The following is a 53,737-nucleotide window of genomic DNA, read 5'->3' on the forward strand; positions in this document are numbered from 1 at the left end:
GCCCCTTGCGTTCGGCGTACATGCGCAGCGTGATCGAAGTGCAGGCGCCCAGTCCGGCCATGACATAGGCGAAGGGATCGGGGCCGGCATCGCCGCCCCCCATGCTCGGCGGTTCGTCGGCGATCAACTGATGCTGGCCGGTGGTGACCGCCTGCTGGTATCTTCCCTGTCCATTCTCCGTAACAACGACCGCCATGCCCCTCTCCTTCGATAAAACCCCGTCGATCATACCGCCTTCGCCTTGGGTGGTAAGCCATTACGAACGCATTCCGGCGGCCGGGCCGGTGCTCGACCTGGCCTGCGGCAGCGGGCGCCATGCCCGGATGCTGGCCGAAAAGGGCTATGCCGTCTATGCGGTCGATCGCGATGCCGCAGCCATTGCCGGCCTGCAAGGCTTGACGCGGATCGACGCGATGCAGTGCGACCTTGAGGGCGCCGATTGGCCGTTGACCGGCAAGCACTTTGCCGGCATCGTGGTCACCAACTACCTGTGGCGGCCGCGCCTGCCGGATGTGCTGGCCCTGCTGGCACCGGGCGGCGTGCTGATCTACGAAACCTTCATGCTCGGCAACGAGGCCTACGGCAAGCCGTCGAATCCGGAATTCCTGCTGCGTCCCGGCGAATTGCGGGAAATCGCCGCAGCGGCCGGCTTGCGCGAAATCGCTTTCGAGGAAGGCTACACAGATAGCCCGAAACCGGCCATGCGTCAGGCCATCTGCGCCGTGCGCGACTGAGCGATGGCGTCGGCCAGCCGGGTGATGCCGGCCGGCGACAGGTCGTCTGTGGTGAAGGTTTCCGGATGCTGCTGGCCGGTGAAATTGGTGTTCTGCGAGCGGTGGTACAAGGGATCGTAATGGATCTCGAGCAGCTCGCGCACCAGCGCCGGCCAGTCGCCGGTGCTCACCAGTTCGTGCCAGCGGGCGATGGTTTCCCGGCTCTGCTGCGAGCGTAGGACTTCCAGGCGTGGCGTCAGCAGTTCCGGCCGGCACAGGAAATAGTCGTAATCCTTGAGCAGGAAGCTGACGCGGGCTTCCAGTGTGGCATCGACATGGATGCAATCGCCTTGCCGGATACGGGCGATCAGCGCCTCCGGCACATGCAGGTTGCCGATCTTGCGGCTTTCCGCCTCGACAAAAACCGGGCGTGCCGGGTCGAGGCAGGACAGCGCCTGGAGCAGGGCGGTTTCGAAGGCCTTCTGCGACGGTTGCGGTTGGTCGGGCAGCACGCCGAGCACCGATCCCTTGTGGCAGGCCAGGGTTTCCAGATCGAGAATCTGCTCGCCCTGGTCGCCGAGTGCCTGCAGGATGCGCGTCTTGGCATTGCCGGTCGCGCCGCACAGCACCGTGAAACGAAATTGCGCCGGCAGTTCGGCCAGTTGGGCGATGACATGGCTGCGCCACGATTTGTAGCCGCCATCGAGTTGCCCGGCATGCCAGCCAACGGCGCGGAAGACGGTAGTCATCGAACCGCTGCGGTCGCCGCCGCGCCAGCAGTAGATCAGCGGTTTCCAGTTTTTGGGCCGGTCGAGAAACTGTTCTTTCAAATGGCGGGCGATATTCTCGGAGACCAGCGCCGCACCGAGCTTTTTGGCCTCGAAGGGCGACACTTGCTTGTAGAGCGTGCCGATCTGGATGCGTTGCTCGTTGTCGAGTACCGGGCAGTTGATGGCACCGGGAATGTGGTCTTCGGCAAATTCGGCCGGCGAACGGACGTCGATAATCTGGTCGTAAGCCGGAATATCGGCCACGGTGGGGTTGGGGCGCTTCATCCAGCTATTTTAACAGCGGCAACAGGGTCGGCCAGACGTGGTCGAGGATCAGCGGCTCAGCTTCGGCAACCGGGTGGAGGTTGTCCGGCTGGAAATAGCGTGCCTCGGCAGCCACCGGCGCGAGCAGGAAATCGACCAGCGGCACTTTCTTTTCCTGGGCGATATCGGCAAAGCTGCGCTGGAAATCGCCGGCATAGGGGCCGTAGTTGGGCGGCAGGCGCATGCCGATCAGGGCGACCTTGGCACCGCTGGCGCGCGATGCATCAATCATGGTCTTCAGATTGTCGCGCATCTGGGCCAGCGGCAGGCCGCGCAGGCCGTCGTTGGCGCCGAGGGCGATGACGACAACGGCCGGCTTGCGGGCCTTGAGGGCGGCGTCGAGGCGGGCACGTCCGCCGGCGCTGGTTTCGCCGGAAATGGACAGGTTGGCGACGCTATAATCGAGTCGCTTTTGGCTCAGGCGCTGGCCGAGCAGGGCCGGCCAGGCCTGTTCCGGCCGGATGCCGTAGCCGGCGGACAGCGAATCGCCCATGATCACGATGGTCTTGGCCGCCTGCGCCGACATGGGCAGGCAGAGCAGGGCAAACACGAACAGACAGAAGGACAGGATGGACCGCATGGCAGATAAACCGGTGGTGGAAGTCTCGGGACTGGGCAAGACCGTCGATAACGGCGGTGAGCCGTTGACGATTCTGCAGGATATTTCCTTTGCGGTCATGCCGGGCGAGACGGTGGCCATCGTCGGCGCCTCGGGGTCGGGCAAATCGACGCTGCTCGGCCTGCTGGCCGGGCTCGACCTGCCGACCGCCGGTGCCGTCGCCCTCGACGCGACCGACCTGAGTACGCTGGACGAGGATCGGCGGGCCCGATTACGCGGCCGGCTGCTCGGTTTTGTCTTCCAGTCCTTCCAGTTGCTGCCGTCGCTGAATGCGCTGGAAAACGTCATGCTGCCGCTCGAACTGGCCGGCGTGGCCGGCGCGACGGGTATTGCCGGCGAATGGCTGGAGCGCGTCGGACTCGGCCATCGCCTGAAGCACTACCCCAAGCACCTGTCCGGCGGCGAGCAGCAGCGCGTCGCGCTGGCCCGGGCCTTCGCGCCGAGTCCCCGGCTGGTCCTGGCCGACGAGCCGACCGGCAACCTCGACGCCGCCACCGGCCAGCAGATCATCGAACTGATGTTCGACCTCAATGCGCGGCAGGGTACGACGCTCTTGCTGGTCACCCACGACGAGGCGATCGCTGCCCGGTGCCGACGGACCCTGCGCATCCAGTCCGGTCAATTGACTGGCTGAGTCTTCGGCTTTCGGTGCACGAGCAGGCTGCGCTTTTCGTCATCCGGGTGAGCGAAGCCGACCTTGCCCTGCTTGACCTCACCCATCAGCACCATGTTGTCGCTCAGCGCCTCGTGGTCGTCCTTGGTGAAGGGCGGTGAATAGGTCGTGATGACGCCATAGACGGGCTTTTGCAGGTTTTCCAGCGCGGCGCGGATTTTCGGGCCTTCAGTGCTGCCCGCCTGGCTGATGGCGGCGATCAGCAGTAAGGCCGAGTCGTAGCCCTGTGCTGCCGAGACCGCCGACGGAATGCGCTTGCTGCCGTCGGCATGGTGATAGGCGCTGATGAAGGCGGTGCGGCGATAGTTGTTCGGCGCTTCGACGAAGGTTTGCGGCATGCGCGCGCCTTCGGCGTTTTTGCCGGCGGCTTCGATGAAATTGGGCAGCGACAGCGGCCAGCTGCCGATCATCGGCACCTTCCAGCCGAGGCGGGCCCGGCCGTTGGCGATGACAGCCAGTTCCGGACCGATGGCATAGGTCAGGATCGCCTCGGCGCCGGCGTCGCGGGCGCGCTGCAGGGCGGCGGAAAGATCGCGGGTACCGGGGTTGAAGCTCTCGACCGCCACCGGTTTGAGGTCTTGCGTGGCCAGTTCCCGGGTCAACTGGTCGCGTCCCTGTTCGCCATAGGGCGTGCTGTCGTGGAAGATGGCGAGCTTGCTGTAGCGGCCGCGCTTGACCGCTTCGCGCACGATCATCGCGGCCTGGATGTCGTCACTGGCCGAGTTGCGGAAAACGTAGCTGTCCGCCACAGCGGGCGGGGCAAACTGGCGGGCGACCGTGCTGCCGGTGGCGACATTGACGATGACCGGCAGGCGGGCCTCCTGGTAGGTCTTCAGGGCGGCCAGCGCGACGCCGGTGTTGATGAAGCCGAGACCGGCCACCACCTTGTCCTGGCGGATGGCTTCGTCGACCACCTGCTTGCCGGTCGCCGGGTCGCCCTTGTCGTCCTTTTCGACCAGCGCCAGCTGGCGCCCGAGCAGCCCGCCGCCCAGGTTCATTTCGCTGATCGCCAGCCGTACACCAGCCAGCATCGACTGGCCCATCGGCGACGACGGGCCGGAGTAGGGGCCGGTAACGGCGATCCGGATCGGCTCATCCGCCAGAGTAAGCTGTGTGCAGACGCAAAGCGCAATGCCGCTCAGGGCGGTCGATATTTTTGTCATAGTCCATCCTTGGTGGGAGGCTAGCCTAATACCCTGGCGACATAAGTTGAATTAGGGTTGTCACCATGCGGGAAAACCCTGGGGCGAAGCCCTGCTATCCGGCCAAAACAGCCGGTCTACGCCTTCTCCTCTGGCGTGACGAGTAACCCTGGTTCCGGGCAAGGCATGTCGATTGCTCTTGTCGGCCTGTCACGAAATAGCGGAGGCCCCACCATGCAAAAGAATGCTTCTTCCATCGCGGATGGCCTCTTCCTCGCCCTGAAGGGCCTGGCCACCATTGCCGAAATCGCCCTCGTTTCGGGCGTCGTCTACGCTGCCGCCATGGCGGCCCGCTACTGGCCCAGCATTGGGGTGTGAGGGAGGTATCGCCATGACGCGCCAACAAGCCCGCCTTTTTGCAATTTTTTCCAGTGCCGTGGTAACAATTGCCTTCCTCGGCATGACGGTCGATACCCATAGTCAGATACCCCGCCTGACGCACGAGGACAAACTGACGCCGCAGGTGATCGCCGGCAAGGACGTCTGGCATAAATACAATTGCACCAACTGCCATACCCTGCTTGGAGAAGGCGCCTACTACGCTCCGGACCTGACCAAGATCGCCGTGCAGCGCGGTCCGGAATACTTGCGCGCCTTCATGCACGATCCTTCCCGCTTTTACGACGAGCAGAAGGTGAGGCGGGTGATGCCCCAACAGCACCTGAGCGAGCAGGAAATCACCGATTTGATCGCCTTCCTGGAGTGGATCGGGCACATCGATACTCAGGGCTGGCCGCCGCGGCGCATCCTGGTTTCGGGGGCGGCCATTCCGGGCACCAATGCCGGGCAGCAGGCACCGGCGCCCTCCAGCGAACCGGTGGCGCTCGGCCAGGCGCTGTTCAACGCGGCGCCTCCCGGCTGCTCGGCCTGCCATTCCATCTCGCCGGGGGTGAATCTGGTCGGGCCGACGCTGGCTGACATCGCCACCCGCGCCGCCCAGATGTTGCAGAGCCCGGATTACCACGGCAAGGCCAAGGACGTGGCCGGCTACATCCGCGAGTCCATCATCGATCCCAATGCCTACGTGGTGCCGGGCGCCACCTATTCCGTCGAGCAGCGCTCCATCATGCCGGGCAATTTCGGCAAGGAGCTGACCGCGCAGCAGATCGATCAACTGGTCGCCTATCTGGCCAGCCTGAAATAAGGAGCCGCCATGAAATACCGCTCTCAAGCCGTCGCCTACTGGTACTTTGCCGTCGCCATGGGCCTGTTCGGCCTGCAAGTCGCCTTCGGGCTGCTCGCCGCCACCAAATACCTGGGGCCCGATCCCTTGATCAACCTGGTGCCCTTCGACGTGATGAAGGTGATCCACACCAACCTGCTGGTGGTCTGGGTACTGACCGGCTTCATGGGCGGCACCTACTGGATCGTCCCCGAGGAATCGCGGGCCGAGCTGCACAGCGTCAAGCTCGCCTATCTCCAGCTCGGCTTGTGGGTGGTCATGGGGGTGAGCGCGATCATCGGCTACTTCTTCCGCTGGGGCGCCGGCACCAAGCTTCTCGAACAGCCGCTGCCACACAAGATCGTCATCGTCGTGGTCATGCTGATGTTCCTCTACAACGTCTTCATGACCATCCGCCGGTCCGGGCGCTTCACCACCACCGAAGGGGTGCTGCTCGGCGGCCTGTTCCTGGCGGCGCTGCTCTACCTGCCGTCCCTCATTCCCTTCGACAACTACACGCTGGGGACTTTCTACCGCTGGTGGACAATCCACCTATGGGTCGAAGGCTGCTGGGAAATGATCCAGGGCAGCATGCTGGCCTACCTGCTGATCCGGCTCACCGGCGCCGACCGCGAGGTCATGGAGAAATGGCTCTACGTCATCGTCGGGCTGGTCTTCATTTCCGGCGTCATCGGCACGGCGCACCATTACTACTGGCTCGGCGTGCCCGAATACTGGCTGCTCACCGGCGGCTTCTTCAGCGCCCTGGAGCCGGCACCCCTGGTCGGCATGGCGATCTACGCCTACAGCGCCCTGCGCCGCTCCGGACTGGCCCATCCCAATACCCTTGCTACCCACTGGACCGTGGGTAGCGCGGTATACACCATGTTCGGCGCCGGACTGCTCGGCCTCGCCCATACCTGGCCGACGGTGAACAAGTGGACCCATGGCACCCTGATCACCCCGATGCACGGGCATGCCGCCTTCTTCGGCGCCTATGCCATGATCGTCCTGGCCATGATCACCTACATCCTGCCCCAGGTCTGCCGGGACCGGGGCGACGAAGGCCGGCCGTCCGACTACTGGGCCTTCTGGCTGCAGCTGGCGGGCATGTTCGGGATGACGCTCTCCTTCGCCACGGCGGGCATCGGGCAGGTTTATCTCGAACGCATCATCGGTCTCGGTTTCCTGGAAACCCAGCTGAAAATCCAGGTGCATTTCCTGATGCTGCTGGCTGCCGGCACGCTTTTCGCCTCCGGGGTCGGGCTGTTCATCTGGAATTTCTTCCGTTATCGGCCCACTTTCGATCATGTGGTGACGGTCGACGAACCGGGCGCCGTTCCGCGCGCTGCCCGGGCCACCGCCTGAGCGGAGCGCTCCGTGCACATTCATCCGCCGGACTCCTTGCTGCACCGGGACGGGGAGCCCTTTTACCTGCCGCACGGCGACGAGGTCGAGGTTTTTACCCAGTGCCACCGGCAGGGCATCCCGGTCATGCTGAAGGGGCCGACCGGTTGCGGCAAGACCCGTTTCGTCGAGCACATGGCCTGGCGTCTGGCGCGGCCTCTGGTCACCGTGGCCTGCCACGACGACCTGACCGCCAACGACCTGCTCGGGCGCTATCTGATCCACGGCGACGAAACCCGCTGGCAGGACGGCCCGCTGACCCGGGCACTGCGCGCCGGTGCCATCCTGTACCTGGACGAGGTGGTCGAGGCCCGCCAGGACACCACCGTCGTCATTCACCCGGTCACCGATCACCGGCGTACCCTGAGCCTGGAGAAAACCGGTGAAGTGATCGAAGCCGGCCGGGGATTCCAGCTGGTCATTTCCTTCAATCCGACCTACCAGCATGCGCTCAAGGACTTGAAGCCGAGCACGCGCCAGCGCTTCGCCGCGCTGGAGTTCGATTTCCCCGACCGCGAGCGGGAAGCCGCCATCCTGATCGCCGAGGGGGGCGTGGATAGGGGGTGCGCCGTCACCCTGGTGGAGCTGGCGGCGCGCATCCGCCCCCTGCGCGACCGGGGTTTGCCCGAGGCGCCGAGCACTAGGGTTCTGGTCGCCGCCGCCCGGCTGATGGCGGCTGGCATTCCCGAGCGGCGGGCCTGCGAAGCGGCCATCGCCATCCCGCTGACCGACGATCCGATTCTGCTGGAAACCCTGGGTGTGCTGATCGCCGGCAGCTTTCCCTAGGGTTCCTCAGCGACCATGCCGGAAGCCGAGGAGTTGCTTCTCGATGGCGTCCGCCACGCCGCGGAGGCGCTGGGCCGCCTGTGGCAGCGCCATCGGCCGCCGCCTGTCGAGAAACCAGTCGTCCGTCTGGGCGATGTGAAGCGGCGGCTGGAATTGCTCATCGAGGCCGTGCTCGGCTACCCGCTGCCGGTTCGCGAAGCCCAGGCCGGTGCCCCGGTGCCGCTGGCTCGCCGGCTGTTCGACCGGGACAGCCGGTCCGCCGTGCCGCCGGCTCCCTTGCCCGCCAACGACGGCACGGCCGTCTACCTGCCGCCCAGCCTGCCGGTGGCCGACGTTGCAGGCCGGCATGTCGGACCGGATGATTATTCCCTGTTCGCCATGCTCCAGGCCCTGCGCTGCGAGCGGGGCAGTGCGGCCCAGCTGGCGACCGTGGAAAGTGGCTTGGTGACGGACCTTTATCTGCTGGCCGAGTGTGTCGCCGCCGATCATGCCCTGCGCCGCCTGATGCCGGGGTGGGGCGATGGCCTTGCCGCCCGGCGTGCCATCGCCGCAGCGAATCTGGAAAATCATCGCCCGCGCAGTCGGCAGGCGGCCGAAGTGGCGACCCTCTACGGCGCATTCCTGCAGGGGGCAAGCGATTCGCCGCCTCCGGTCGGAACGCCGGCTGCTGCCGTGGACTGGGCCAATGGCGTCGCACAAGGAGTGACCAGGCGTTTTCCGGATGAGCGCTACACACCGTGGCTGGGCGATGGCCTGATCGGCCGCCTGCTGCTTCCCGAAGGCCATCCCGTCCGGCGCGGCCATGACTCTTTCGCCGCCGATCGGCCAGCGGAACCGGCAGACCAGCGCCGCACCACGGCGCTCTCCCGCCGGCCCCGGGCCCGCAATGCCGACCACGACGACGATCCTTCGCCGGGCGTCTGGATGGTGCAAACCGCCGAACCGCAGCCACATGCCGAAGACCCGCTGGGGCTCAACCGGCCGGAAGACCGGGCGGGGGATGACGATCCGCAGGGCAGTGCTGAGTCGGTGGCGGAGATGGCCGAGGCCCGCCTGATCCATACCCCGTCCCGGTCGCGGGAAACCTTTTCCAGCAGCGATCCGCCGCCGCGCCTGGATGGTCTGGGCGGCCCTAGCGAAGCGGACGGCGGCATCGCTTATCCGGAGTGGGATTTCGAGTCTGGCCGCTACCGGGACAATGCCGTCCGCGTGCGCCTGGCTTCGGTGGTGGAGGGGCCGGGCGATTGGGTGGAACGGACCCTGGCCCGCCATGCCGGCACGCTGCGCGAGATCCGGCGGCGCCTCGGCGTGATCCGCCCGGATCGGCAGGTGCAGAAGGGCCGCAGCGAGGGCGAGGACATCGACTGGGATGCCCTCGTCGCCGAGCGTGGTGAGCGCCGGGCCGGACTGGCACCGGCCGGCGCCTGCTACCAGCGCCGGTGGCCGGCTCCGCGGCGGATCGGACTGGTTCTGCTGGTCGATGCCAGCGCTTCGACCGACGCCTGGGTCGCCGGACAGGTTCGCGTCATCGATGTCGAAAAGGAGGCCGCCCTGCTGGCCGCCTCGGCGCTCGATGCGGCGGGGATGGATTTTGCCGTCCTCGCTTTTTCCGGCGAAGGGCCGCGCGGCGTGCAGCTATGGCAAATCAAGGGCTTTGACGAAGCCTGGAACCTGACCAGGCAGCGCCAGGTGGCCGGCCTGGAACCCGACCGCTACACGCGCCTCGGCGCCGCCTTACGCCATGCCGCCACGGTGCTCGCCGGCCGGCCGACGGAGCATCGACTGCTGCTCCTGTTCTCCGATGGATGGCCCAACGATTGCGACTGCTACACCAGCCGCTACGGCATCGAGGATGCCCGACAGTCGGTCATCGAAGCGCGCCGCCAAGGCATTGCGCCGTATTGCTTCACGGTGGATCGGGAAGGCGGCGGCTATCTGCCGACCATTTTTGGTCCGGGACGCTACACCATCGTGCAGCAGCCGCAGCAATTGCCCATGGCGTTCATCGCCTGGCTGCGCCATGCGGCGCGCCAGTGCCGTTGCCGCTGACGAGTGCTCCGGAAGCGTTGTCCGTCAGTTAGCGCGCCGGGTGAGGGTGCGACTTGGCCGCATGCAGTGATAAAGGGTGGTGAAGGGAGGGGCAGGCACTTTGACGACGGACAAAGCCGTCGTCAGGGCGTATCGGCAGTCAGCCGGCGGCTTTCCTTCGGGTCGCGGAAGATCAGCGGCTGCGCCTGGCGGGCCGGGTTTTCGGCGTTTTCCAGTGCGGCGACCACCTCGCTATGGTGCGGACTCTTCGGGCAGACCGGGTCGGCGGCATCAGGGTCGCCGGCCAGCAGATAGGCCTGGCAACGGCAGCCGCCGTAGTCCTTTTTTTTGTCGTCGCAGCTCTGGCAGGGTTCCTTCATCCAGCCGGTGCCGCGGTAGTGGTTGAAGCCTTCCGACTCGAACCAGACGTGGCGCAGGCTGTGTTCGCGGACATTCGGGAAGCTGAGGCCGGGCAGCATGCGGGCGGTGTGGCAGGGCAGGGCGGTACCGTCCGGCGTCACGGTCAGGAAGACGTTGCCCCAGCCGTTCATGCACTTCTTCGGCTTGCCCTCGTGGTAGTCGGGCACCACGAACAGGATGCGCATGCGGTCGGCCAGCTTGGCCTTCCATTCATTGGTCACTTCTTCGGCGCGCTTCAACTGCTCACGCGTCGGCATCAGCTGGTCGCGGTTGAGCAGCGCCCAGGAGTAGTACTGGGCGTTGGCCAGTTCCAGGTATTCGGCGCCCAGTTCGTCGGCCATTTCGATGATGCGGCCGATGTGCTCGATGTTCAGGCGGTGGATGACGACGTTCATGACCATCGGCCAGCCGCGCGCCTTGAGCATGTCGCCGACCTTCTGCTTGAGGTCGAAGGTGCGGGTGTGGGTCAGGAAATCGTTGATCTCCTTGGACGAGTCCTGGAAGGAGAGCTGGATGTGGTCGAGGCCGGCGGCCTTGAAAGCATCGAGCCGCGCTTCGGTCAAGCCGACGCCGGAGGTGATCAGGTTGGTGTAGTAACCCAGTTTGCGGGCTTCGCCGATCAGGATTTCGAGATCGTCGCGCAACAGCGGTTCGCCGCCGGAAAAGCCGCACTGCACGGCGCCCAGTTCGCGGCCTTCGCGCAGTACGCGCAGCCAGTCGTCGGTGGACAGCTCCTGCTCGGTTTTGGCGAAGTCGACCGGGTTGTAGCAGAACACGCAGTGCAGCGGGCAGCGGTAGGTGACTTCGGCCAGCAGCCACATGGGCGGGCCGACGGTCGGGGTGGGGGTGACGAGGGCGTTCATGCGGTGGCAGTATCCAGCCGCAGCCAGCGTTTGTCGACGGCCATGGCGATGAAGGCTTCGACATCGGGGCGCAGGCCGCTGGCGGCGAAAGCGGCTTCCAGGTCGCCGACGATGGCGGCGATGTCGCGCTGGCCATCGCAGCGCGCCAGGATTTCCCCGGCGCTCTGGTTGAGCTTGATCATCCCCTCCGGGTAGAGCAGCACATGGCAGTTCTGCGCCGGCTCCCACTGGAAGCGGAAGCCGTGGCCGAGGCGGGGGATGCCATCCATCACGCTGCCTTGCGTTCGGTTTCCGGCGTGCCGGTGACGCCGTTGGTGCCGTAATGCTGGCCCATCACGTCGTTCATCGACCACAGGATGTCGAGCTTGAACTTGAGGATCTGCACGGCGCGTTCCTGCATCGGGCGGGTGCGGAAGTAGTCGAGGGTGACATTGAGGCCCTGGATCACGTCGCGCGGCGCCTGGCTGGTGCGGTTGCGGAAATACTGCAGGCCTTCCGATTCGATCCACGGGTAGTGCTCCGGCCAGGTGGCCAGGCGCTGGCGGTGGATGGTCGGCGCGAACAGTTCGGTCAGCGACGAGCAGACGGCCTCCTGCCACGGGGCGCGGCGGGCGAAGTTGATGTAGGCGTCGACGGCGAAGCGCACGCCGGGCAGCACGTGGCGCAGATCGACGATTTCCTCGCGGGTCAGGCCGACCGCTTCACCCAGGCGTATCCAGGCTTCGATGCCGCCGGCGTCCATCTGCTTTTCGCCATTGGGCAGGCCGTATTCGAACCCGTCGTGGTCGAGGATGCGCTGCACCCAGCCGCGGCGCACCTCGCGGTCCGGGCAGTTGGCCATAATCGCCGCGTCCTTCACCGGAATGGCGATCTGGTAGTAGTAGCGGTTGGCCACCCAGCCGCGAATCTGCTCAGGCGTGGCGCGGCCAGTGTTGAGCATGACGTTGAACGGGTGGTAGATGTGGTACGACTTGCCGTTCTCGCGCAACTGCGCCTCGAATTCTTCGCGGCTCCAGGCCGGGCGGCCATCGTCGGCGTCGTGGGATTCGGCAAGGATGTCGGCTCGGATCATGGTGGTCTCTCAGATGGTGATGCGGGCGCCGTCTTCGGCGACCTCGATGCCGCGCCGGGTCAGTTCGGCACGCTGCGGCGAGGCTTCGTCGAGGATGGGATTGGTGTTGTTGATGTGGATGAGGATCTTGCGCACGTGGCGGGGCAGCTCGTCCAGCCAGTCCATCATGCCGCCAGGACCGGACTGCGGCAGGTGGCCAATGTCGCGGGCGGTCTTGGTGGACAGGCCGGCGGCGATCATCTCGTCGTCGGTCCAGAAGGTGCCGTCGACCATCACGCAATCGGCTTCGGCCATGCGGGCGAAGACTTCCGGCGTGCGGGCACCAAGGCCGGGGGCGTAGAACAGCTTGCGGCCGCTACGCTGGTCGGTGATGGTGACGCCGATGTTGTCGCCGTCCACCGAGGCTTCGCGGTGCGGCGAATAGGGCGCCGCCTTGCTGGCCAGCGGCAATACGGAAAATTCGAGGCCCGGCACCTTGGGCATGGTGAAGGGCGTGCCGTCCAGTTGCAGGGCGTGGCGGTCGACGCCGCAGTAGTGGCTGAGGACGTTCAGCACCGGGTTGCCGGTGGTCAGGTCTTCATATACCGGGTCGGCACACCACAGCGGCATGCGCGACTTCTGTTCGCGCAGCATGAAGAGGCCGGTGGCGTGGTCGATCTGGCCGTCGACGAGCAGGATGCCGCCGATACCGGTATCGCGCAGGGCGCGGTTGGGCGTCAGTTCCGGCGTGGCCTTGATCTGCTGCAGGATGTCGGGTGAGGCGTTGAACAGCGTCCAGTCCGCGCTGTCGTCGGCGGCGACGCAGATCGACGACTGGGTGCGCGGCTTGGCCTGGACGCTGCCGTCGCGCACGCCGGCGCAGTTGTGGCAGTTGCAGTTCCATTGCGGAAAACCGCCGCCGGCCGAAGCGCCGAGAATGATCAGTTTCATGGGATTTATGGAAAAGCCGCCATCTCAGGGGATGGCGGCAAGCCGCTTAGCGAGCGGCGATGTACATCGTGATTTCGAAGCCGAAGCGGAAGTCACAGGCGGTCGGGGTTTCCCATTTCATGAAAGTCTCCTTTGTCGGTTGAGGTACCGGGGCGGTTGCCGCCGGTTTTTGTCCTACATCAAAAAATGTGAAGGACTGGCGAGCACTATCGCGCCGGCCCGTATTCAGCGCAGCGCGAAATCCATGAATGGGGCCTCATGATTTTCATGAGGAGGCGGGGGCGAGGGAAAAACGCCGGATCGCCCGTCATTCCCGCCCAGGCGGGAATCCAGGCCGTCAGCCGTTCAGCAACTGGCGGGCGGCCCGCCGACCGCTGCGCACGGCGCCTTCCAGGGTGGCCGGATAGTCGGCCCAGCTGTGGTCGCCGGCCAGCCACAGGCGCGGATGGGCTGTGCGGCAGTCCGGACGCGTCAGGCCGGGGCAGGCGGCGAAGGTCGCCCGTTTTTCGCGGACCACCTTGTGCCACAAGGCGCCTGCCGGTTGGCCGATTTCGGCTTGCAGCGCTTCGGCCAGCGCCTCGTCGCTCAGCGCTTCCCAGTCGCCGTGGCCGCTCAGCACGCAGCCGAGCAGGCCCTGGCCGCGGTCGATGACCCATTGTCCGTGGCCGCCGAGCAGGTTGTGCAGCGGAAAAGGCAGGCTGAAATCGGTCGGGAATTGCAGGTAGACCGTGGCGATGGGTTCGAAATCGAGGACAGCCGTGCTGTCCGGCCACAGCGCGGCACGGTGTTGCGGCGCGGTGGCGATAATGGCGGCGGTAAAGGTTTCGCCGTCGACGGCAACTTGCGCGTCGTCGGCCGCCAGGCTGTGCACCCGCTGGCCGAGCCGAAGTTCCGCGCCGTGGGCCTGTAGCCAGTTGGCGGCCGGTTCGGGCAGGACTTGGCCGAGCGGGACGCGCGGCAGCAGCAGGTCGGTATCTTCACGGCGCGGACTGCCCAGGCTGTCGCGCAGCACGTTGGCGAACAGTTGGGCCGAGGCGCGGTCAACCGGCGTATTCAGCGCAGCAAGGCAGAGCGGTTCCCACAGATGACTGCGCAGGACGCCGGTCTGGCCGGCGGCGTCCAGCCATTGGGCGACCGTGATGTCGGCCGCGAGGCGGAAGCCCCGGCGCTTGATGCCATCCATCCATATGGCAGTGCGCAGCTTTTCGCCGAACCCGACGCCGCGGGCGGCGAGCAGGCCCCAGGCGACATTGAGCGGGGCGGGCAGGCGGGGCAGGACAAGTTCGAAGCCGGCGCTATCGATGACGCGCAACGGCCGGCGGTCGAACAGTTGCTCCGGATCGGCGCCGACCTGGCGCATTAGCTCGAGCGTGTCGCGATAGGCGCCGAGCAGGATGTGCTGGCCGTTGTCGAGCACACGGCCGTCGAGATTGGCGCTGCGCGCCCGGCCGCCGAGCACGCGGCCGGCCTCGAACAGGGTGCAAGGTGTGCCGCGCGCAGTCAGTTCGACAGCCGCGGCAATGCCGGCCCAGCCGCCACCGATGACGGCGACGCGCACTATGTCAGCCCTTGATCCAGGTCTTGGCTGCCAGCCACAGCTTGCGCATCGGCGGCAGCGAAATGCGCTGGTGCAGGACCTTGAAGTTCTCGTCCTTGATTTCGGCGAGCAGGGTGCGATAGATCGCCGCCATGATCAGGCCCGGGCGCTGGTTCTTGCGGTCGCCGGCCGGCAGTTGCGTGAAGGCCTGTTCGTAGTACTTCTCGGCCCGTTCGTACTGGAACTGCATCAGGGCGGTGAAATTATCCGAATACTTGCCGTCCAGGATGTCCTTCGCCGGCACGTTGAACTGCTTGAGTTCGTCCATCGGGATGTAGATGCGGCCGCGTCGGGCATCCTCGCCGATGTCGCGGATGATGTTGGTGAGCTGGAAGGCCATGCCCAGGTCGTGCGCGTATTTCTGCGTCTGGCGGTCCTGGTAGCCGAAGATTTCAGCGGCGAGCAGGCCGACGACACTGGCCACGCGGTAGCAGTAGAGCGACAGGCCCTTGAAGTCGAGGTAGCGCGACTGCTGGAGGTCCATTTCCATGCCGTCGATGATTTCGAGCAACTGCTCGCTGGGCAGGTTGATGCCGGGGGCGACTTTCTTCAGGGCGAGGCCGACCGGATGCTGCGGGTTGCCGTCGGCGATGCGTTGCACCTCCTGGCGCCACCAGGCGAGCTTGGTCGAGGCGATCGATACGTCGTGGCATTCGTCGACCACGTCATCGACTTCGCGGCAGAAGGCGTAGAGGGCCATGATGGCCTGCCGGCGCTCTTGCGGCAGGAACAGGAAGCTGTAATAGAAGGAGGAGCCGCTGGCCGCGCACTTCTCCTGGCAGTATTGGTCTGGATTCATGGGGCTACATTTTAAGGGATCGGGTGCCGAGAACCAGCCAATCCGTCAAACCGAGCTTAGGCCGGTGGCGGAAAACGTCGCCACGCACCTGGCGGATGCGTTCGAGGATGCGCAGGCCGCCCTGGACGGTCAGGCGGATTTCCCAGCCCATGCGGCCGGGCAGGGCATGGACGAGCGGGGCGCCACGCTGCATCAGGGCGGTGGCGCGGTCGATCTCGAAATCCATCAGGGCCGCCCAGTCGGCCGAGCTGCGGCCGGCCGCGATGTCGTCTTCGCTCACCCGGAAATGCGGGAAATCGGTTTGCGGGATGTAAACGCGGTCCTTCTGCCAGTCGATCGCCACGTCCTGCCAGAAGTTGATCAGCTGCAAGGCGGTGCAGATACAGTCCGACTGCATCAAGTGCTTCTCCTCGGTCCGCCCGAACAGGTGTAGGACCAGCCGGCCGACCGGGTTGGCCGAGCGTCGGCAGTAGTCGAGTAGCTCGGGATAGTCGGCATAACGCTTCTTGACCACGTCCTGGGCGAAGGCGTCGAGCAGGTCGCGGAAAAGCTGGATGGGCAGGGCGTGTGCGGCAATCACCTCGGCCAGGGCGGCGAACAAGGGCATTTGCGGGGCTGTGCCGGCCGCGATGCGGTCCAGTTCGGCCTGATAGGCGGCCAGCCCGGCCAGCCGTTCTTCCGGCGTGGCATCGCCTTCATCGGCAATGTCGTCGGCGCTGCGCGCGAAGCGGTAGATGACCTCGATTGGCTGGCGCAGTCTGGCTGGCACCAGAAGCGAAGCGACCGGGAAATTTTCGTAGTGGTCGACAGGCATGGGCGTCCGCGTCAGTCGATGCTAGAATGCGGGCCGCTTGCCCAGGTGGCGAAATTGGTAGACGCACCAGATTTAGGTTCTGGCGCCGAAAGGTGTGGGGGTTCGAGTCCCTTCCTGGGCACCAAGCAATTGTTCGACACAGTAGTTGCAGTCCGTTAAACCCGCCCTAGTGCGGGTTTTTTGTTGTTTTTCGGTTGTCTCATGCGCTGGTCTAGCAAGCTGGGAGAGCACATTTGGCATCGGCGGGAGTATAGCCCGACAGCGGGCTGAAAAAGGCGATCGTGGGGCAGTGAAGGGACTGCCACGACAGGGGCTGACTGTCTCGAACTGTCGACGGCCGCTGGAGGGGCCTACTAGCCGGGTACTGCTTCGTTTGCCGTTGGCGACAGAACCGACCAGCACTGCCAGTGGCCGCAAGCCGAACGGGCACGCCGTTCGGAGCCGTCCCACGGGCCGCCCTGGCAAATCCCGGTGCTGCTTTCCACCTCGATTAGGACAACATCAGGCGTCGATCCGGGTTGGCGCAGCCCGCTCCAGATCTGGCAACTGGCGCAGCGCTTGCGGGCGACGGCCTGGCTCAGCAGGTCTTCGCCGCCTTGCATGAGGCAATGCTGGATGCCGCCGGCGATACCGGCCCACCGGCCGCGATCCAGCCCTTGATGCCGCTTTTCACGTTATAGACGGTGGTATAGCCGGCCTGTTGCGACAGGAACTGGCTGACCGGTTTGGTCCGGTTGCCGCTGCGGCAGATGACGATGACCGGCTCGTTCGGTTTGGCGATGGGCTTGACCTTTTCCAGCCAGGCGGCAGCGTCGGAACGGCCTTTTTCGTCGAAGAAGGTGAGCAGCTTGCTGCCGGCGACGATGCCGGTCTCTTCCCATTCGCTCTGCAAGCGGATGTCGATGACCGGTACGCCGCTTTGGGCCAGTTTTTCCAGTTGGGCGTTGTCGATGTCGATGACTTCGGCCCGGGCGAGGGCGCTGACGGCCAGCAGTGAGGCGAGAATCAGACGGCGCATGGCAATTCCTGTCTATCAGAAAACGCTGATTGTACTTGTTTTCCCTATCTCACTATTGAGTCGTTTTCAGCCGCTGGGTTCCTGCATCATGGGATAATCCCGCTTTTTTCCGGGGCCGGCATGGCGCTCAAATCCACCATCTTCAAGGCCGAACTGCAACTCGCCGATCTCGACCGTTCGCATTTCGGCGACTATTCGCTGACCATCGCCCGCCATCCGTCGGAAACCGACGAGCGCATGATGGTCCGCTTGCTCGCCTTTGCGCTGAACGCGTCGGAAACGCTGACATTTGGCCGCGGACTGTCGGCCGAGGATGAGGCCGACCTGCAGGAGCTCGACGCCACCGGCAGCATAGAGCGCTGGATCGACGTCGGCCTGCCCGACGAAAAGAACATCCGCCGCGCCTGTAACCGCTCACGCCACGTCATGGTGCTCAGTTATGGCGGGCGGGCCGCCGAAATCTGGTGGCAGCAAACGGCCGGCAAGGTTTCCGGCCAGAAGAACCTCCGCGTGCTCGCCTTGACGGCGGATGAGGGGAAGGCGCTGGCTGCTCTCGCTGAGCGCAACATGCGCCTGCAATGCACCATCCAGGACGGCCTGATCTGGCTGGGCGGCGAGCAGGGGCACGTCGAACTGGCGCCCAAGGTTCTGCAGGCGCCCGCGGAATGAGGTTTTAGCGAACGCGGTTCACAGCTGGTCCAGGCGTTCGCCCAAGTCCTTCAACAGTTCCGCTTCGCCGCGCACGCGGAAGAAGGCCCCTTCCTCGTCAGCGCGTTCCTCCAGCACTTCGCAATTGGCGTAGATCTGCCCGCGCAGTTGCTGGGCCGACCAGGGCAGGAAAAGTTCGGTCTCGACCAGCTCTTTCTGGAAGAAGCTGACGATGGTGGCCCGCAGTTGCGCTACCTCGTCCGGACGGCGGGCGCTCATCACGATGCAGTCGGGGTATTTCTCGCGCAGGGCTGCGGTGCACTCGGCTTGTGCCGCCTCGTCGCCGACGTGGTCGATCTTGTTGAAGACGCGCAGGCGCGGCACCTCATCGGCAGCAATCTCTTCCAGCACCTTGTTGGTCACTTCCAGTTGGCGTTCGAATCCCGGATCGCTGGCATCGACGACATGCAGCAGCAGCGATGCATCGAGCGCTTCGTCGAGGGTAGATTTGAACGAGGCGACGAGGCCGTGCGGCAGGTTCTTGATGAAGCCGACCGTATCGCTGACCAGCACTCGCGGCACACTCTCCGGGTACAGGGCGCGCACCGTGGTGTCGAGGGTGGCGAACAGCTTGTTGGCGACCAGCACCTCGCTGCCGGTCAGGGCGCGCATCAGGGTGGATTTTCCGGCATTGGTGTAGCCGACCAGCGCCACGCCGGCCAGGCCCTGGCGCTCTTGGCGCCGGGCGCGTTGTGTCTTGCGCTCGACTTCCATGGCGGCGATTTCCAGCTGCAGCTCGGCGATGCGGTCACGGATCTTGCGGCGGTCCATTTCGGTGTGCGATTCGCCCGCCCCTCGGCCGCCGACGCCGCTACGCTGCCGGCCCTGCGGCCCGGCCAGCTTGGCCATTTCACGCAGGCGCGGCGCCATGTAGCCGAGGCGGGCGATCTCCACCTGGGCCTTGGCGGCCCGCGAACGGGCATTGCGATGGAAAATTTCGAGGATGACCATGGTTCGGTCCATCACTTCGCAGCCGGCTTCCAGTTCGAGGTTGCGCGCCTGTGACGGCGAAATTTCATGGTCGACCAGGATGACTTCGATCGGCCCCAGGTGCGGGGTGGGCGGGTATGAGGTGTCGCCGACCGCCGCTTCGCCACGCACGAAGTGATGTATTTCCTGGCGCTTGCCGATGCCGAGATAGCCCGTCGTGTCGAAGCTGCCGCGTTTCTGCGTGAAGGTATGGATGACCTTGAAGCCCAGCGTCTTGGCCAGTTCGCGCAATTCGGCAATAGACGCGTCGAACTCGAAGTCGCTGACATGGGGCAGCTGGACGGCCGCCACGACAGCGTACATGGGTTTTTCCTGAACTTCTTTTTGCATGCGGGAAGGGCTTTGCTGAAAAAATTTAAGGGCGGAGTGTACCGCCAATGCCCGGCTTGCCCGAACTGGCGGGGTCCGGCTTCGTTATCAATGCCGGATTAGTGCCGTATCAGGTTCCAGACCAGTTCGGCCCCGGCGGACAGCAGATCGATGACATCGATGGCTCCAACGTCTGCGGCGTGAGTTTTCTGGCGCGACTTTTCGCGTTCGCGCAGCACGATGGCATCGCCCAGTGCTTCGACATTGAGGGTCGTGCGCCGCACCTCGGCATGCAGGTAGCGGTCTAGCGCCTGTTCGACGGCGTCGGCATCCAGAATGGCGATGGGGGCGCGGCAGTGCCCGCAAGCGTGGTCCTTGCGGATATCGACCGGGGCGCCGCAACCGGTGCAGCGCACGACGCCGACCTTGGCGGACAGCTCGCTCACTTCGGCCGGCGACAGCTGGCGGACGAAACCCTTTTCGATCATGAACTGGGCGAAGGTGGTGAAGCGCCCGTGTTTTTGCAGGCAACGGTGGTAATTGAAGCGGCCGCCGTGTTTGGCAACGTCCAGGCCGTGCAGCAGCTTGTCGTCGCAGCGCGGGCAACGCAGCGGGTCGCGCAGGGGCAGCCGCTGGTCGTCGCGATGCTGGTGGATCAACTTGAACAGCTCGATGATGCCACCGGGCGTCAGCTGCACGCTCTCGAATTCGTCGAACCAGATGCCCTGGCAGGGAAAGCACAGATCGATCGTCACCTCGCCATGATGCATCCGTTCGAAGCGGTGCTTGCTCATGGTTTGCCGGCAGGAGGGGCAGGGGATCGGTTGCATGATGGCCACGGGACTAGGAGCGCCAGAAGCGGTCTTCCGACACGTCAGGCGAGACTATAGCGCAAGCGGATCGGCCGGGTACCGGCCGATTTCGGCAAATACCGTGGCCCCAGCCGACGTCTGCGCAGCCATCCGGCCCCCGCGGTTTCAGCCGCAGGAAGCCTGGCGAATGGTGCCGAGGTTGAGCTTGACGCCTTTTTTCATCTTGCCGATGACGTGCATCTCGCAGGCCTTGCAGTCGAACTTGAGGATCAGCTTTTCGCCGCCGTTCATCAGGGTCATCGGGTCCGGCTTCAGGTGCTTCACTTCCTTTGGGCACAGGTTGAAACTGTAGCGCAGGCAGTGGCGGGTGATCATCAGCGACACCATGCCCTTCTCGTTGCCGGCCTCGTAGGCTTCCTCGATCAGTTTGACGCCATGTTTCTCGTAGAACTGGCGCGCCTTGGCATTGAATACGTTGCCGAGGTAGGTCAGTTCGTCCTGCGGGTAGGGCACGGGGTTGGCGGATGGCTGGGCGCGCGGCGGGCGCGGGTAGCTGGCCAGGCGGGCGGCTTCGAGCTTTTCGGTGGCTTCGCGACGCAGCGCATTGACCGCACCGACCGGCAGGAACCAGGCCTGCGATAGATTCAGTTCGGTAGGCTCGGCGACGAACATCGTGTTGCCGAACTTGCCGAGGTTTTCCTTCAGCTTGGCCTGCGCCTGTTCCGGATTTTGCGCCAGTTCGCTGCCGATCTTCTCGCTGCGCAGCAGTGCTGCGCTGGCGGTGACGCCGTCTTCGTCGGTCAGGGTCAGCACGAAGGCATCGTTGGTTTCTGACAGCACCGGCTTGAGCGAAACGCGGCGCTCGGCCGAATCCTTTTCCAGCGCCCGCTCGAATTCCTGGTCGCGATTGCGGAACAGGGTGGCGCCCTCGGTCAGTTCTTCCGGCATCTCGGCCGGGAACAGCTTGTCGCCCTCGGCACGGTTGATACGCATGCCCATCACGTCGCCGTTGGCGTCGTGGAAGCAGACGCCGTCGCCGTTGTGGAACGTCTGCTCGCTATTGACGACGATCCAGCCGTCGCCGATCTCAGTCACTTCGCCGATCAGTTCGCCGACGAAGGCCGGCGTGTCGAAGGCGCCGATGTCGTCCTGGCGGCCGCCGGCGAAGTAATCGGTGTAGCCGCGGTTGAAGGTCTTGTCCGGCTGCGGTTCGAAGGTATAGGTGCTGCGGCCGCTGGAGGCGCGGCTGTACTGCGGATGGGCGGCGATGATGTCGTCGAGCAGCCGGCGATAGTGGGCCGTGATGTTCTTGACGTAGGACAGGTCCTTCAGGCGTCCCTCGATCTTGAACGAGCTGATGCCGGCTTCGACCAGGGCGAGCAGGTTCTCAGTCTGGTTGTTGTCCTTCATCGACAGCAGGTGCTGGTCCTCGGTGATGACCTTGCCCTTCTCGTCGACCAGCGTGTAGGGCAGGCGGCAGGCCTGCGAGCATTCGCCGCGGTTGGCGCTGCGCCCGGTATGGGCGTGGCTGATGTAGCACTGGCCGGAATAAGCGACGCATAGCGCGCCGTGGACGAAGTATTCGAGGGCCAGCGTCGTCGCATCGGCCACTTTTTTCACTTCGTCCATGCTCATCTCGCGGGCCAGCACGATTTGCGAGAAGCCAACGTCTTCGAGGAACTTGGCCTTGGCCGGATTGCGGATGTCGGTCTGCGTGCTGGCGTGCAGCTGGATGGGCGGCAGGTCGAGTTCGAGCAGGCCCATGTCCTGGACGATCAGAGCATCGACGCCGGCCTCGTAGAGCTGCCAGGCCAATTGCCGGCTGTCTTCGAGTTCCGCGTCGTGCAGGATGGTGTTCAGCGCAACGAAGACCTTGGCCCGGTAACGATGGGCGAAATCGCACAGGCGTAGGATATCGGCGACATCGTTGCCGGCACCGTAGCGGGCACCGAAAGACGGGCCGCCGATATAGACGGCGTCGGCGCCATGCTTGATGGCCTCGATGCCGAAATCGGCATTCTTGGCCGGGGCGAGGAGTTCGAGCGGGTGTTGAAGTCGGGTCATGGCGCCTTAGTACGTAAAACGCGGCGCAAGTTCTTCGATATTGAACTCGCGCAGGATGGCTGTTGCCCGTTCGCGGGCGTTCTTCCGAGGCTGGCCCCGCTTGCTGGCGATGATCAGCTCGTTCTTCATCGAGTGTTCCCAGCCGACCAGCTCGGTCACCGTCACGTCGTAGCCGTGCGACTCGAGCAGCAGGCAGCGTAGCACGTTGGTCAGGTGGCTGCCCAGTTCGCGGGTGTGGATGGGGTGTCGCCACAGTTCGGACAGCGGGGTCTTGCCCAGTGATTCGTTCTTTTTGGCGCGCATCGTGGCGGCCACTTCCGCCTGACAGCAAGGGACGAGGACGATATGGCGGGCGTTGCGCGTCAGGGCGAAACGGACGGCGTCGTCGGTCGCCGTGTTGCAGGCGTGTAGCGCTGTCACGACATCGACGCTGGCTGGCAGTTCGGTGGACGACAGCGAATCCTCGACCGTGCACGCCATGAAGCGCATGCGCGGAAAGCCAAGCCGGGCGGCCAGTTCGCGCGATTTATCGACCAGCTCGGCCCGCGTTTCGATGCCGACGATCTCGCCGCTGGCACGCTCCTTGAAATAGAGGTCGTACAGGATGAACCCGAGATAGGACTTTCCGGCACCGTGATCGACCAGCGTCTCTGCATTTTCGAGCAAGGGCTCGATGAACTGGTACAGGTGATAGACCTGCTTCAGCTTGCGGCGCGTGTCCTGGTTGAGCTTGCCGTCGCGTGTCAGGATGTGCAATTCCTTCAGCAAATCAATGGATTGGCCGGGACGGATTTCCGGAATGTCGGTAGGGGAATTCTGCTTTTTCATAGGCGTGATTATCGCATTCAAAGTTCTATGACTTTTGTGTCAACCGAATCGAAATTGCGTCGTTATTAGGCTCATGGTGATCAAACACCGCATACCTACGGAGATAGTCAAATGGGCAGTCTGAGCAACGAATCCTTCGAACAATTCCTGGATTCCCTGAAGAAAGCCGGTATCACGATTTCCAACGAAGCCGAACTGCGCGAGCGGCTGGCTGAAGCACAACGCTGGCGTTTCGCTTTCCAGACCCTGGCTGCCAACGGCAAGACCATCGGGATCTGCTTCGAAGATCACTCCGAAGGCCGTAACGATGCCGAAATCGATCGTGCATTCAACGAGTTCCAGTTTTCCGAAAAGACCAAGGCCGTTTTTTCTGCCAGCTTGAAGCACTGACAAAATAAGCATATATTTCACCTACAGTTTGCGTGCCTCGCGATGGCGGGGCGCAAAAAAGAACGGGCGCCGCAACGGCGCCCGTTTTGCATTCAAACATGCCTGGTTGGCTTATACCTGACCGGCAAAATATTGCATCTGCAGGCGCTGCAGGAGCGAGTATTTCAGCTTGCCGCTTTCGACCAGATCCTTCAGAACGGCCTTGAGCTGATTATCCAGCGTGCCGAAAATCGCCTTTTCCGGGGTGTTACCGGCCATTGGCAGGAACAGGATGCCGATCCAGGTAGTAATGGAATCCTTGTTGGTCGAGGCGTTGATCAGATTACCCTTGTTGTCGAGCAGCTTGGCTTGCAGCGTGTAATTATCCGTTGCCGCGGCCGGGATCACGGTCAGGGTCAGGCCGCTGATGAACCCGGCGACGGCTGCCAATCCGGGGGTGCCATGGTTGTAGATGTCGAGACGGATAACGTAGTCGGACGTGGCACGATCCTTCTCGTCAAAACTGTATTTGGAAAACAACGCGGATTCGTCCAGCGTACCTTTGACCGACGCATTCAGTTTTTCCTTGATGGCCAGAATTTCCAAGCTGGCTTGGCCGGGGTCGCCGCGGAAGAGGTGTGTTTCAACGAAGACGGTGGGTTTGTTGGCGTAGCGCGAGACATCCGGTAGTTTGCCGACGTCTGCCAGTTCATTGTTCCGGAATGATGCGCAGCCCGACAGCAGGAGGGCGGCGCAGGCCATGAATAGGCACGCGAGTTTTTTGGATTGCATTGATTGCTCCCTTTTGTGTTTTTTGAGGATTACCTTGGCATCTAGGCCAAGGCGACCTGGATAGTACATTCGCATCGCCCGGGAGCAAAGTGCAAAAAAAAACGGACACGCTAAGCATGTCCGTCTTCTGGTTTTTTGGGGGTGATCGTTGAACTTCTCGGTCATCCCCCGATCGCTTTTAGCGGGTGATGGGCTTGTAGCGAATCCGCTTCGGCTTGGCGCCTTCTTCGCCCAGACGTTTGCGCTTGTCCTCTTCGTATTCCTGGTAGTTGCCCGGGAAGAAGGTCCATTGCGAATCGCCTTCAGCGGCCAGGATGTGCGTACAGATACGGTCGAGGAACCAGCGGTCGTGCGAGATGACTAGTGCGCAGCCCGGGAATTCGAGCAGGGCGTCTTCCAGCGCGCGCAGGGTCTCGACGTCGAGGTCGTTCGACGGTTCGTCGAGGAGCAGCACGTTGCCGCCGGCCATCAGCGTCTTGGCCAGGTGCAGGCGACCGCGCTCGCCGCCGGACAGGTTGCCGACCAGCTTGCCCTGATCGGCGCCCTTGAAGTTGAAGCGGCCGATGTAGGCACGCGACGGCATCTCGAACTTGCCGATCTGCAGGATGTCGCTGCCTTGGGCCAGTTCGTCGAACACCGTCTTCGAGCCGTCCAGGCAGTCGCGCGACTGGTCGACGTAGGCCATCTTGACCGTCTGGCCGACCTTGACCGCGCCGGAATCGGGTTGCTGCTGGCCGGTGATCATCTTGAACAGGGTCGATTTACCGGCGCCGTTCGGGCCGATGATGCCGACGATGGCGCCCGGCGGGATGCTGAAGCTCAGGTTGTCCATCAGCAGCTTGTCGCCGAAGGACTTGGTAACGCCGTCGAATTCGATGACCTGGTCGCCCAGGCGCTCGCCAACCGGAATGAAGATTTCCTGCGTTTCGTTGCGCTTCTGGTATTCGTGGCTGGACATTTCCTCAAAGCGCGACAGACGGGCCTTGGACTTGGCTTGGCGCGCCTTCGGATTGGAGCGCACCCACTCCAGTTCCTGCTTCATCGCCTTCATGTGGGCGTCGATCTGCTTGTTTTCGGTTTCCAGGCGGGCTTCCTTTTGCTCCAGCCAGGACGAGTAGTTGCCCTTCCAGGGAATGCCGTGGCCGCGGTCGAGTTCGAGAATCCACTCGGCGGCGTTGTCGAGGAAGTAGCGGTCGTGGGTGACGGCGACGACGGTGCCGGGGAAGCGGACGAGGAACTGTTCCAGCCATTCGACCGATTCGGCGTCGAGGTGGTTGGTCGGTTCGTCGAGCAGCAGCATGTCCGGCTTTTCGAGCAGCAGCTTGGCCAGCGCGACGCGGCGTTTTTCACCGCCGGACAGGTTACCGATGACGGCATCCCAGGGCGGTAGGCGCAGCGCGTCGGCCGCGATTTCCATCTGATGTTCGGTATCCGAGCCGGCGGTGGCGATGATCGCCTCGAGGCGGGCCTGTTCCTCGGCCAGCTTGTCGAAGTCGGCCTCCGGATCGGCGTAGGCGGCATAGACCTCGTCCAGCTTGGCCTGCGCCTGCATCACTTCGCCGAGGGCGGATTCGACTTCTTCCTTGACCGTCTTGGCCGCGTCGAGCTGCGGTTCCTGCGGCAGGTAGCCGATGGAAACGCCAGCCAGGTGCTGCACCTCGCCGTCGTATTCCTTGTCCACGCCGGCCATGATCTTGAGCACGGTGGACTTGCCGGCGCCGTTCAGGCCGAGCAGGCCGATCTTGGCACCAGGGAAGAAGGACAGGGAAATGTCCTTGATGATCTGACGCTTGGGCGGGACGATCTTGCTGACCCGTAGCATGGACATGACGTATTGAGCCATTTGCGCTTGCCTGAAGGAAAAATAATCAAAGGGCGAAGTCTACGAGGCTTCAGCGCAAATAACCAGCCTTCGATGGTCGAAGGACGGTCATTCGGTTTTCCGGCAGTAGCTCAGTAGTGAATGTTGCCCAGCGAGCGGTGAAGCAGGACGGCCGGCGCCTCGACACGCGGGCAGCTGCGCAGTTCACCGATCTGGTGGAAGCCCATGGTCCGGCGATAGTAGCCGGCGTGGCGCGGATTGACTTCGATGACCAGTTCGGTGCCACCGAAGACGGCGCGAACATATTGATAGATGGCCAGGAACAGCGAACCGAGCACTTCCGGTTCGTAGCATTCGGCATCGACAGCCAGGCGCGTGACTTCGCAGACGATACGCGAATGACCACGCAACTTGGCAACCTCGTCGCGATAGAGGCCGTCGGCCAGCAGGCCGGCCGCCGAATCGCGCGAGGCGGTTGCAGTGGCGACCAGTTGGCCATGCAACCAAGCACCGATGGTGACATGGCTCGGATCGGCTGGTTGCAGCGGATTTGCTGCCAGGCGGTAGCCGCGCCGGGCGTACATGCGGCGGACCAGGCCGCTGCAGGCCCGTAACTGGGTGTAGGTCACGGCCGGCGCGACGATCAGTTCCGGCGCTTCGGTGGCGGTCGGTGCCTCGGAAAAATAACCACGCTCTCCGGTCAACAGCATGGGCGCTGGAAGAGGGGCGAGCGTGGCGTCGAGCGGTGATGCGTTATACATATTGTTCGTATTCTATGAGTTGCCTAAAAAGTAATCAACCGACGACCGCGCTCAGCGGCGTGATCTGCTGTTCGTCGCGCTGATAGCGTTGCGACGGTTTGTCGGAAGACAGCGAATTGATGTCGCCACACAGTTCGCCACCTTCGTTGATCAGCAGTTTGCCGTAGCGGATCTTGCCGCTCACCTTGCCGGTGGCGTGGATAATCAGTTGCGAACGGGCGGTCAATTCGCCTTCGAAGGTGCCGTGGATTTCGGCCACGTCGATGCTGACCTTGCCGGCGAAGGCGCCCTTGTCGGCAATGCGGATGACGCGGCTGTCCATGGTCGCTTCGACCCGGCCTTCGACGACCAGCGTGTCGCAGTCAAGTATTTCGGCTCCCTTGAGCTTGACGTCCGGGCCGACGATCAGGGAAGCGCCGGTCGGGGTTTCGGTTTCGGTCGTGGTGGTCAATTTTTCTTCCGTGGTGGCGGGGGTTTCGGTGACGACCTTCGGTTCCGGCACGGCGCCGGCGAGGCCGCTGCCTGAGCCGAGAACGCTTTTCACGTCCTTGCGGGTGATGGTGTCGTTGCGAGTGGTAATGGTCGGTTTGCTGAACATGGAAACTCCCGTGGTGAGGTTGTTCGACAAAAAACTTGTCCCGACGCCTATTGCGATATCTGTGCCACCTAAATTAATTTCAATTTAAACAATATATTAGCGGAAACGATTAAACCAGATTCCCGATATGGATGGTGCTTGTGTCGTTAAATGGCGACAGCTTTTTTTGGGCTTTTCCGAAAAGTCATCTAGGCTTCAATGCGGGGTTGTCGTTAAAATCAGACAAGTGATTAATTGACTGATTTTTATAGATAAATTTTCACGCTATTGGGTCGCCCCCGGCCCGAGGTAGAGAGCAGTGACCATTAAACTGCGCGGGAGTTCTTAAATCAGCACACAAAAAATGAACCGTATTTCCTTCCGCCAGGGCATGTTGCTTGGCTTCACCCTGATCGGCCTGCTGCTGGGCGGGGTGGCGATACAAAGCTGGCTGGTGGTCGAGCGGTTGGTCGATCAGAGCCGGCGCGGCAGCGAGCAGGCGATCCAGTTGACTGCCGCCATCCAGGAGTTGGGTGAGCGTACGGTCGATATCGAACGCAGCGCGCGGCAATACCTGGTGCTAGACAATCCAGTTTTCCGCCAGCGTTTCGACGAGCATCTGGCGCAATCCCTGGCCGTCGTCGATCGTCTCGACGGTATGGCTTCCGATCCGCTGCAGCCCTTGCTCGGCGGCTGGCGCATGGTCGCCGAGGCCTTGCGCAGCGGCCTGGAACAGAATATCCCGCAGGCCGAAATCATTCCCCTGCTGGCGCGTATGGCTGAATTGAACGGTCTGCTCAAGCAAGCCGGTCAACGCTGGGTGGAGGAGCAGAATCGCAAGACGCTCGATCAACTGGATGCGGCTCGTCTCAAGCTCGGTGGGCGCATCGGGCTGGCCCTGCTCGGCGCGCTGCTGGTGGCGCTGGCCATGGGCTGGTGGCTGGTACGCCCGGTACGCCATCTCGAACAAGCCATCGTTCGCCTGGGCGCCAGCCGTTTCGACGAACCGGTCACTGTCGGCGGCCCGGCCGACTTGCGCCAGCTCGGCAAGCGGCTGGACTGGCTGCGCCTGCGCCTGGCCGAACTGGAAGCCGACCGCGAGCGCGCCTTGCGCCATGTGTCGCACGAACTGAAAACTCCGCTTACCGCATTGAAGGAGGGCGTCTCGTTGTTGCGCGAAGAAGTCCCCGGGCCGCTCGTCGCCGGCCAGCGCGAGGTGGTCGATATCCTGCAGCACAACGTCCTCGTCCTGCAGGAGCAGATCGAAAGCCTGCTCACCCTGAATGCGGCGGCTTTCGACGCCCGCCGCCTGCAACTGGCCCCGGTCAAGCCGAAAAAGCTGCTGGCCGGCGTCGTGCAGCGCCGTGACCTGCACAGCCAGGCGCGACGGCTCAAGGTGGTGACCGAGGCGCCGGACCAGATGGTCACGCTGGATGCCGAAAAAATGTCGGTCGTTCTCGACAACCTGTTGTCCAACGCCATCGATTTCAGTCCGGACAACGGGGAAATCCGCCTCGGCGTCAGCCGCGTCGACGGCCTTTGGCGCTTCGAATGCATGGATCAGGGGCCGGGTATAGCCGAGGAAGACCGGCAACGAATTTTCGACCCCTTTGTCCAAGGCCAGCGCGCCGCTCCGGCGCCGCGCCAAGGGAGCGGGGTCGGCCTGTCCATCGTGCGCGAACTGGTGCGCGCCATGGGCGGCAGGGTCTATCTGGTGCCGCAGGACAGCGGCGCCCATTTTTGTGTGGAAATACCTGATGAGCAGTAAAACCGATTTTCTCCGTCGCGGACTGTGCGGTCTGCTTTGTGCCGCCCTGCTGGCCGGCTGTACCACGATGCCCGGCGCCAAAAAAGCGGCCCGGGTGGACGAGACCACGCCGGAGGCGGCGCTCACCTATTACCAGGGCCTCGGCCGCATGACCCCGGCCGAACTCGGCCGTGAACGCATGGTGCTGGTTGCCGTGCCGCAAACACCGTACACCCAGGTGCGCATGGCCATGCTGCTCGGCCATCCGCGTGTTCAGCAGGATCTCGGCAAGGGGCTGGCGCTGCTCGACAGCGTGCTCAAATCCAACGAACCGGCGGCCATGCCTTTTCATCCCCTAGCTCGCCAGGTAGCCGACAACTATCTCGAACGCCTGAAACTTGAGGGGCAACTCGACAAACAGGGGCAGCAATTGAAGGACAGCCAGCGCAAGACCAGTGAACAACAGGACAAGCTCGACAAACTGCAGGAGAAGCTCGACAGCCTGGCCGATATCGAGCGGACCCTGTCGCGGCCACGCCCCGTCGGGAGCAAGCGATGAGGCCGGCACTGCGCGGCGAAGGAGCGCATGTGCTGGTCGTCGATGACGACGAGGACATCCTGCGGCTGCTGACCATGCGCCTCAAGGCGCGCGGCTTCCGGGTGACGGCGGTGGGTTCGGCCGAGCAGGCGGTAGTCCGGATTGCCGTGGACACGCCGCGCGTGGTGGTCAGCGACGTTTGCCTGCCGGGGCAGGACGGCCTGGCGCTGTTCGAGGAAATCCGCCGCACGCGGCCGACCCTGCCGGTCATCCTGCTCACCGCGCACGGCAATATTCCCGATGCTGTCGATGCCACTTCGCGCGGCGTTTTCGGCTATTTGACCAAGCCTTTCGACAGCCAGATACTGCTCGAAAAGATCGACCGCGCCCTGCAACTCTCCGAGCCGACCTTGCCGGCCGGCGAAGAAGTGGTGGCGGTGGGCGAGGGGGGCGATGCCTGGATGGAAGGCGTCATTTTCCGCAGCAGCCGGATGGCCGCCTTGATGGCCGATGCGCGCATGGTCGCGGCGTCCGACGCCAGCGTGCTGATCCGCGGTGAAAGCGGCGCCGGCAAGGAAGTTCTGGCCCGCGCCATCCACCGGGCCAGCCCGCGGGCCAAGGGACCGTTCGTCGCCATCAACTGCGGCGCCATCCCCGAACAACTGCTTGAATCCGAGCTGTTCGGCCACGCCAAGGGCGCCTTCACCGGCGCCGCCAGCAACCGGGTCGGCCTGTTCCAGACGGCCAATGGCGGTACGCTGTTCCTCGATGAAATCGGCGACATGCCGCTCGCCCTGCAGGTCAAGCTGCTGCGCGTGCTGCAGGAGCGCGTCGTACGGCCGGTCGGCAGCACCAAGGTCGAGCCGGTCGATGTCCGTCTGCTGTCGGCGACACACCGTGATCTCGATGCTGCCATGACGCAGGGGCTGTTCCGCGAGGATCTTTATTACCGCCTCGATGTCGTGTCGCTGACCCTGCCGCGGCTGGAAGAGCGGCGCGAGGATATCCCGCTGCTCGCCGCCCACTTTGCCGGCCTGCTCGCCGTCAAGTACGGCAAGCCGATCAACGGCTTTGCGCCGGACGCCTTGGAGGCGCTGGCCACCGCCTCGTGGCCGGGCAATGTCCGGCAGCTGTTCAACGTTGTCGAGCAAAGCTGCGCGCTGACTTCGACGCCGCTGATCTCCGCCGCGCTGGTCCAGCGCGCCTTGCGCGTGCCGGCCATGGATGCGCTGACCTACGCCGACGCAAAGCAGCGCTTCGAGCGCAACTATCTTGTCCAGCTGCTCAAGCTGACCGACGGCAATGTCGCCGATGCAGCGCGCATTGCCGAGCGCAACCGGACGGAGTTCTACCGACTGCTGCAAAAGCACGACCTGACGCCGGCCATGTTCCGCAGCGACAGCGAAACGCTGGCCGAACGGTGAACACCATTCCACTGCCTGCGCGTTGCATCGGATACGGGCGGGCTGTCGCCGGGTCACGACTCGGTTACCGGTTCAGGGGGGGGTGAAAAATATCTTACTGATTGATTTTATTTGATTGTTTGTATCTGGCACGAAGATCGCAATAAGGCTTGGGCACACATTACAAGAAGGGAATCAACATGCTCAAACCGAACTTCCTCGTCGCCAGCCTGATTACGGTGGCAACCTTCGTTGGACTCGGCCTTTCCGCCTTCGCCACCGACGACCCGCAAGTTCTGGCCGCCGTCGTCGCCAATAACGAAGCACAGGACGCCGCGCTGGGTGACCGTGTCGAAACGCTGCTGCGTACCGACATCGGCCTGACCGGTTCGCGCATTCGCGTGTCGTCCAAGGCGGCCGTGGTTACCGTGGCTGGCGTCGTGCCAGATGAACATGCGCTGCGCCGGGCGCTCGACCTGGCCAGCGGGGTGCGTGGGGTGCGCGAAGTGCGCAATGCGATGGAGGTCGACCTCCCAAAATGAGGGGAGAGGGCGGAACGGGATGGCTCGCCGCGTTGCTCAGTCGGTTTCCAGCGTTAACAGCGGCGCGCCCTCACCGACCGTATCGCCCTCTGTGACATGAATCTCCAGCACGCGGCCGGCGTAGGGGGTAGGGATGTCCAGCGCCACCTTGCCGGTCTCCAGTGTCAGGATGTTGTCGTCGCGTTGCACCATGTCGCCGATCTTGACCAGCAATTCCAGAATGAACACGTCGCCGCTCGCACACGAACCGCAACTCGACCAGCATTCGGGGTACTTCGGCATTTGGACAGTGACGGTGGACATCGGCTTTTTTCCTGAAAACCCTTGCATTCTACGCTTGGCCACGTATAATGCGCCGCTCTGTCAGCGCGCCCGTAGCTCAGTTGGATAGAGTATCTGGCTACGAACCAGAGGGTCGGGCGTTCGAATCGCTCCGGGCGCGCCACAGAACCTTTTTTCAAGCCGATCTTGTTCGGTTTGATTTTTGGCAGCGCGCCCGTAGCTCAGTTGGATAGAGTATCTGGCTACGAACCAGAGGGTCGGGCGTTCGAATCGCTCCGGGCGCGCCAAACCAAGATGAAACAAGGCACTTCATTTGAAGTGCCTTTTTCATTTCTGTCGGCAGAAAATATCCCGGCAGAGCTCATCCATCGGACAATTCACGTTTAAGCGGCGCCCACTGCTACCTTCAGTGGCCCACTTTGTCGCTTTCTCCTCCTCAATGCGCGCCGCCAGCGTCCGCTGTGGCACCGTTCCTCGCTGGCCGTGCCAGCCACACCACGCCGACGAGCAGTACGAACAGCAAAGCCGAAGCGTAGAACACATCGTCGGCGCCGAGCATGAAGGCCTGCTGATCGACCAGTCGGTTCAATTGGGCGATTCCTTGCTCCTGCGTCAGGCCGGCGGCAGTGAAATTGGCCAGGGCCTGGCTGGTGGCCGTACTGCCGGTGGCGATCGCTTCGCTGAGCTGGGCGTGGTGCAGCGCCGCGCGGTCTTCCCATAGCGTGGTGGCGATGGAGGTGCCGAAGGCGCCGGCCGTGATGCGGGCGAAATTGCTCAGCCCGGAAGCGGCCGGTATGCGCTCGGGAGGCAGGCCGGACAAGGTCAGGGTGACCAGCGGGATGAAGAAGAAGGCCATCGCCGCGCCCTGGATGACGGTCGGGATCATCAGGGTGGTGAGGTCGGCCTGGGTATTGAAGCCTGAGCGCAGCCACAGCACGAGGGCGAAGACGACGAAAGCCACCGTCGCCAGGCGGCGCGGGTCCACCTGCGAGACCTGCTTGCCGACCACCGGCGACAGCAGCACGGCCAGCAGCCCGACCGGAGCGAGGACGACGCCGGCCATCGTCGCGGTGTAGCCCATGTATTGCTGCAGCCACAGGGGGAGCAGCACGACGTTGCCGAAGAAGGCGCCGTAGCCGAGGGACATGGCTAGGGTGCCGGTCCAGAAATTGCGGCCCGTGAACAGCGACAGGTCGACAATGGGATGTTCTTCGGTCAGTTCCCAGGCCAGGAAGAAAGCCAGGCCGACGGCCGCTACCACGGCCAGGGTGACAATCTGGCCGGAAGCGAACCAATCGAGTTCCTTGCCCTTGTCGAGCATGACCTGCAGCGCCCCGACCCAGACCACCAGCAAGGCGAGGCCGATCTTGTCGATGGGCAGCTGGCGGGTCGCCGAGTTACGCTCGCGATAGATGCTCCAGGTCACGGCGGCGGCGCCCAGGCCGATCGGGATGTTGATGTAGAAAATCCACGGCCAGGTCATGTTGTCGGTGATCCAGCCGCCGAGCAGCGGCCCCATTACCGGCGCCACCAGCGTGGTCATCGACCACATGGCCAGCGCCGTGCCGGCCTTGGCCTTGGGGTAGCTCTGCAGCAGCAGGGTCTGCGACAGCGGGATCATCGGCCCGGCGACCAGGCCCTGCACGACGCGCAGGGCGATCAGGCTTTCCAGGTTGGGAGCGGCGCCGCACAGCCAGGAAGCAAGCACGAAGAGCAGCACGCTTAGGGTAAATAGCTTCACCGTGCCGAAGCGCAGGGTCAGCCAGCCGGTGAGCGGCACGGCGATGGCGTTGGCGACGGCGAAGCTGGTGATGACCCAGGTCCCCTGGTTGGGGCTGACCCCGAAATCGCCGGCGATGGCTGGGATCGACACGTTGGCGATCGACGAGTCGAGGACGTTCATGAAGGTGGCCAGGGACAGCGCCACCGTGCCGAGGACGAGTTGCCGGCCGTGCAGGGGCTCGACCGCCCCGGCCGCCGATGCGTTAGCGGAGGCCATGGCCGGTCAGCCCTGCGTGCCCAGCGTGGCGGCCAGGTGCAGCGGCTTGTCGCCCGCTGCCACCGGCCGCGCCGGCGCGGTGACGGTCGTCGCCTTGTGGCCGAGGTTGGTGGCGATGATGCCTTCCACCGCCGCATCGGCATTGCTGTGGAGGCCGCCGGCGGCCGAGGTCTGCGCTACCGGGTTCAGCCGCGGTGCGTCGGCCAGCATCTTGCCGCTCTGGTCGTGGATATCGACGGTGGCTGTCATCGACAGGCCGACCCGCAGCGGGTGTTCGGCCAGTTGCTTGGCCTCGAGGGCGACGCGGACCGGGACGCGCTGCACCACCTTGATCCAGTTGCCGGTGGCGTTCTGCGCCGGCAGCAGCGAGAAGGCGGCGCCGGTGCCGGCGCCCAGCCCGGCCAGGGTGCCGGTGTATTCGACCTTCTGGCCGTACATGTCGGCGGTGAGCTTGACCGGCTGGCCGATGCGCATGTCGCGCAGCTGCGATTCCTTGAAGTTGGCATCGACCCACACCTGGTCGAGGGGGATGATGGCCATCATCGGCGCCCCGGCCTGGACCCGCTGGCCGACCTGAACGCTGCGCTTGGCCACGTAGCCGGCCACCGGCGCCGGGATGTCGCTGCGTTGCAGGGCGAGGTAGGCCTCGCGCACGCGGGCGGCGGCTTTCTGGACACTGGGGTGGTTCTCGACGCTGGTCCCTTCGGTCAGCGACTGGTTGCTGGCCAGTTGTTCCCGCGCCGCGGCCAGCGCGGCAGAGGCGGCAGTCGCTGCGGCCCGGGCGTTGGCCAGGGCGGTGTCGGCGTGCTGGAGTTCTTCCTTGCCGACGGCGCCGGTAGCGACCAGCGGCCGGCGGCGGGCGACGTCGTCCTCGGCCTTGGCCACGTCGGCCTGGGCGTGGGCGATTTCGGCCTGGCGCAGGGCGATGTTGGCGGCTAGCGTGCCGTTATTGGCGTAGGTGGTGCGTACCTCGCGCACGGTCTGCGCGAGCTGGGCCTCGGCCTGGTCGAGGGCGACCTGGGCGTCGGCCGGGTCGAGCCGGACCAGCGGCTGGCCGGCCTGCACGTAGTCGGTGTCGTCGACATTGATGGCGAGGACGGTACCGCCGATCTGCGGGGTGATCTGCACGACGTTGCCTTGGACATAGGCGTTGTCGGTCTCGATGCGGTAGCGCTCGACCAAGGTCCAGTAGGTACCGTAGGCGATGCCGATGGCGGCGAAGGCGCTGGTCAGGGTGAGCAGTGCCCGTTTGCGGGTCGGCTTGGCAGCGGTATCGGGGGCAGGGGTGTGCGGCGCGGTGTGGTCTTGGTTTGCCATGGTGATTCCTCTGGGGTGGGGCTTCAACCGGCGGCCGGCGACGTCGAATCCGCCGCAAAGCCGCCGCCGAGGGCGCGGATTAGTTGTAGGTTGCTATCGATGCCTCGCGCCTTGAGGTCGATGCTGGTGCGCCGCTGGGCCAGGACGTTGGCTTCAGCGGTGAGGACGGTGAGGTAGGTGCCGAGGCCGGCCCGGTAACGCTGCAGGGCGAGGTCGAGGGCGCCTTCCGCTGCTTGCTGGGCGGCCTGCTGCTCGCGGGCCTGGCCTTCGACCGCCTGCTGCGACGTGATCTGGTCGGCCACTTCGCGCAGGGCTTCGATCAGGGTCGCGTTGTAGCTGGCTACCGCGGCATCGGCGTCGGCGCTGACGCCGCGCAGGTTGGCCCGCAGGCGGCCGGCGTCGAAAATGGGCAGGTGGATCGCCGCGCCGAAAGCGTTTTCGCGGCTGCCGGCCTTGAACCAGTTGCTAAGGCCGATGCTGGAAAAGCCGGCCAGCCCGATCAGGTTGATGTTGGGGTAGAACTGGGCCTTGGCACCGACCACGTCGCGGGCGGCGGCTTCAACCCGCCAGCGGGCGGCGGCGAGGTCGGCCCGGCGGCCGATCAGGTCGGCGGGGAGGGCGGCGGGCAGGGCTTGAAGCCGAGCCGTGGCCAGGGTCGGCGCCAGTTCGGCGACGGCTTCCGGCCCTTGGCCGGTGAGCGCGGCCAAAGCGTGGCGGGCGAGGCCGATCTGCTCACCCAGGGCTTCGATGTCGCGCCGGATTTCGGGTAGCGAGCCTTCCGCCTGGCGCAGTTCGACCTTGGTGTCGAGCCCGGCCTCGACTCGGCTGCCGACCAGTTGCAGGATGGCTTCGCGCTGCGCCAGCGTGGCCCGCGCCACCTCACGCTGCTCAAGCAGGCGGGCGAGACCGAAATAGCCGCGAGCGACATTGCTCGCCAGCAGCACCCGGGCGGCCTGGGCATCGGCTTCGGCAGCGCGGGCCTGGCCAAGGGCAGCGTCGAGGGCGGCGCGGTTGCGGCCGAAGAAATCGAGTTCCCAGCTGGCGTTGAGGGCGGCGTGGTTGATGTTTTGCGTGGTACCGGCCAGAGGCGGCGGCGTTGTGCCGAATTCGCTCAGGCGCTGACGGGTGCTGTCGGCACTGGCATTGAGTTGCGGCCAGAGAGCGCTTTCGGCGATGCCGGCCGCGGCACGGGCCTTGACCACCCGGGTCTCGGCCAGCTGCAGGCTGGGGTTGCCGGCCAGGGCACGCTCGACGAGGGCGGCCAGGGTGGGATCGTCGAATTGCCGCCACCAGCCGGTCGCCGGCCATTCGATAGGCGCGTTGGCGGCACCCAGTGCGGCCGGGGCGATGGTCTTGGCGGTCGGCTCGATGCCGGCAAAGCTGGCGCAGCCGGCCAGAGTCATGGCCAGGAGCAGGGCAGTGAGTTGGGTGCGGGCAGGGAATCGTGAATTCATGTTGGCCTCCGGAAACAGTTGCCGACGGCCCCTTGTCAGCCTTGGGACGCGGCGTCGCCGTCGCGCAGCTGACGGGCATTGGCGAGGACGCGCTGGAGCATCCCCTTGAGTTGCCGGGCTTCGGCTTCGCTGAAGCCGGTCAGCACCGAGTTCAGGACATCGGCCAGAACGTGGGGCACCATCGCCGCCGTCCGGCTGCCCTCTTCGGTCAGCCCGATATTGATGACCCGCCGGTCTTCCGAGGAGCGGGTGCGCTGGACCAAGCCCTTGGCTTCGACGCGGTCGAGCATGCGGGTGACGGCACCGGCATCGGAACAGGCCATCCGCGACAGTTCCGCGGCGGTCTTGCACTGGCCTTGCTGGATCATCAGCAGCGGCTTCCACTGAGCGTCGGTCAGGCCGTGTTCCGCCATGCGCTCGTCGGTGATCAGTGAAATGGTGGCGACGATCTGGCGCATCAGGTAGCCGATGCTGTCGTCCAGCTTGTAATCGTTGCCGTCGTAGAAAGCGGTTTGGGCGCTATCGTTCATGAGATGATTGCCTATGTAATGATTGCCTAGGCAGTAATATAGTTGCCTAGGCAATTACTGTCAAGGCGTGTTGTGAATTCGACTCGCCCCTGCCGGGATCTTGCCAGGCGATAATCATTGCCCATCAGATAGTTGCCGCTTCAGCCAGTTTTCGCCAAAGCAAAATGAAACGAGGCACTTCGGATGAAGTGCCTCGTTTCTACGGCTATCGCTGATTGCGGTCGCCAAGCCGTTTCGAGCCGGGGTGGTCTACGGCATGCCCAGCTTCTGGCAATGCGAATCCTGAAACGGCCCCTTGACGATTTCCCAGCCGTCGCCGGGGGAGGTCTGGGCACACACCTCGTAGTCCGCCGCATTGCTGTGCCACTTGTACCAGGGAGCAGGGCCGGCCCACAGGGCTAACGACGTGCATAGCGCGACGAAAAACAATCCTGCTTTCATGACGAACCTTCGGTAATCGATGCGTGGACGGGCGCTACAGTTTGCCAGATTGCTTCCGGGCTTGGGCGTTGCTCAGGTTTTGCCAGGTCAGGCGCGGCGATTCCGGCTTGCCGGTTGCCGAACCGCTCTGGGCGTTTTGTTGCGGCTGTTGCTGGGTCTGGTGACGCGGCTGCTGGCGGCGGTCGAATGATGCTTTTTCCATGCTGCCTCCGAATGAGATTTCGAGTAGGAAAAACACGGTAAGTTCGGAAGGTTACATTCTTGCGATCGATCGATATCGGTTTGGCATGAGTCCTTGCTGGCAATTGCTGCACTGCGGCATGACATGGCCGGTTTCCTGCGCGATGATCTAAAAACCTGCCCGCGGCATTTGCCGCGACACCGGTTTTTGCGACACTTAATAATCCATGGAGGAGACACCATGCAGAAGTCGCTTCACATCGATCCGGTCAAATGTACCGGATGTCTGCAGTGCGAGATGGCCTGCTCCTACGAGCATACCGGCGCCATCAACCCGTCCAAATCGCGTATCAAGGTCTTCGATTTCGAACATGAAGGTCGCAAGGTGCCCTATACCTGCACCCAGTGTTCGGACGCCTGGTGCATGAACGCCTGTCCGGTCGAGGCCATCGTGCTCGATGCGGTGACCGGGGCCAAGGTGGTCAAGGAGGCGACCTGCGTTGGCTGCAAGGTGTGCACCATCGCCTGTCCGTTTGGCACGGTGAATTACATGGCCGATCTGGGCAAGGTGCAGAAATGTGACCTGTGCGGTGGCGATCCGAAGTGCGCCAGCGCCTGCCCGACCGGTGCCATCACTTATGTCGACGCCGACTGGACCGGACTGGACCGCATGCGCGCCTGGGCGGCCAAGGCCAACACTTCTGCCGTCGCGGCCTAAGGAGGACGATCATGGGATGGAACCGTAAAGTCCTGCGCGTGAATCTCGCCGCCGGCACCTGCACTCCCGAGCCGCTGAACATGGCTTGGGCCAACGATTACCTCGGCTCGCGCGGGCTGGCCTCGAAATACCTGGTCGAGGAAATCGACCCCAAGGTCGATCCGCTGTCGCCGGACAACAAGATGATCATGGCCACCGGGCCGCTGACCGGGACGATGGCCTCGACCGGTGGCCGCTACACGGTGGTGACCAAAGGCGCCCTAACCAACGCCATTGCCTGCTCGAACTCGGGCGGCTTCTTCGGCGCTGAAATGAAGTTCGCTGGTTGGGACATGATCATTTTCGAGGGCAAGTCGCCGAAACCGGTGTACCTGTATGTCGAGAACGACAAGGCCGAACTGCGCGACGCGGCGCACCTGTGGGGCAAGACCTGCTGGGAAACCGAGGCGACGATCAAGAAATCGCACCAGGACCCGCTGATCCGCGTGTCGTCGATAGGCGCGGCGGGCGAGAACAAGGTGTTGTTCGCCTGCATCGTCAATGATCTGCACCGGGCGGCCGGGCGTTCCGGCGTCGGCGCCGTGATGGGCTCCAAAAACCTGAAGGCCGTCGCCTTGCGCGGCACCAAGGGCGTTTCCGGCATCAAGGATTTCCCGGCTTTCCTGGCGGCGACCAATGCCGGCAAGAAGGTGCTCGCCGACAACGCGGTGACCGGGCAGGGGCTGCCCAAGTATGGCACCCAGGTGCTGATGAACGTGATCAACGAAATGGGGGCCTTGCCGACGCGCAACCACCGCGACGTGCAATTCGAGGGCGCCAGCAAGATTTCCGCCGAGGCCATGCACGAAAAACGGCCGACCGACGGCAAGGCGCATCTAGTCACCAATGCCGCGTGCTTCGGCTGCACCATCGCCTGCGGGCGGATTTCGAAAATTGACGAAACGCACTTCAGCGTCAAGAACAGCCCGCAATACTGGGGTGCTTCCGGTGGCCTGGAATATGAGGCGGCCTGGGCACTCGGTGCGGCCAACGGGGTGAGCGATCTGGAAGCCCTGCAGTACGCCAACCTGTTGTGCAACGAGCACGGCATGGACCCGATTTCCTTCGGTGCCACGGTCGGCGCGGCCATGGAACTCTACGATCTGGGCATCATCACCGAGGAACAGATCGGCGTCGATGCCAAGTTCGGTTCGGCCGAGGCGCTGTGCAAGCTGGTCGAGATGACGGCGCACGGCGAGGGCTTCGGCAAGGAACTGGCGGTGGGCAGTGCCCGCATGTGCGCCAAGTACGGGCGGCCGGACCTGTCGATGAGCGTCAAGAACCAGGAATTCCCGGCCTACGATGCGCGGGGCATCCAGGGCATCGGCCTGGCCTATGCGACGTCGAATCGCGGCGCCTGCCACCTGCGCGGCTACACGGTCGCCTCCGAGGTGCTGGGCATCCCGGTGAAGACCGATCCCCATGTCACCGAGGGCAAGCCGGAACTGGTCAAGGCTTTCCAGGATGCAACCGGGGTCTTCGACGCAGCCGGCATCTGCGTGTTCACCAGTTTCGCCTGGACGTTGGCCGATGTGCAGCCGCAGATCCAGGCGGCCTGCGAAGGCGACTGGTCGATGGAGAAACTGAACGAGGTGGGCGAGCGGATCTGGAACATGGAGCGCCTGTTCAATCTTGCTGCCGGCCTGACCGCCAAGGACGACGACCTGCCGCCACGCCTGAAGACCGAAGGCGCCAAGGCCGGTCCGACCAAGGGGCTGGTCAATGGCGTCGATCAGATGAAGCCGGAGTACTTCAGGCTGCGTGGCTGGAACGCCGACGGCGTGCCGGAAAAGGCGACGCTGGAACGCCTGGGCCTGTAAGCGCGCGCTGCCATCGGAGCGGGGTCGCGCCAGGCGCCGCCCCGCTTTTCTTTTCCTGACGGAGAAGCCAACATGAAACACATCATCCTCGGCAACGGCCCGGCTGGCGTCGTTGCCGCCGAAACCCTGCGCCGCGCGGCACCCGGCGACGACATCCTGATGGTAGGCAACGAAGCCGAGCCGCCGTATTCGCGCATGGCCATTCCCTATTTGCTGGAAGGCAATATCGACGAATCGGGCACCTATCTGCGCAAGTCGGCGGATCATTTCGACAGCCTGGGCATACGCCAGTATCGAGGCCGCGCGGTCGCGCTTAATACCGACAAGCGAACAGTGCTGTTCGACGACGGCCATTTCGAGGACTACGACCGCTTGCTGATCGCCACCGGCTCGCATCCGGTCCGGCCGCCGATTCCCGGCATCGACCTGCCGGAAGTACAGACCTGTTGGACGCTGGATGATGCGCGCGCCATCGCCCGGCTGGCCAAGCCGGGATCGCGCGTGCTGCAGCTCGGCGCCGGTTTCATCGGCTGCATCATCATGGAAGCGCTGGCCAAGCGCGGTGTGCAGCTGACGGTGGTTGAGGTCGGCGACCGCATGGTGCCGCGCATGATGACGCCAGAAGCCGGCGGCATGATCAAACGCTGGGTCGAGAAGCAGGGCGTGCGTGTGCTGACCGGCGCTGGCGTGGAGTTCATTTCGAAGGGCTCCGCGGCGCCGCTGACGGTGAAGCTGTCGACGGGAGAGAGCCTCGATTGCGACCTGCTGATTGCAGCGGCTGGGGTCGCACCGAATGTTTCCTTCCTCGACGGCACTTCGGTGCATGTCGCCAAGGGCGTGCTGGTGGACGACAGCATGCAGACCTCGGTGCCCGGCATCTACGCGGCCGGCGACGTCGCCGAGGCGCCGGACCTGTTCAGCGGTCGGCATCTGATCGCGGCAATCCAGCCCAACGCCGCCGATCAGGCACGGGTCGCGGCGCTGAACATGGCGGGGCAAGCGGCGCGAATGAAGGGTGTTCTGGCCATCAACGTGCTCGACTCGATGGGCATGATTTCGTCGTCGTTCGGCGAATGGCAGGGCGTGGCCGGTGGCGACGGCATCGAGCAGGCCGACGAGGCGAATGGCCGCTACATCAGCCTGCAGTTCAATGGTGACGTGCTGGTCGGCGCGACCTCCGTGGGCCTGACCGAGCATGTCGGCGCCTTGCGCGGCTTGATCCAGGGGAAGATGAAACTGGGCACCTGGAAACAGAAACTGCTTGAAACGCCGACCCGCTTTGCCGAGGCCTATATCGCCTGCCAGCGGCCAAACAGTTGAACGCATGCTGGTCACCGTCAAACTGTACGCCACGCTGGGCGACTATCTGCCTGGTGGCAGCAAGAACAACCGGGCCGAGGTCGAGGTAGCCGACAGCGCGACCGTCGCCGAGGCGTTGCAGCCATTTGGCTTGCCGCCGCGGCTGACACATCTGGTGCTGGTCAACGGAACCTTTGTCCCGCCCGATGAACGGGCCGGGAAAGTCCTGTGTGACGGTGACGTGCTGGCGGTGTGGCCACCGATTGCCGGTGGCTGAGGGCGGGTTGCCGTGGAGCGGGGACAGTGTCCGGCAGATGAGTTGCACGCCGGACGAATTTCGCCGCTGCCTGGTGCTGGCTTTTGGTGATGCCGTATCGGTCACGCCCGATGGCCTGTTGTTGGCTGGCGACGACGCCAGCCTGCATTTCGCGCTGAGCGAACAACATCCGCGGCGCATTGCGGCGCTGCAGCTTTCCACCCTGCGGGTGGAAATAAGTGTCCGCGCCGGTGACGAAGCGGCGGCGCGGCGCTTGCTGGCGCAGGTCGACCGGGCGACCCTGCGCGGCGGCGGTTAAGCCTCGATGCGGGAAATTTCGACGGCGCTGAGCGGAATCTGGTAATCGGCCGCCAACTGGGTACGGGCGATGTCCTCAATGGCCTTGTCGGCGCTGGCGACGAAGTGGCGGGCGCCACAGAAATCCTGCGGAATGCCAGCGCGATCCTGAGTGATGCGATAGTGAACTTTGACGTTCATTGCTGTTTACCTTTTATGTGTGTATTTGATCCTGCGCGCGCAGTTTAGGCCGCTTGTTGGGCGACGCAATACGGGTTTTCCACAGGTTGGGGATTCGCCGCGCGGGCCTTCGCGGCGGTTCTCAAAGTGGCATGGCTTGGCGTGCCGCGGGGTGTTCAGCGGGCGCTGTCGAAGCGCTGCAGTTCGTCGCGGGTGTTGATGTTTTCGAAGGCGGCAGCTTCGTCGTCGAACGGCACTTCGACGGTCTTCAGTGTGGCGTACCAGCGGTCGAACTTGCGCTCGCCGCTCTCTAGGTAGGCCGTCAGATGCGGCAGGACGTTGCGCTTGCACAGACAGAACACTGGATGCGGCTGGTCGAAGGTGCGGGCGACGGCCAGATCGGCCTCGCTGGCGAGTAGGGCAGCACTCAGCCGGGCAACCAGATCAGCGGGCAGGAAGGGGGAGTCGCAGGGCGCCGTGGCGACCCATGGATGCGTGGCGGCCGACAGGGCGGCATGCAGACCGGCCAGCGGCCCGGCGAAGCCGGCAATGCGGTCGGCGACGACGCGATGGCCGAAGGCGGCGTAGCGCTCGGCGTTCTGGTTGGCGTTGATGAGCAGTTCGTCGACCTGAGGGGCCAGCCGCTCGGCAACCCAGGCCGCCATCGGGCGTCCCTGGAGCTCCTGCAGGCCCTTGTCGACGCCGCCCATGCGGCGCCCGAGGCCGCCAGCGAGAATGACGCCGGTGATGTGAGTATGTGTCATCAGTAGACCAGGGTTCGCCAGGCCGGATCGAGCGTCCGGGCGATAAAAGCGGTAGCGCCGGCGGCGCGGGCTTGCGGGATCAGCGTTTCGCTGTCGGCGATCCAGGCGGCGCGGGCCATGCTGCAGGCGAAGAGCGGGATGTTTTCGGCGATCACTTCACCCAGGAATTCGCCGATCGATTTTTCGCGCGCCGGCATCGGGTAGAGGCCGTCGGCAACGCCGTCGACCAGCAGGCGCACCGCCGGGCCGGCCAGGTGGATTTCGACCTCGGCGTCGAGGGCGTGCGCGGCGAGCGCATGGACCAACGGCGTCGGATACAGCTCGGGGCGTTCGGCGCTGGCGGTGCAGATCAGGATGGCCAGCTTGTCAGTCAAAACGGGCCTCCGGTTCGATCTTCAGGATATGCCGGCGATAAGCCCCGGCATCGATCAGGTGGACTTTTTCGGCGTCCCAGGCGGTTGGTCGGGCACGGACCATCCAGCCGGCAGCGTAGGGCTGCTTATCGACCAGGACGGGGCATTCTTCGGCCGCCTCGTTGCCTTCGAGCAGGGTGAAAGAGATCGGGGCATGCACGGCGAGGACGGTCTTTCGGCACTCGACGGTGCCCATGCCCTTGCCGATGGCGACTTCGGCCCCTTTCGGCTTGGCGGTGAACGCGATGATCTCGCCGGCCAGGAAGATGCCGAAGCTGGTCGCGCCTATCGTCACTTCGCCGTCGTCCTGCACGCGGACCCACATGTCGTGGTGGGGGCAGTAGAGGCGGTCGTCGGGAACGCTACCGTGGAAGGGGTGATGGGCCATTGAATCCTGGGAAAATTGGAACGGCGGACTTTCAGCTTTTTCCGGTTTGTCGAATGATCGGAAAATCCGCAAACCGCCGTATGGGTCGCGGGCATTCTGGTTCAACGGAAGGGCAGGGTCAAGGGCGTGTCCTATGACTTTTGACGTATTTCGTCGAAATGACAAAAGACGGAAAATTGCTTACAAATATCTGCACTCAAGCAAAAGTGGCATCTGTCGGACTGCAGCCTGTGTCCGGCTTGAGAAAGCCATGCATCGATACCAGCTCAGGGGGAATCTCAAATGTCCTTTTTCCGTTTCCATGGCCGGCTGTTCGCTGCCGCTGTCTGCTGTACGTTGTCCGGGATGGGCTTAGCGTGGGGTGAATGCGAAAACCGGTATTTCGCCGCGACCGACCATCTCAACGCAACCCCCCTGAGTCGCCCCGCCAAGGCGTTTGCCGACCTGCTGTCCGCTGCGCAGGCGGGCAACGCGCAAGCCCAGCGCAGCCTAGCCGTGTCTTACGAGAGCGGCTATCTCGTGGCCGCCTGCAGCAAAAAAGCGGGCTACTGGTATGAAAAGGCGGCGGCAGCGGGTGATGCGGCTGCACAAGACTGGCTCGGTCGGCACCAGAAATTTTCCGCCATGTTCGCCGCGGCGGAGTGCTCCGGGGCGAGCTGCTTCGATGGCGATTCCGGCGACAATCGGACGGCGGTTTTGTATGCCAATGCCAACAAAGGGGAGCACTACTTCGCGCCGCTCACCATTAACGGCCACACCATCGAAGGCCTGATCGATACCGGCGCTTCGGCAGTGGCGATGAGCCTTGAAACCGCGCGTCAGATGGAGATTGACGTGTCGGGCGGAAAGACCGGCCAGTCGGCGACGGCCAACGGGAATATCGCGACCACCAGCCTCATCGTTCCACTCGTCGAAGTGGCGGGCGTCAAGTTGCGCAACGTCCGGGTAACCGTCGGCATTACCGGGACGCCGTTGATCGGCATGAGCTTCCTGAGCCGGGTCGATATGACCATGGGCACGGGCGTACTGGCGATGAAGAAGCGCCAGTAGGTCGATCGGCCGGCAGGCCGGATTGCCGGCAACGGCGACTCTTGCCGCTTACCCACGGATGTCGATGAGCGTGCCCAGTATCTGGTCGCCGGTCTTGATCACATTCGCCGCCGCCTTGGACTCGATCTCGCCTTGCTGCATCGAGACCATTTTCCGCGCCAGATCACCGTTTTCGGTATTCAGACCGCTCCCGGCAATGGCGGTGCGATTGATGCTGGCCTGCATGCTCTGCATGCCTGAAGACAGGATGGAACTGATGGACATGGGGACCTCGCTTGATTGTGGTCCTGGCATACAGCAGATAGCGTGCCTACGGCCAAAAATGCAGCGATGATCCCGTAGCTGTTTGCATCGAATTTGCAAATCGACGCCGATACCATCGCTCGAACAGGGAAAAGGTGTCGTTGTTCCTGAGGAATCGCTTACGTTCGCCGGTGGGCACCAAGGTGCCCCGGATGTGCCAGGCGTTGCCGCCCTGGCTTCGATTCATCATGCCAGCACCGCTTTGGCAGGGGCAGCGTGTTTTTGCCGCAGGCGCCGGTAGATGGCCACGTAGCACTCGGCCATGCGGCGGGACGTGAAACGCTGCTCGAAAGCCCGGCGACAGAGACGGCGGTCGATCTGGTCAATGCTGGCGGCCGCAGTGACGGCCTCGTCCTGGGTGTCGACGACAAAACCCGTTACGCCGTCTTCCATGATCTCCGGCACCGAGCCGTGCCGATAGGCGACGACCGGCGTTCCGCAGGCGAGGGATTCGATCATGACCAACCCGAAGGGCTCGGGCCAGTCGATGGGAAAGAGTAGGGCGGCGGCGCCGCCCAGCAGCTGCCCTTTTTCGTCCTCGCCAACTTCGCCGATGAAGTCGATCCGCGGGTGGGCGAGAAGGGGCCTGATTTTCTCCCGGAAATAGGCTTCCTCCGTGGTATCCACCTTGGCAGCGATGTACAGGGGCTTGTCCAGGCGCCGCGCGATGTCGATGGCGCGGTCAACCCGCTTTTCCGGGGAGATGCGGCCGACGAAAGCGAAATAGTCGCCGGGGTCCGGGTTGAAGGCGTGCAGATCGGCGGGCAGTCCGTGATAGACGGTGCCCTGCCAGCCGGCCCAGGCCACGGGCAGGCGCTGGCTATCGGAAATCGAGACCAACGGAAGGTCGGCGAAGTGGCGGTAGAGCGGGATCAGTTCCGGCTCGTCGAGGCGGCAGTGCACAGTGGTCAGGTGGGGAACCGGCAATTGCCGCGCCAGGGAGAAATGCAGGAAATCCGTATGAAAGTGGATGACGTCGAATTCCCCGGCCATCCGCGCCACCTGATCGAGCATCATGGTCTGGTACATCAGCCACTCCGGACGCCGGGAATCGAAGCGGCGGCTGTCGGCGATCACCGGCACGAGGCGCGCCCGGGTGACGGAATCGCCGGTGGCGAACAGCGTGACACGGTGGCCCTGGCGGACCAGTTCCTCAGCCAGGTAGGAAATGACCCTTTCCGTGCCGCCGTAGCGCTTCGGCGGAACCCGCTCGAAAACCGGCGCGACCAGGGCGATTTTCATCGCTGCGCCACAATGTAGCCTTCGGCGATGGCCCAGCGGCGTTTTTCGATGGCTTTCATGTCGTGCTCCTTGCTCCATGGCCCGCTTCAGCACATCGGCAAGATGCTGGGGCCGGGGCCGAATGGCTTGCAGGATTTGTTCCCGCCACCTGTAGCCACTGCGTGTCCGGGGCGCGCCACGCACGGGCAAGTTGGGCTCCCTGTTTGCAGCCTTGCCACTCGACCAACTCGGCGCTGCATTCCCGCCACTGAGTCGGGGCTACATGCGGCGCGCCGTCATGGGCAAAAACTGCCCTGAACGGCCTGGGGTTGTCAGCTCCGATCCATGGCGCCAACCTTGTCCCTTCAGCCCAAAAGAATTACCCCCGGGGCCCATTTTCGATTCGGAGACAGCCCGCCGTGGTTATGCCCTGACAAGATGTGCTTTTCCTTCAACAGCAAGCTCAACTGCGATGCCTTTCTGCAGGACGAGCGAGCCTATTGCCAGCGCTTCGGCCTGAGCCAATCGCAGACCAACGCCATTCTCGAGCGGAACGTGCTCGAATTGCTCCGCGTCGGCGGGAGCGTCTATTTCCTCGGCAAACTGGCCAGTAGCGTCCTCGGGCTGGACATGCAGGATATCGGCGCGCTGCAAACTCCAACCTGCATATCCTGATTTCCAACACGGCGGCGGCTACGATGCTGCTGAAGCCCGTCTGAAATTCTGCATCATTTCTATCGTGACATCATGCACCTCGCGGCGGAAGGCGACGGTGCATGCGGCTTTTCCAGATTTTTTGCCAAGCTGAACGAACTGAGTCCCGTTTAAAGCGCCTAGAGACGACTGCAAGACTTCAAAGTGGGAATCTGCAGAAGCCGATTGGCGGAAGAGAGCAGGAGTCGAACCTACCCAAACCTGTTTGACAGGTCCTGCCGGTTTTGAAGACCGGCCGTCCCACCGGGGAACGATCTCTTCCGTTGTTCATGGGCCGAATTGCCTAGGACTGCCGCGCAATACGTGGGTATCGCGGGCTCGGCGAGTGTAGCCGATACGGTCGAAGAATTCGAGGATGTGAATCGCAACTTTGCGCCCGCCGCAGATTTCATCGCGCAGCGTTGCGGCACGGGCCATGCCGTCGCGTGCGTTGAGGGCGGCGACGCGGCGGGCCAGGTCGGCGACGGCTTCGGCCGTGAAGTAATGGTCGTGGGCGACCGGGAAGGCTTCGCCGAGGCGGGCGATGCGCTTGAACAGGGCGCGCACCGTGTCTTCCGGCACGCCGGTAGCCTTGGCGATGTCGCGGACGCGCGGCGGGTTATAGGGCGCTGTTTCGAGCAGCGGCTTCAGCGTCTGCCACAGGTCGCGGTCACCAGCGGCCATTTGCACGCGGTGTTCGGTCAGATGCAGCCAGGCGTTGGTCTGGGCGACGCTGCCGGCGGCCAGTTGGCCCGCGATCAGGGCGTCGAAGGCAGGGCGGCCAAGCGTGGGAAGGGTCAGGCGGCGCAGGCGATCGCGCTCAACGCCCGGCATGTCCGGGGCGCGCTCATGTTCGGCGGCGAGGGCGGCCAGCAGGCGGTCCTCGAGAGCCTGCCAGTTGGCTGGCGAGAAGGCGGTGTTGCCGACCAGGCGCAGGCCGAGCTGGCCGGTGATGGCCTGCAATGCGGCGGCATCGAGATTGCGGTTGATGGCGTAGGCGTCGAGTTCGATGCCGGCTGCTTGCTGAGCGGTGGCTAGTTGCAGGGCGGTAGTCGGGTTGTCGTCAGCCAGGGCGGCGAGCATGGCCAGACGTTCCGGGCTGCGCTTCTTGCGCGTCGGCGGGAAGATGTCGAGCACGCGGCCGCCGCCGATGGTGTGGCGGGCCGCGGCATCACGCAGGATGAAGCGGTCGCCGGCCAGCGTGCCGATATCGCGCTCCAGCGCGATCTGCGCCCATTGTTCGCTGCCCGGGGCGATTTCGTCGGCGCCGAGCAGGGCGATGCGGGCCGGCACGTCTTCGGCGCCGAGGTGGAGATGAACCTGCATCCAGTGCTTGAGCGGCGGCTGGCCGGGCAGGACGCGCAGCGTGGCGTCGAAGCGGTGGATTGGTGCATGCAGCGCCGGGGCGAGCAGCCACATGCCGCGTTCGACCTCGGCCTTCTCGACCCCGGCCAGGGCCAGCGCGATGCGTTGCCCGGCGTGGCCGGATTCGGACGGCGTATCCTGCACGCGCAGGCTGCGGACGCGGACCGGCTTGCCCACGGGGGAAAGCAGCAACTGGTCGCCGATGCTCACGGCGCCGGAGAAGGCAGTGCCGGTGACGACCGTGCCGGCGCCGGACAGCGTGAAGCAGCGGTCGATGGCGAGGCGGAAGCCGCCCTGCCGGCCGCGTTCGCCGATGTGGGCGGCCATGTGATCGAGGTGGGCGCGCAGCGCCGCGATGCCGTCGCCGGTGACTGCGGCGACGGGGAAGACGGGGGCTTCGGCCAGCGCCGTGCCGGCGAGCAGGTCGGCGATTTCGGCGGTGGCCTGGGCCCGGCGTTCCGGCGACACGGCATCGATCTTGGTCAGTGCCACGGCGCCCTGGCGAATGCCGAGCAGTTCGACGATGTCGAGATGCTCGCGGGTTTGCGGCATGGGGCCGTCGTCGGCGGCGATGACGAGCAGCGCGAAATCGATACCGGTGGCACCGGCCAGCATGTTGTGGATCAGCTTTTCATGGCCGGGCACGTCGATGAAACCGAGCGTGCCGCCGCTCGGCAACGGCGTGTAGGCGTAGCCGAGATCGAGGGTGATGCCGCGGGCCTTCTCTTCCTTCAGGCGATCGCAGTCGACGCCAGTCAGGGCTTTGACCAGCGTGGTCTTGCCGTGGTCGATGTGGCCGGCGGTGCCGATGATCATTGGTATCAGGCGGAGCGGAAGAGGGTACTGGCCTGCGCCAGGGCTGCCTCGTCGGAGAGCACTGCATCCGGCGCGCCGCCCTTGCCCCACAAGGGCTGCTGCCACTCCATGCCGAGGAATTCGGCGCACAGGCGATAGCTGTCGAGCATGGGCTGCGCCTTGTCGCGGTTGCCGCTGGTGGCGATGACCCACAGGCGTTTGCCGGCCATCTTTTCCTTGAAGTCGAGACCGGGCACGCGCAGCCAGGCGCTCCAGTGGTCGAGGTAGGTCTTCAGCGGCGACGGGATGGAGAACCAGTAGACCGGCGAGACGAAGACCAGATCGGTCGCCGCCAGCGTGGCGTCGAGCATGTCCTTGGCGTCGGCCATGGGCATCGGATAGGTGCCGGCCGTGTGGCGCAGGTCGACGAAAGGCGGCAACTCGAGGTCGGCCAGCTTGCACCATGTTTGCTTCGTTTCCGTCGGCAGGACGGCAGCAGCCCGCCGAGCGAGGGTTTCAGTATTGCCGATGTGACCCGGCTCGCGGGTGCTGGCGTTGAGGAAGAGGAAGTGGGACATGGCGCAATGGATGGGTCAAAAAGCATATTCTGACACGCCCCTGCTCCGAAATTCGAGGCAGGGGCGCAGTCGGTCAGCCGAACATGTCCTCGTACATGCGGCCGGCCCAGGCGAAGTCCTCGGTCACCACCTCGGCGCGGCGCAGGTTGTCGTCGTCCTGATCCTGGACGATGACGCCCTTGTCGTTGACCCAGTACTTGAAGCGGACGGCGATATCTTCGCGCGGCTCGGTATTGACCATCATGAAGCACAGGTTGTCGGGCAGCGCGTACTTCGGCTCGCGGCCCTTGACCCGCTCGCTGATGTACTTGGCGACGATCTTGGCATGGGCGTTGGCGACGTGGCCGGCCTTCGGGTAGAAGCGGAACAGCGGCGAGACGACGCCGACCGAATCGCCGATCACATACACGTCCGGGTCATCCTTCATGTTCAGCATGAAGGGATCGACGCCGGCCCAGCCGGTGGGCTTGCCTTCCTCGTTCTTGCCGATCACGCCGGCCTTCCACGCCATGTCGCCGGCCTGGTGCGGGGCCATCAGGATGGAATGGTCGAAGCGGAAATCGCCGACGGCGGTCTTGATCTTCTTGTTAAACGGATCGACTTCCTGGATGACGGCCTTGGGGACATAGACGATCTGGTCGGCGTACAACTCGCGGAAGGCGTCCTGGAAGCCGCCGGTGATCGGCGCCGGGCTGGGCTTGGGGTCGAGGATGGTGATCTTGCCCTTGATCTTGCGCTGCTTGAACAGGCCGGCGATCAGGCAGGCGCGCTCGTAGGGCGAGGGCGGGCAGCGGTGCGGCGGGGGCGGCAGGGTCATCACCAGATCGCCGCCGGTGAAGTTCTGGATGCTCTGCTTCAGGCGGAAGTGCTCGGCACTCGGGATGTAGGCGGCGGGGAACATGGCCTTGGTGTACTCGGCCGCCTTGCGGTCGTTGCCGAACCAGGCCTCGTAGTTGTAGCGGATACCGCTGCCGAGGATCAGGTAGTCGTAATCGATCCAGCCCTGGGCGGTGATGACGCGCTTCTTGTCGCGCTCGAAGGCGGTGACTTCGGTCTGGATGAAGGTGTAGCCGTACTTCTGGGCGACCGGCAGATAGCTGAAGGTGAGGAACTGGGCATCGACCACGTCGACCAGCCACTTGTTGCTCATCGGGCAGGAAAAGAAAACCGGGTTGCGTTCGAGCAGCACGACGTCGAGCGTCGGGTCGAGTTGGCGCAGGTGCTTGGCGGCGGTGACGCCGCCCCAGCCGCCGCCGCAGATGACGACGCGCTTGCCGGTGGCCTTCGGCAGCAATGGGTCGGACTGCATGTTGATCAGGAAAGGCAGCGGACTGGTCGGCGCGGCGATGCTGGCCGTCGCCCCCAGTGCGGCGCCGGCGGCGAGGAATTGTCTTCGGTTGATGGTCATGCTCTCTTCTCCATTTTATGAACCATCCGGACACGGAGATGCCCGGATTTACAGGTGCGCCGTTGTCGGCGCGGGTGAGAACGGCAGGCGGTGCGCAGACCGCCGTGCGAGGCCGGGCTCAGAATTTCAGGGCGTGCAGTTGGGCGACGAAGCGCGCTTCGTCCTTCGCCTCCAGGCAACGCAGGTCGAGATGATAAGCGTCGTCGCGGATGTAGCCGATGACCGGGGTCGGCAGGCCTCGGAAGGCGGCTTCGATGGCGATCAGCGCCTTGCCCGGTTTTTTCGCCAGCGGGCGGCAGACCAGCGCGGCCGAGGGCAGTCGCTCGACAGGCAGGGCGCCGCTGCCGATCTGGCTGCTGCAGGGGGCGACCACGACCGTGGCCTGGCCAGTGACGGCGGCTTGTACGGCGGGCAGGACACGTTCGGCGGTGGCGGCGATGTCGGCCACCGGCCGGGTCAGCAGGCGTAGGGTGGGCAGGCGCTCGGCCAGACGGTCGGGGTCACGGTACAGGCGCAGCGTTGCTTCAAGCGCCGCCAGCGTGGTCTTGCCGACACGCAGGGCGCGCTTCAGCGGGTTTTTCTTGATCTTGGCGATCAGCTCCTTGCGACCGACGATCAGCCCGGCCTGCGGGCCGCCGAGCAGCTTGTCGCCGGAGAAGGTGACGATGTCGGCGCCGGCGGCCAGCGCCTGTTGCGGCGTCGGTTCCGGCGGCAGGCCGTAGGCGGCGAAATCGGTCAGCGTGCCGCTGCCCAGGTCGACGACGAAGGGCAGGCTGGCGGCATGGGCGATGTCGGCCACGGTTTTTTCATCGACCGCCTTGGTGAAGCCGGTCACCGCGTAGTTGCTGGTGTGGATCTTCATCAGCAGCGCGGTCTTCGGGCCGATGGCCTCGGCGTAGTCTTTGTCGTGGGTGCGGTTGGTGGTGCCGATTTCGTGCAGGCGAACCTGGGCGCGGCGCATCACGTCGGGGATGCGGAAGGCGCCGCCGATCTCGACCAGCTCGCCGCGCGAGACCACGGCTTCCTTGCCCTGGGCCAGCGCATTGAGGGTGAGCAGCACGGCGGCGGCGTTGTTGTTGACAATGGTTGCTGCGACGTCCGGCGAGCCGCCGGCGACGATTTCGGCGAGCAGGCCGGAAACGAGGTCGTCACGGTCGCCGCGGCCGCCGGAAGCGAGGTCGTATTCCAGCGCGCAGGGCGCGCGGGCGGCGTCGACCATCAGGGCGATGGCTTCCTCGGCCAGTTGGGCGCGGCCGAGATTGGTGTGCAGCACGGTGCCGGTCAGGTTGATCACCGGGCGCAGGTTGGCGCGGCCGGCCTCATCGGCACGGCGGCGGATGGCAGCGAGCAGGGCGCTGTCGTCGGGCAGCGGCAGGCCGTGTTTCAGGCCTTCGCGGGCGGCGGCCAGTTCGGCACGGACGCAGCCGGTGACTAGCTGACGGCCATGGGTTTCGATCAGGTCGGAAAATTGCTGCAGGACGCGGTCAACCGCGGGAAGACGTTTGTTTTCGTTCATGGCTTTCACCCGGACCGGGCAGAAAGGTTGGAGGAAGAGTCGGGTTCAGCCGCTATGGGCGCCGATCAGCAGCAGGTTGGGGCCGGAACGCTCGTAACCGGCTTCGTCGACCAGCATGTCGAGGGGCAGCGTGGCGAGGTCGTCGGCGACCGGATCGACCTTGGGGTCTTTTTCCTGATAGACGATTTTCAGGTAGCTCTTGCACGCATCGCAGGTTTCGGCGCGGACGGCGCCCTTGCTGCCTTCGATTTCATGCAGCGCCACTTCCTTGTCGGTGTCGCAGGTGGTGCAGGTGGCACGCGACACGTTCCACTCGGTATTGCACAGCGAACAATGCAGGTAGCGCAGGTTGTTGATGGCGGCGCCCAGGCGCACCACGCTGGACACCGGCAGGCTGCCGCAGCACGGGCAGACGCCGTGGGAGTCGAGTTTTTGCAGAGGGCGGGCATCGAGCTGACCGGCCAGGCGAGTAAAGACCACCTGCAACGCAGCGGCGACGAAAGGCAGCTGGGCGGCGCTGGCCATGTCCGGCTCGCCCTTGAGCAGCATGTCGGCCAGGCGGTCGAGTTCTTCGTCGGAGGCCGAGAGCAGCGTTTTCAGCACTGCCTGGGCGGCATCGGGGGCATCATTCTGCAGACGCTGGGCCAGTTGCTGCAAGGCGAAGCGCCAGGCCGCCGGGCGCCGGAGCGAGGCGGCGTTGAGCGGCGGCATGCCGTGGATTCGGGCCTGTTCGAGGGCCGCCGCCTCGGGCAGGGGCAGGGCGGGCAAGGCCTTGATGATTTCGTGCTGGGCGCGGCTGATCCGGCCCAGGAAGGACAGCCATTCGCCGAGGCTGTGGTTGTCGGCCAGATGCGCGAAGCGGTCGGCACGGTCGGCGAACAGCGTGGTGGTGACCGGGAGCAGGATGGGCGCGGCTTCTTCGGCCGGCGGGTGGAAGTCGATCGGTTGGCTTTGCATGTAGAGCGCTGGTTG

Annotated in this window: 60 protein-coding genes and 4 tRNA genes (1 of these 64 running past the window's edge); 23 read left to right on the forward strand and 41 right to left on the reverse strand. The window is 64.4% G+C overall.

The genetic code is table 11. The features are described 5' to 3' along the window. On the reverse strand, positions 1–196 hold the 5' end (the start) of the coding sequence (locus tag LZ012_RS10095; RefSeq protein WP_275710335.1) for an OsmC family protein. Its footprint begins 206 nt before the window's first position; the window shows 196 of its 402 coding nt (coding positions 1–196); it begins with the start codon at positions 194–196; its stop codon lies off the left edge, out of view. On the opposite strand from LZ012_RS10095, the gene LZ012_RS10100 reads away from it, so the two are divergent. Beyond that, positions 195–734 (forward strand): class I SAM-dependent methyltransferase, encoded by a 540-nt coding sequence (locus tag LZ012_RS10100; protein ID WP_275710337.1) that lies wholly within the window; start codon positions 195–197, stop codon positions 732–734. The two genes, LZ012_RS10095 and LZ012_RS10100, sit on opposite strands and share 2 nt — an antisense overlap. Here the strand turns inward: LZ012_RS10100 and mnmH are convergent. Further along, the gene (gene mnmH, locus LZ012_RS10105; protein ID WP_275710339.1) at positions 707–1,768 is read right to left on the reverse strand and encodes a tRNA 2-selenouridine(34) synthase MnmH; all 1,062 of its coding nucleotides are present in this window, start codon (positions 1,766–1,768) and stop codon (positions 707–709) included. The genes LZ012_RS10100 and mnmH overlap by 28 nt on opposite strands. 4 nt (positions 1,769–1,772) lie before the next feature. Beyond that, a complete protein-coding gene (locus tag LZ012_RS10110) occupies positions 1,773–2,387 on the reverse strand; it encodes an arylesterase (RefSeq protein ID WP_275710341.1) in 615 nt (204 codons plus the stop codon). Between LZ012_RS10110 and LZ012_RS10115 the strand changes: the two genes are divergently transcribed. After that, positions 2,386–3,060 carry an ABC transporter ATP-binding protein gene (locus tag LZ012_RS10115; protein WP_275710343.1) on the forward strand — a complete coding sequence of 225 codons (675 nt, stop codon included), beginning with the start codon at positions 2,386–2,388 and terminating at the stop codon, positions 3,058–3,060. The two genes, LZ012_RS10110 and LZ012_RS10115, sit on opposite strands and share 2 nt — an antisense overlap. On the opposite strand, the gene LZ012_RS10120 is transcribed toward LZ012_RS10115, so the two are convergent. After that, complete coding sequence (locus LZ012_RS10120; RefSeq protein ID WP_275710345.1) at positions 3,045–4,262, reverse strand: ABC transporter substrate-binding protein; 1,218 nt, start codon at positions 4,260–4,262, stop codon at positions 3,045–3,047. The genes LZ012_RS10115 and LZ012_RS10120 overlap by 16 nt on opposite strands. A gap of 213 nt (positions 4,263–4,475) precedes the next feature. Here LZ012_RS10120 and LZ012_RS10125 point away from each other — a divergent pair, with 213 nt between their 5' ends. From LZ012_RS10125 to LZ012_RS10145, 5 genes are read left to right on the forward strand one after another with little or no spacing between them, the layout of a single operon-like run. Beyond that, positions 4,476–4,619 carry a hypothetical protein gene (locus LZ012_RS10125; RefSeq protein ID WP_275710347.1) on the forward strand — a complete coding sequence of 48 codons (144 nt, stop codon included), beginning with the start codon at positions 4,476–4,478 and terminating at the stop codon, positions 4,617–4,619. A 13-nt stretch (positions 4,620–4,632) separates the two neighbouring features. Next, positions 4,633–5,445, forward strand: a complete 813-nt coding sequence (locus tag LZ012_RS10130; RefSeq protein ID WP_275710349.1) for a c-type cytochrome — start codon at positions 4,633–4,635, stop codon at positions 5,443–5,445. Positions 5,446–5,454: 9 nt separating this feature from the next. Beyond that, positions 5,455–6,831, forward strand: a complete 1,377-nt coding sequence (locus LZ012_RS10135) for a cbb3-type cytochrome c oxidase subunit I (protein ID WP_275710351.1) — start codon at positions 5,455–5,457, stop codon at positions 6,829–6,831. A 12-nt stretch (positions 6,832–6,843) separates the two neighbouring features. After that, on the forward strand, positions 6,844–7,656 hold the full coding sequence (locus tag LZ012_RS10140; protein ID WP_338033158.1) for a CbbQ/NirQ/NorQ/GpvN family protein: 813 nt from the start codon (positions 6,844–6,846) through the stop codon (positions 7,654–7,656). 15 nt (positions 7,657–7,671) lie between these two features. Then, positions 7,672–9,705, forward strand: a complete 2,034-nt coding sequence (locus LZ012_RS10145) for a nitric oxide reductase activation protein NorD (protein WP_275710354.1) — start codon at positions 7,672–7,674, stop codon at positions 9,703–9,705. A gap of 122 nt (positions 9,706–9,827) precedes the next feature. Here the strand turns inward: LZ012_RS10145 and pqqE are convergent, their stop codons facing one another. From pqqE to hpnC, 8 genes are all read right to left on the reverse strand, one after another. Beyond that, a complete protein-coding gene (pqqE, locus tag LZ012_RS10150; RefSeq protein ID WP_275710356.1) occupies positions 9,828–10,967 on the reverse strand; it encodes a pyrroloquinoline quinone biosynthesis protein PqqE in 1,140 nt (379 codons plus the stop codon). Continuing rightward, positions 10,964–11,236 carry a pyrroloquinoline quinone biosynthesis peptide chaperone PqqD gene (gene pqqD, locus LZ012_RS10155; protein WP_275710358.1) on the reverse strand — a complete coding sequence of 91 codons (273 nt, stop codon included), beginning with the start codon at positions 11,234–11,236 and terminating at the stop codon, positions 10,964–10,966. Before pqqD ends, pqqE begins: the two co-directional genes overlap by 4 nt. Beyond that, complete coding sequence (pqqC, locus tag LZ012_RS10160; protein WP_275710360.1) at positions 11,236–12,039, reverse strand: pyrroloquinoline-quinone synthase PqqC; 804 nt, start codon at positions 12,037–12,039, stop codon at positions 11,236–11,238. Before pqqC ends, pqqD begins: the two co-directional genes overlap by 1 nt. A 9-nt stretch (positions 12,040–12,048) precedes the next feature. After that, positions 12,049–12,969, reverse strand: a complete 921-nt coding sequence (gene pqqB, locus LZ012_RS10165; protein WP_275710362.1) for a pyrroloquinoline quinone biosynthesis protein PqqB — start codon at positions 12,967–12,969, stop codon at positions 12,049–12,051. A 46-nt stretch (positions 12,970–13,015) separates the two neighbouring features. After that, positions 13,016–13,090, reverse strand: a complete 75-nt coding sequence (gene pqqA / locus LZ012_RS10170) for a pyrroloquinoline quinone precursor peptide PqqA (RefSeq protein ID WP_141353941.1) — start codon at positions 13,088–13,090, stop codon at positions 13,016–13,018. Between the two features lie 216 nt (positions 13,091–13,306). Beyond that, positions 13,307–14,527, reverse strand: coding sequence for a hydroxysqualene dehydroxylase HpnE (hpnE, locus tag LZ012_RS10175; RefSeq protein ID WP_275710364.1), 1,221 nt, complete (start codon positions 14,525–14,527; stop codon positions 13,307–13,309). 4 nt (positions 14,528–14,531) lie between these two features. Further along, complete coding sequence (gene hpnD, locus LZ012_RS10180; protein ID WP_275710366.1) at positions 14,532–15,365, reverse strand: presqualene diphosphate synthase HpnD; 834 nt, start codon at positions 15,363–15,365, stop codon at positions 14,532–14,534. Between the two features lie 4 nt (positions 15,366–15,369). Continuing rightward, entirely contained in the window at positions 15,370–16,179 is an 810-nt protein-coding gene (gene hpnC / locus LZ012_RS10185; protein WP_275710368.1) for a squalene synthase HpnC, read from the reverse strand. 39 nt (positions 16,180–16,218) lie between these two features. Between hpnC and LZ012_RS10190 the strand changes: the two genes are divergently transcribed. After that, positions 16,219–16,303 (forward strand) — tRNA-Leu (locus LZ012_RS10190). Positions 16,304–16,532: 229 nt separating this feature from the next. Here LZ012_RS10190 and LZ012_RS10195 read toward each other — a convergent pair. Further along, complete coding sequence (locus LZ012_RS10195) at positions 16,533–16,781, reverse strand: hypothetical protein (RefSeq protein WP_275710370.1); 249 nt, start codon at positions 16,779–16,781, stop codon at positions 16,533–16,535. Further along, complete coding sequence (locus LZ012_RS10200; RefSeq protein WP_275710372.1) at positions 16,757–17,197, reverse strand: rhodanese-like domain-containing protein; 441 nt, start codon at positions 17,195–17,197, stop codon at positions 16,757–16,759. The genes LZ012_RS10195 and LZ012_RS10200 overlap by 25 nt, the downstream gene beginning before the upstream one ends. A 120-nt stretch (positions 17,198–17,317) precedes the next feature. Here LZ012_RS10200 and LZ012_RS10205 point away from each other — a divergent pair, with 120 nt between their 5' ends. Next, positions 17,318–17,866: a YaeQ family protein gene (locus LZ012_RS10205; RefSeq protein WP_275710374.1), complete on the forward strand. Its 549-nt coding sequence runs from the start codon at positions 17,318–17,320 to the stop codon at positions 17,864–17,866. 18 nt (positions 17,867–17,884) lie between these two features. Here the strand turns inward: LZ012_RS10205 and hflX are convergent, their stop codons facing one another. The 4 genes from hflX to LZ012_RS10225 form a co-directional block, all read right to left on the reverse strand. Then, the gene (gene hflX, locus LZ012_RS10210; RefSeq protein WP_275710377.1) at positions 17,885–19,225 is read right to left on the reverse strand and encodes a GTPase HflX; all 1,341 of its coding nucleotides are present in this window, start codon (positions 19,223–19,225) and stop codon (positions 17,885–17,887) included. A 98-nt stretch (positions 19,226–19,323) separates the two neighbouring features. Further along, positions 19,324–20,034, reverse strand: a complete 711-nt coding sequence (locus LZ012_RS10215; protein WP_275710379.1) for a zf-TFIIB domain-containing protein — start codon at positions 20,032–20,034, stop codon at positions 19,324–19,326. A 147-nt stretch (positions 20,035–20,181) separates the two neighbouring features. Continuing rightward, positions 20,182–22,080: a peptidase U32 family protein gene (locus LZ012_RS10220; RefSeq protein ID WP_275710381.1), complete on the reverse strand. Its 1,899-nt coding sequence runs from the start codon at positions 22,078–22,080 to the stop codon at positions 20,182–20,184. 6 nt (positions 22,081–22,086) lie between these two features. Continuing rightward, a complete protein-coding gene (locus tag LZ012_RS10225; protein WP_275710383.1) occupies positions 22,087–22,908 on the reverse strand; it encodes a class I SAM-dependent methyltransferase in 822 nt (273 codons plus the stop codon). Between the two features lie 111 nt (positions 22,909–23,019). Here LZ012_RS10225 and LZ012_RS10230 point away from each other — a divergent pair, with 111 nt between their 5' ends. Next, a complete protein-coding gene (locus LZ012_RS10230; RefSeq protein WP_275710385.1) occupies positions 23,020–23,298 on the forward strand; it encodes a hypothetical protein in 279 nt (92 codons plus the stop codon). Positions 23,299–23,409: 111 nt separating this feature from the next. Here the strand turns inward: LZ012_RS10230 and LZ012_RS10235 are convergent, their stop codons facing one another. From LZ012_RS10235 to LZ012_RS10250, 4 genes are all read right to left on the reverse strand, one after another. Continuing rightward, a complete protein-coding gene (locus LZ012_RS10235) occupies positions 23,410–24,138 on the reverse strand; it encodes a hypothetical protein (protein WP_275710387.1) in 729 nt (242 codons plus the stop codon). Positions 24,139–24,247: 109 nt separating this feature from the next. Continuing rightward, on the reverse strand, positions 24,248–25,912 hold the full coding sequence (ettA, locus tag LZ012_RS10240; RefSeq protein ID WP_275710389.1) for an energy-dependent translational throttle protein EttA: 1,665 nt from the start codon (positions 25,910–25,912) through the stop codon (positions 24,248–24,250). 110 nt (positions 25,913–26,022) lie between these two features. Next, complete coding sequence (locus LZ012_RS10245) at positions 26,023–26,652, reverse strand: N-acyl amino acid synthase FeeM domain-containing protein (protein WP_275710392.1); 630 nt, start codon at positions 26,650–26,652, stop codon at positions 26,023–26,025. Positions 26,653–26,686: 34 nt separating this feature from the next. Further along, on the reverse strand, positions 26,687–27,250 hold the full coding sequence (locus LZ012_RS10250) for a bactofilin family protein (protein ID WP_275710394.1): 564 nt from the start codon (positions 27,248–27,250) through the stop codon (positions 26,687–26,689). A gap of 343 nt (positions 27,251–27,593) precedes the next feature. Between LZ012_RS10250 and LZ012_RS10255 the strand changes: the two genes are divergently transcribed. The 4 genes from LZ012_RS10255 (at position 27,594) to LZ012_RS10270 (ending at position 31,459) form a co-directional block, all read left to right on the forward strand. Further along, complete coding sequence (locus LZ012_RS10255) at positions 27,594–28,997, forward strand: sensor histidine kinase (protein ID WP_275710396.1); 1,404 nt, start codon at positions 27,594–27,596, stop codon at positions 28,995–28,997. Continuing rightward, entirely contained in the window at positions 28,987–29,535 is a 549-nt protein-coding gene (locus LZ012_RS10260) for a permease (protein WP_275710399.1), read from the forward strand. Before LZ012_RS10255 ends, LZ012_RS10260 begins: the two co-directional genes overlap by 11 nt. Continuing rightward, a complete protein-coding gene (locus tag LZ012_RS10265; RefSeq protein ID WP_275710401.1) occupies positions 29,532–30,938 on the forward strand; it encodes a sigma 54-interacting transcriptional regulator in 1,407 nt (468 codons plus the stop codon). Before LZ012_RS10260 ends, LZ012_RS10265 begins: the two co-directional genes overlap by 4 nt. Positions 30,939–31,117: 179 nt before the next feature. After that, the gene (locus LZ012_RS10270) at positions 31,118–31,459 is read left to right on the forward strand and encodes a BON domain-containing protein (protein ID WP_275710403.1); all 342 of its coding nucleotides are present in this window, start codon (positions 31,118–31,120) and stop codon (positions 31,457–31,459) included. A gap of 36 nt (positions 31,460–31,495) precedes the next feature. Here LZ012_RS10270 and LZ012_RS10275 read toward each other — a convergent pair whose 3' ends face one another. Further along, positions 31,496–31,762, reverse strand: coding sequence for a biotin/lipoyl-containing protein (locus LZ012_RS10275; protein ID WP_275710405.1), 267 nt, complete (start codon positions 31,760–31,762; stop codon positions 31,496–31,498). A gap of 65 nt (positions 31,763–31,827) precedes the next feature. Here LZ012_RS10275 and LZ012_RS10280 point away from each other — a divergent pair. Together LZ012_RS10280 and LZ012_RS10285 are read left to right on the forward strand one after the other, a co-directional pair. Continuing rightward, positions 31,828–31,904: transfer RNA gene (locus LZ012_RS10280), tRNA-Arg, on the forward strand. 47 nt (positions 31,905–31,951) lie between these two features. Further along, a tRNA-Arg gene (locus LZ012_RS10285) sits at positions 31,952–32,028 on the forward strand. Positions 32,029–32,177: 149 nt separating this feature from the next. Here LZ012_RS10285 and LZ012_RS10290 read toward each other — a convergent pair. The 6 genes from LZ012_RS10290 to LZ012_RS10315 form a co-directional block, all read right to left on the reverse strand. Further along, a complete protein-coding gene (locus LZ012_RS10290) occupies positions 32,178–33,740 on the reverse strand; it encodes a DHA2 family efflux MFS transporter permease subunit (protein WP_275710408.1) in 1,563 nt (520 codons plus the stop codon). A 6-nt stretch (positions 33,741–33,746) separates the two neighbouring features. Then, positions 33,747–35,057, reverse strand: a complete 1,311-nt coding sequence (locus LZ012_RS10295; protein ID WP_275710411.1) for an HlyD/EmrA/EmrK family protein — start codon at positions 35,055–35,057, stop codon at positions 33,747–33,749. 23 nt (positions 35,058–35,080) lie between these two features. Next, the gene (locus LZ012_RS10300; RefSeq protein WP_275710413.1) at positions 35,081–36,511 is read right to left on the reverse strand and encodes an efflux transporter outer membrane subunit; all 1,431 of its coding nucleotides are present in this window, start codon (positions 36,509–36,511) and stop codon (positions 35,081–35,083) included. 35 nt (positions 36,512–36,546) lie between these two features. Continuing rightward, positions 36,547–37,041 carry a MarR family winged helix-turn-helix transcriptional regulator gene (locus LZ012_RS10305; protein ID WP_275710415.1) on the reverse strand — a complete coding sequence of 165 codons (495 nt, stop codon included), beginning with the start codon at positions 37,039–37,041 and terminating at the stop codon, positions 36,547–36,549. Positions 37,042–37,290: 249 nt separating this feature from the next. Beyond that, positions 37,291–37,482, reverse strand: a complete 192-nt coding sequence (locus LZ012_RS10310) for a hypothetical protein (protein ID WP_275710417.1) — start codon at positions 37,480–37,482, stop codon at positions 37,291–37,293. A gap of 34 nt (positions 37,483–37,516) precedes the next feature. Then, entirely contained in the window at positions 37,517–37,684 is a 168-nt protein-coding gene (locus LZ012_RS10315) for a hypothetical protein (protein WP_275710419.1), read from the reverse strand. A gap of 219 nt (positions 37,685–37,903) precedes the next feature. Here LZ012_RS10315 and LZ012_RS10320 point away from each other — a divergent pair, with 219 nt between their 5' ends. From LZ012_RS10320 to LZ012_RS10340, 5 genes are all read left to right on the forward strand, one after another. Then, entirely contained in the window at positions 37,904–38,380 is a 477-nt protein-coding gene (locus tag LZ012_RS10320) for a 4Fe-4S dicluster domain-containing protein (protein ID WP_275710421.1), read from the forward strand. A gap of 11 nt (positions 38,381–38,391) precedes the next feature. Beyond that, on the forward strand, positions 38,392–40,239 hold the full coding sequence (locus LZ012_RS10325; RefSeq protein ID WP_275710423.1) for an aldehyde ferredoxin oxidoreductase family protein: 1,848 nt from the start codon (positions 38,392–38,394) through the stop codon (positions 40,237–40,239). A gap of 72 nt (positions 40,240–40,311) precedes the next feature. Then, a complete protein-coding gene (locus LZ012_RS10330; protein ID WP_275710425.1) occupies positions 40,312–41,559 on the forward strand; it encodes an NAD(P)/FAD-dependent oxidoreductase in 1,248 nt (415 codons plus the stop codon). A gap of 4 nt (positions 41,560–41,563) precedes the next feature. Next, entirely contained in the window at positions 41,564–41,815 is a 252-nt protein-coding gene (gene thiS / locus LZ012_RS10335) for a sulfur carrier protein ThiS (RefSeq protein ID WP_275710427.1), read from the forward strand. 37 nt (positions 41,816–41,852) lie between these two features. Then, positions 41,853–42,113, forward strand: a complete 261-nt coding sequence (locus LZ012_RS10340; protein ID WP_275710429.1) for a hypothetical protein — start codon at positions 41,853–41,855, stop codon at positions 42,111–42,113. Here LZ012_RS10340 and LZ012_RS10345 read toward each other — a convergent pair. The 4 genes from LZ012_RS10345 to LZ012_RS10360 all read right to left on the reverse strand — a co-directional run bounded on the left by LZ012_RS10345 (position 42,110) and on the right by LZ012_RS10360 (position 43,836). Beyond that, a complete protein-coding gene (locus LZ012_RS10345) occupies positions 42,110–42,292 on the reverse strand; it encodes a hypothetical protein (protein ID WP_275710431.1) in 183 nt (60 codons plus the stop codon). The two genes, LZ012_RS10340 and LZ012_RS10345, sit on opposite strands and share 4 nt — an antisense overlap. Before the next feature lie 155 nt (positions 42,293–42,447). Continuing rightward, positions 42,448–43,035, reverse strand: coding sequence for a molybdenum cofactor guanylyltransferase MobA (gene mobA / locus LZ012_RS10350; protein ID WP_275710433.1), 588 nt, complete (start codon positions 43,033–43,035; stop codon positions 42,448–42,450). After that, a complete protein-coding gene (locus LZ012_RS10355; protein WP_275710435.1) occupies positions 43,035–43,409 on the reverse strand; it encodes a DsrE family protein in 375 nt (124 codons plus the stop codon). Before LZ012_RS10355 ends, mobA begins: the two co-directional genes overlap by 1 nt. Next, on the reverse strand, positions 43,402–43,836 hold the full coding sequence (locus LZ012_RS10360; RefSeq protein ID WP_275710437.1) for a glycine cleavage system protein H: 435 nt from the start codon (positions 43,834–43,836) through the stop codon (positions 43,402–43,404). The genes LZ012_RS10355 and LZ012_RS10360 overlap by 8 nt, the downstream gene beginning before the upstream one ends. 282 nt (positions 43,837–44,118) lie before the next feature. On the opposite strand from LZ012_RS10360, the gene LZ012_RS10365 reads away from it, so the two are divergent. Further along, a complete protein-coding gene (locus LZ012_RS10365; RefSeq protein ID WP_275710439.1) occupies positions 44,119–44,886 on the forward strand; it encodes a retropepsin-like aspartic protease family protein in 768 nt (255 codons plus the stop codon). Between the two features lie 48 nt (positions 44,887–44,934). Here the strand turns inward: LZ012_RS10365 and LZ012_RS10370 are convergent, their stop codons facing one another. Both LZ012_RS10370 and LZ012_RS10375 read right to left on the reverse strand, forming a co-directional pair. Further along, complete coding sequence (locus LZ012_RS10370; RefSeq protein ID WP_275710441.1) at positions 44,935–45,150, reverse strand: hypothetical protein; 216 nt, start codon at positions 45,148–45,150, stop codon at positions 44,935–44,937. A gap of 225 nt (positions 45,151–45,375) precedes the next feature. Next, complete coding sequence (locus tag LZ012_RS10375) at positions 45,376–46,431, reverse strand: glycosyltransferase family 4 protein (RefSeq protein ID WP_275710443.1); 1,056 nt, start codon at positions 46,429–46,431, stop codon at positions 45,376–45,378. 417 nt (positions 46,432–46,848) lie between these two features. Between LZ012_RS10375 and LZ012_RS10380 the strand changes: the two genes are divergently transcribed. Then, on the forward strand, positions 46,849–47,085 hold the full coding sequence (locus LZ012_RS10380; RefSeq protein ID WP_275710445.1) for a hypothetical protein: 237 nt from the start codon (positions 46,849–46,851) through the stop codon (positions 47,083–47,085). A 205-nt stretch (positions 47,086–47,290) separates the two neighbouring features. Here LZ012_RS10380 and LZ012_RS10385 read toward each other — a convergent pair. From LZ012_RS10385 to fdhE, 6 genes are all read right to left on the reverse strand, one after another. After that, positions 47,291–47,386 (reverse strand) — tRNA-Sec (locus LZ012_RS10385). Between the two features lie 5 nt (positions 47,387–47,391). After that, on the reverse strand, positions 47,392–49,284 hold the full coding sequence (selB, locus tag LZ012_RS10390; protein ID WP_275710447.1) for a selenocysteine-specific translation elongation factor: 1,893 nt from the start codon (positions 49,282–49,284) through the stop codon (positions 47,392–47,394). 5 nt (positions 49,285–49,289) lie between these two features. Beyond that, positions 49,290–49,841, reverse strand: a complete 552-nt coding sequence (locus tag LZ012_RS10395) for a flavodoxin family protein (RefSeq protein WP_275710449.1) — start codon at positions 49,839–49,841, stop codon at positions 49,290–49,292. A 73-nt stretch (positions 49,842–49,914) separates the two neighbouring features. After that, entirely contained in the window at positions 49,915–51,249 is a 1,335-nt protein-coding gene (locus LZ012_RS10400; protein ID WP_275710451.1) for an NAD(P)/FAD-dependent oxidoreductase, read from the reverse strand. A 118-nt stretch (positions 51,250–51,367) separates the two neighbouring features. Beyond that, positions 51,368–52,765, reverse strand: coding sequence for an L-seryl-tRNA(Sec) selenium transferase (selA, locus tag LZ012_RS10405; RefSeq protein ID WP_275710453.1), 1,398 nt, complete (start codon positions 52,763–52,765; stop codon positions 51,368–51,370). A 45-nt stretch (positions 52,766–52,810) separates the two neighbouring features. Then, on the reverse strand, positions 52,811–53,722 hold the full coding sequence (gene fdhE, locus LZ012_RS10410; protein WP_275710455.1) for a formate dehydrogenase accessory protein FdhE: 912 nt from the start codon (positions 53,720–53,722) through the stop codon (positions 52,811–52,813). Positions 53,723–53,737: the final 15 nt, after the last annotated feature.

The organism is Dechloromonas hankyongensis (assembly GCF_022012295.1).
In the GTDB taxonomy this organism is placed as follows: Bacteria; Pseudomonadota; Gammaproteobacteria; order Burkholderiales; family Rhodocyclaceae; genus Azonexus; species Azonexus hankyongensis.

Coding starts and splice junctions, on each gene's coding strand:
- LZ012_RS10255 (WP_275710396.1), top strand. CDS start 27,594: ATGAACCGTATTTCCTTCCGCCAGGGCATGTTGCTTGGCTTCACCCTG.
- LZ012_RS10340 (WP_275710429.1), top strand. CDS start 41,853: ATGAGTTGCACGCCGGACGAATTTCGCCGCTGCCTGGTGCTGGCTTTT.
- pqqD (WP_275710358.1), bottom strand. CDS start 11,236: ATGGATGGCATCCCCCGCCTCGGCCACGGCTTCCGCTTCCAGTGGGAG.
- LZ012_RS10125 (WP_275710347.1), top strand. CDS start 4,476: ATGCAAAAGAATGCTTCTTCCATCGCGGATGGCCTCTTCCTCGCCCTG.
- LZ012_RS10135 (WP_275710351.1), top strand. CDS start 5,455: ATGAAATACCGCTCTCAAGCCGTCGCCTACTGGTACTTTGCCGTCGCC.
- LZ012_RS10110 (WP_275710341.1), bottom strand. CDS start 2,387: ATGCGGTCCATCCTGTCCTTCTGTCTGTTCGTGTTTGCCCTGCTCTGC.
- LZ012_RS10320 (WP_275710421.1), top strand. CDS start 37,904: ATGCAGAAGTCGCTTCACATCGATCCGGTCAAATGTACCGGATGTCTG.
- LZ012_RS10225 (WP_275710383.1), bottom strand. CDS start 22,908: ATGAAAAAGCAGAATTCCCCTACCGACATTCCGGAAATCCGTCCCGGC.
- LZ012_RS10375 (WP_275710443.1), bottom strand. CDS start 46,431: ATGAAAATCGCCCTGGTCGCGCCGGTTTTCGAGCGGGTTCCGCCGAAG.
- LZ012_RS10115 (WP_275710343.1), top strand. CDS start 2,386: ATGGCAGATAAACCGGTGGTGGAAGTCTCGGGACTGGGCAAGACCGTC.
- hpnC (WP_275710368.1), bottom strand. CDS start 16,179: ATGCCTGTCGACCACTACGAAAATTTCCCGGTCGCTTCGCTTCTGGTG.
- LZ012_RS10145 (WP_275710354.1), top strand. CDS start 7,672: ATGCCGGAAGCCGAGGAGTTGCTTCTCGATGGCGTCCGCCACGCCGCG.
- LZ012_RS10370 (WP_275710441.1), bottom strand. CDS start 45,150: ATGTCCATCAGTTCCATCCTGTCTTCAGGCATGCAGAGCATGCAGGCC.
- pqqB (WP_275710362.1), bottom strand. CDS start 12,969: ATGAAACTGATCATTCTCGGCGCTTCGGCCGGCGGCGGTTTTCCGCAA.
- LZ012_RS10400 (WP_275710451.1), bottom strand. CDS start 51,249: ATGACCATCAACCGAAGACAATTCCTCGCCGCCGGCGCCGCACTGGGG.
- pqqE (WP_275710356.1), bottom strand. CDS start 10,967: ATGAACGCCCTCGTCACCCCCACCCCGACCGTCGGCCCGCCCATGTGG.
- LZ012_RS10245 (WP_275710392.1), bottom strand. CDS start 26,652: ATGTATAACGCATCACCGCTCGACGCCACGCTCGCCCCTCTTCCAGCG.
- LZ012_RS10200 (WP_275710372.1), bottom strand. CDS start 17,197: ATGCGCCGTCTGATTCTCGCCTCACTGCTGGCCGTCAGCGCCCTCGCC.
- LZ012_RS10235 (WP_275710387.1), bottom strand. CDS start 24,138: ATGTACTATCCAGGTCGCCTTGGCCTAGATGCCAAGGTAATCCTCAAA.
- LZ012_RS10295 (WP_275710411.1), bottom strand. CDS start 35,057: ATGGCAAACCAAGACCACACCGCGCCGCACACCCCTGCCCCCGATACC.
- selA (WP_275710453.1), bottom strand. CDS start 52,765: ATGAACGAAAACAAACGTCTTCCCGCGGTTGACCGCGTCCTGCAGCAA.
- LZ012_RS10215 (WP_275710379.1), bottom strand. CDS start 20,034: ATGCAACCGATCCCCTGCCCCTCCTGCCGGCAAACCATGAGCAAGCAC.
- LZ012_RS10310 (WP_275710417.1), bottom strand. CDS start 37,482: ATGAAAGCAGGATTGTTTTTCGTCGCGCTATGCACGTCGTTAGCCCTG.
- LZ012_RS10305 (WP_275710415.1), bottom strand. CDS start 37,041: ATGAACGATAGCGCCCAAACCGCTTTCTACGACGGCAACGATTACAAG.
- LZ012_RS10395 (WP_275710449.1), bottom strand. CDS start 49,841: ATGTCCCACTTCCTCTTCCTCAACGCCAGCACCCGCGAGCCGGGTCAC.
- LZ012_RS10130 (WP_275710349.1), top strand. CDS start 4,633: ATGACGCGCCAACAAGCCCGCCTTTTTGCAATTTTTTCCAGTGCCGTG.
- LZ012_RS10230 (WP_275710385.1), top strand. CDS start 23,020: ATGGGCAGTCTGAGCAACGAATCCTTCGAACAATTCCTGGATTCCCTG.
- LZ012_RS10300 (WP_275710413.1), bottom strand. CDS start 36,511: ATGAATTCACGATTCCCTGCCCGCACCCAACTCACTGCCCTGCTCCTG.
- pqqC (WP_275710360.1), bottom strand. CDS start 12,039: ATGATCCGAGCCGACATCCTTGCCGAATCCCACGACGCCGACGATGGC.
- LZ012_RS10345 (WP_275710431.1), bottom strand. CDS start 42,292: ATGAACGTCAAAGTTCACTATCGCATCACTCAGGATCGCGCTGGCATT.
- LZ012_RS10100 (WP_275710337.1), top strand. CDS start 195: ATGCCCCTCTCCTTCGATAAAACCCCGTCGATCATACCGCCTTCGCCT.
- thiS (WP_275710427.1), top strand. CDS start 41,564: ATGCTGGTCACCGTCAAACTGTACGCCACGCTGGGCGACTATCTGCCT.
- LZ012_RS10195 (WP_275710370.1), bottom strand. CDS start 16,781: ATGCAAGGCGGCGAAGACCTGCTGAGCCAGGCCGTCGCCCGCAAGCGC.
- LZ012_RS10315 (WP_275710419.1), bottom strand. CDS start 37,684: ATGGAAAAAGCATCATTCGACCGCCGCCAGCAGCCGCGTCACCAGACC.
- LZ012_RS10265 (WP_275710401.1), top strand. CDS start 29,532: ATGAGGCCGGCACTGCGCGGCGAAGGAGCGCATGTGCTGGTCGTCGAT.
- mobA (WP_275710433.1), bottom strand. CDS start 43,035: ATGACACATACTCACATCACCGGCGTCATTCTCGCTGGCGGCCTCGGG.
- LZ012_RS10290 (WP_275710408.1), bottom strand. CDS start 33,740: ATGGCCTCCGCTAACGCATCGGCGGCCGGGGCGGTCGAGCCCCTGCAC.
- LZ012_RS10250 (WP_275710394.1), bottom strand. CDS start 27,250: ATGTTCAGCAAACCGACCATTACCACTCGCAACGACACCATCACCCGC.
- LZ012_RS10365 (WP_275710439.1), top strand. CDS start 44,119: ATGTCCTTTTTCCGTTTCCATGGCCGGCTGTTCGCTGCCGCTGTCTGC.
- LZ012_RS10120 (WP_275710345.1), bottom strand. CDS start 4,262: ATGACAAAAATATCGACCGCCCTGAGCGGCATTGCGCTTTGCGTCTGC.
- LZ012_RS10260 (WP_275710399.1), top strand. CDS start 28,987: ATGAGCAGTAAAACCGATTTTCTCCGTCGCGGACTGTGCGGTCTGCTT.
- LZ012_RS10325 (WP_275710423.1), top strand. CDS start 38,392: ATGGGATGGAACCGTAAAGTCCTGCGCGTGAATCTCGCCGCCGGCACC.
- LZ012_RS10205 (WP_275710374.1), top strand. CDS start 17,318: ATGGCGCTCAAATCCACCATCTTCAAGGCCGAACTGCAACTCGCCGAT.
- LZ012_RS10220 (WP_275710381.1), bottom strand. CDS start 22,080: ATGACCCGACTTCAACACCCGCTCGAACTCCTCGCCCCGGCCAAGAAT.
- LZ012_RS10330 (WP_275710425.1), top strand. CDS start 40,312: ATGAAACACATCATCCTCGGCAACGGCCCGGCTGGCGTCGTTGCCGCC.
- hflX (WP_275710377.1), bottom strand. CDS start 19,225: ATGCAAAAAGAAGTTCAGGAAAAACCCATGTACGCTGTCGTGGCGGCC.
- mnmH (WP_275710339.1), bottom strand. CDS start 1,768: ATGAAGCGCCCCAACCCCACCGTGGCCGATATTCCGGCTTACGACCAG.
- hpnD (WP_275710366.1), bottom strand. CDS start 15,365: ATGAATCCAGACCAATACTGCCAGGAGAAGTGCGCGGCCAGCGGCTCC.
- LZ012_RS10380 (WP_275710445.1), top strand. CDS start 46,849: ATGTGCTTTTCCTTCAACAGCAAGCTCAACTGCGATGCCTTTCTGCAG.
- selB (WP_275710447.1), bottom strand. CDS start 49,284: ATGATCATCGGCACCGCCGGCCACATCGACCACGGCAAGACCACGCTG.
- fdhE (WP_275710455.1), bottom strand. CDS start 53,722: ATGCAAAGCCAACCGATCGACTTCCACCCGCCGGCCGAAGAAGCCGCG.
- LZ012_RS10270 (WP_275710403.1), top strand. CDS start 31,118: ATGCTCAAACCGAACTTCCTCGTCGCCAGCCTGATTACGGTGGCAACC.
- LZ012_RS10360 (WP_275710437.1), bottom strand. CDS start 43,836: ATGGCCCATCACCCCTTCCACGGTAGCGTTCCCGACGACCGCCTCTAC.
- ettA (WP_275710389.1), bottom strand. CDS start 25,912: ATGGCTCAATACGTCATGTCCATGCTACGGGTCAGCAAGATCGTCCCG.
- LZ012_RS10275 (WP_275710405.1), bottom strand. CDS start 31,762: ATGTCCACCGTCACTGTCCAAATGCCGAAGTACCCCGAATGCTGGTCG.